This is a genomic window from Streptococcus sp. SM5, from assembly GCF_027497975.1.
In genome coordinates this window covers 1-47,667 of the sequence record NZ_JAJNSC010000025.1, presented here as the reverse complement: position 1 = coordinate 47,667, position 47,667 = coordinate 1, and the positions used below count along the sequence as shown (strand labels likewise).

Below are 47,667 nucleotides of genomic sequence, written 5' to 3'. Positions count from 1 at the left end.
CTCAGAGTTAAGTGACGATAGCCTAGGAGATACACCTGTACCCATGCCGAACACAGAAGTTAAGCCCTAGAACGCCGGAAGTAGTTGGGGGTTGCCCCCTGTGAGATATGGAAGTCGCTTAGCTCTAATCCGCCATAGCTCAGTTGGTAGTAGCGCATGACTGTTAATCATGATGTCGTAGGTTCGAGTCCTACTGGCGGAGTAGTTAATTAAAGGAGGTTTCGACCTCTTTTTGTTTTGTAATTAATAATCTGTCTCGCACCTAATGATAAGTGATATTTTTCTTGACGAGAGAGGTCTCGGCTACCATCATTTTAGAACAATGATAGCACTTGAATCGACGCTTTCTAAGGAGGATTCTGCTAAACATATCAAACATATCAGTCGTTTCGAGGTAAGGAATTTTAGAAGGTTTTTGAAAGTCATATTTTTTCATTTGACTTCCACAACAAGGACAAGATGGGGAGTTGTAGTCCATTCTAGCGATAATTTCCTTGTGTGTATCCATATTGATGATATCTAGAATTTTGATGTTTGAGTCTTGGATATCAAGTATTTTTGTGATAAAAAGTAATGATTCCATATGATTTTTTCTATGGAACTTTTTTCTACAACAAAATAGGCTCCATAATATCTATAGGGGATTTAGCCACTACAAATATTATAGAGCCTAATTATCAGGATAATTTTATAAATCATTTATAGAAATTTTTTATTTTTAGAGATTTAATAGTTTGTTTTTGATATAAGATATTTGTTTCTATTATGTCTATCTTTCTCATTTTTTATCTTGTTGAGGTTGGTATTTGAGCAATTCAGGAATTGATAATATCTGTTTATAATTTTTTGTTAGAATAAGGTCATAAAAAGAAAAGGAGTATATATTTATGCTACAAAGTATTTATGATCAGATGACAGATTTCTATAACAGTATCGAAGAAGAGTATGCTACTTTCTTTGGTGATAGTTGGGAATGGGAACATTTTCATTTTAAATTTTTGATTTATTATTTAGTTCGATATGGCATTGGGTGTCGTAGGGATTTTATCGTTTACCATTATCGTGTTGCTTATCGTTTGTATCTTGAAAAGATGATAATGAATCGAGGTTTTATTTCTTGTTGAGGCAGTACGAGTGAATTCCCGAACTAATTTACTCTTTTACGGAACAATTATGATAAATAGCTGTTAATTTTTCTAAAATATTTTTTAATAGTTGGAAATAGCAAATCTTTCTATTGTTTCTTCTTGATAAAAAGGCGATTTTTTCTTATAATAAATTGTAAGATATAATTGCGGGTGAGAGTCCTGCCATGTATGTGAGAAAGGAAGAGCCTGAGGGCTCAGACAAGATTATGACTTCAGTTGTTGTTGTAGGTACCCAATGGGGTGATGAAGGTAAAGGGAAGATTACAGACTTCCTTTCAGCGAATGCAGAAGTGATTGCACGTTACCAAGGTGGTGATAATGCAGGTCACACGATTGTGATTGATGGTAAGAAGTTTAAATTGCACTTGATTCCATCTGGGATTTTCTTCCCTGAAAAAATTTCTGTTATTGGTAACGGAATGGTTGTAAATCCTAAATCTCTTGTAAAAGAGTTGAGCTATCTTCATGAGGAGGGTGTGACAACTGATAACTTGCGTATTTCTGATCGTGCGCATGTTATTTTGCCTTATCATATCGAGTTGGATCGCTTGCAAGAAGAAGCTAAGGGCGACAATAAGATTGGTACTACAATTAAGGGAATTGGTCCAGCTTATATGGACAAGGCTGCTCGTGTTGGGATTCGTATCGCCGATCTTTTAGATAAAGATATTTTCCGTGAGCGCTTAGAACGTAACCTTGCTGAAAAGAATCGTCTTTTTGAAAAATTGTATGACAGTAAAGCGATTTCTTTCGATGATATTTTTGAAGAATATTACGAATATGGTCAACAAATCAAGAAATATGTGACAGATACATCTGTTATTTTGAATGATGCGCTTGATAACGGTAAACGTGTGCTTTTTGAAGGTGCACAAGGTGTTATGCTAGATATCGACCAAGGTACGTATCCATTTGTTACGTCATCAAACCCTGTGGCTGGTGGTGTTACGATTGGTTCTGGTGTTGGTCCAAGTAAGATTGACAAGGTTGTAGGTGTATGTAAAGCCTATACGAGTCGAGTAGGAGACGGTCCTTTCCCAACTGAATTGTTTGATGAAGTGGGAGAACGTATCCGTGAAGTTGGTCATGAATATGGTACAACAACTGGTCGTCCACGTCGTGTGGGTTGGTTTGACTCAGTTGTGATGCGTCATAGTCGTCGTGTTTCTGGTATTACTAATCTTTCATTGAACTCTATCGATGTTTTGAGTGGTTTAGATACAGTGAAAATCTGTGTGGCCTATGATCTTGATGGTCAACGTATTGACTACTATCCAGCTAGTCTTGAGCAATTGAAACGTTGCAAGCCTATCTATGAAGAGTTGCCAGGTTGGTCAGAAGATATTACTGGAGTTCGTAATTTGGAAGATCTTCCTGAGAATGCGCGTAACTATGTTCGTCGTGTGAGTGAATTGGTTGGCGTTCGTATTTCTACTTTCTCAGTAGGTCCTGGTCGTGAACAAACAAATATTTTAGAAAGTGTTTGGTCCTAAGAGATTTTTAAGATTTGTTTAAGATAGGTCGGGTATACTATAGACAGTTACAAGAAGACCTCCTAACTTGTTGTAACAAATATCCTAAACTTTTCTTTTTCATAATAATCTCCCTATAAAGTCACCGCATTCGGTGGCTTTTTTTGTCTTGGGATTCATGATATAATAATAAAATCGATAAGTAGTAAAAGGGAAATTGATGAATTATACAGTTGAAGAAAAAGAAGTCTTTATGAGGGAAGCTTTGAGAGAAGCTGAGATTGCTCTTGAACACGATGAAATTCCAATTGGTTGTGTGATTGTCAAGGACGGAGAAATCATTGGCCGTGGCCATAATGCGCGTGAGGAACTGCAGCGAGCGGTTATGCATGCGGAAATTATGGCCATAGAGAATGCGAATCTGAGTGAGGAGAGCTGGCGCTTGCTTGATTGCACGCTTTTTGTGACCATTGAGCCGTGTGTCATGTGTAGTGGGGCGATTGGCCTCGCCCGTATTCCAAACGTGGTCTATGGGGCTAAAAACCAGAAATTTGGCGCTGCTGGGAGTTTGTACGATATCTTAACAGATGAGCGTCTCAATCATCGTGTGGAAGTTGAAACGGGAATTTTGGAAGATGAATGCGCAGCTATTATGCAGGACTTTTTTAGAAATAGACGGAAAAAATAATTTTGCTTTTAAAATGAATAGGAATGTGATATAATAAATAGTGGAGCAACAGTTCTGCGTGAAGCGGGTCAGGGGAGGAATCCAGCAGCCCTAAGCGATTTGAATTGTGTGCTCTTTTTTTCGTGCTTTTTCCGAATAAATAAGATAGAATAATCTAGAATAAATGATAATAGAAAAGAGAAGATGATGAAAATTCGTGGTTTTGAATTGGTTTCGACTTTTACAGATAAAAATTTATTGCCCAAGCGTGAGACAGCGCATGCGGCTGGTTACGATTTAAAGGTTGCTGTACGTACGGTTATTGCGCCAGGAGAGATTGTCTTGGTTCCGACAGGGGTTAAGGCTTATATGCAACCGACTGAGGTTCTTTACCTTTATGATCGTTCTTCAAACCCTCGTAAGAAGGGCTTGGTTTTAATTAATTCAGTTGGGGTCATTGATGGGGATTATTATGGCAATCCTGGGAATGAAGGGCATATTTTTGCTCAGATGAAGAATATCACAGACCAAGAGGTTGTTCTTGAAGTTGGAGAACGTGTTGTCCAGGCTGTCTTTGCTCCTTTCTTAATTGCAGATGGAGATATGGCTGATGGCGTTCGAACTGGTGGATTTGGATCGACAGGGCACTAGGATGAAGATTATCTTTGTGCGTCACGGGGAGCCAGATTATCGTGAGTTAGAGGAGCGTTCTTATACGGGATTTGGGATAGATTTGGCACCCTTGTCTGATAAGGGACGGCAGCAAGTCCAGAAATTAAGCACCAATCCTTTACTCCCTTCAGCTGAAATAATCGTATCTTCTGCAGTCACAAGAGCTTTAGAAACGGCTTCTTATGTGGCTTGTGTTACTGGACTTCCTTTGAGAGTGGAACTATTATTGCATGAGTGGCAGGTCTATGAAAGTGGCACAGATAATTTTGAAAAAGCTCGTGCTATATTTCTAGAAAATAATGGGGAGTTACTTCCTAATAGTCCTATTCAATATGAGACAGCTGTGAAGATGAAGTCTCGTTTTCTAGAATGTATGGCTAAGTATCGAGATTACCAGACCGTGATAGTGGTAACTCACAACATGCTCATGCGCCAGTTTGTGCCAAATGAGAAGATTGATTTTTGCCAAGTAATTGAGTGTGAGATAGAGATATAGAAAGAGGTTTATTATCGCAAAGAAAAAAGCGACATTTGTATGTCAAAATTGTGGCTATAATTCCCCTAAATATCTGGGACGTTGTCCTAACTGTGGGTCTTGGTCTTCTTTTGTAGAAGAGGTTGAGGTTGCCGAGGTCAAGAATGCACGTGTATCCTTGACAGGTGAGAAAACTAAGCCCATGAAACTGGCTGAGGTGACTTCAATCAACGTCAATCGAACCAAGACAGAGATGGAGGAATTCAACCGTGTACTTGGAGGCGGAGTGGTACCAGGAAGTCTCGTCCTCATAGGTGGGGATCCTGGGATTGGGAAATCAACCCTTCTCCTACAAGTCTCAACTCAGCTGTCTCAAGTTGGGACTGTTCTCTACGTCAGTGGGGAGGAGTCTGCCCAGCAGATTAAGCTACGAGCAGAGCGCTTGGGTGATATTGATAGCGAGTTTTATCTTTATGCAGAGACCAATATGCAGAGTGTTCGAACTGAGGTGGAGCGCATCCAACCAGACTTCCTCATTATTGACTCTATCCAAACTATTATGTCTCCTGAGATTTCAGGGGTGCAGGGGTCTGTTTCTCAGGTGCGTGAGGTGACGGCTGAACTTATGCAGCTGGCCAAGACCAATAACATTGCCATCTTTATCGTAGGGCATGTGACCAAGGAAGGAACCTTGGCTGGTCCGCGTATGCTAGAGCATATGGTGGATACGGTGCTTTATTTTGAAGGAGAGCGCCACCATACCTTTCGTATCTTGAGAGCGGTCAAAAACCGTTTTGGCTCCACTAATGAGATTGGGATTTTTGAGATGCAGTCGGGCGGATTGGTTGAGGTACTCAATCCGAGTCAAGTTTTCCTAGAAGAGCGTTTGGATGGAGCAACTGGTTCATCAATCGTTGTGACCATGGAAGGGACGCGTCCTATTTTGGCGGAGGTTCAGGCCTTGGTAACACCGACCATGTTTGGAAATGCCAAGCGTACGACGACAGGACTTGATTTCAATCGTGCTAGCTTGATTATGGCTGTTTTGGAAAAACGGGCAGGTCTTCTCTTGCAAAATCAGGATGCCTATCTCAAATCTGCTGGCGGTGTCAAATTGGATGAACCTGCCATTGACTTGGCCGTTGCAGTTGCCATTGCTTCGAGTTATAAAGACAAGCCAACTAATCCTCAGGAATGTTTTGTGGGAGAACTGGGCTTGACAGGAGAGATTCGGCGTGTGAATCGTATCGAACAACGCATCAATGAAGCTGCTAAACTGGGATTTACTAAGATTTATGTACCTAAGAATTCCTTGACAGGAATCACTCCACCAAAGGAAATTCAGGTCATTGGCGTGACAACGATTCAGGAGGTTTTGAAAAAGGTCTTTGCATAATCCGTGACAAATCCTTTTAAAAATGATAAGATAGGAGAAATATTTGACTATCAAATTTTCGAGGAGGGAATCGTGTCGTATTTTGAACAGTTTATGCAAGCCAATCAGGCTTATGTTGCCCTACATGGGCAGTTAAATCTGCCACTTAAACCCAAAACAAGAGTGGCTATTGTGACCTGTATGGACTCTCGTCTGCACGTTGCGCAAGCCCTAGGTTTGGCACTTGGGGATGCTCATATCTTGCGGAATGCAGGAGGTCGAGTGACTGAGGACATGATTCGTTCGCTAGTTATTTCCCAGCAACAAATGGGGACAAGAGAGATTGTGGTGTTGCACCATACAGACTGTGGTGCTCAGACTTTTGAAAATGGCTCTTTTCAGGAGTATTTAAAAGAGGAACTAGGTGTTGATGTGTCAGATCAGGACTTTTTGCCTTTCCAAGATATAGAGGAGAGTGTACGCGAGGATATGCAACTCCTTATCGAGTCTCCCTTAATACCAGATGATGTGATAATCTCTGGTGCCATTTACGATGTGGATACAGGAAGTATGACAGTCGTAGAATTATAAATACTTCATTTAGAAAGAAAGTGTATGAAGAAAAACAGTATTTTATTTATTTTTATCTTATTGCTATGTATTGGTTTGCAGTATGAGACTATCTACTATACGGATGGTTCGATGTCAGGTGCGGAATATGGACTAATGGGAGTTTCTATCTTTCTAGCTCTCTTTTACATGATTCCGGCTCTTTATTTCCTTTTCTGTATTGGGAAAAAATGGGAATTACCAAAGAAGGCCTTGATTTTGTCTTTATTGGGTGGGATGTTCCTTTCAGGTTGGCTGTCTAGCTTTGCTAATACCTATATCCATGATTTACTGGGTATTCTTTTCCCAGATAGTGCATTTTTAAATGCCTTTGAAAGTGCTATTGTGGCTCCTTTGGTAGAAGAACCGCTTAAATTATTGCCACTTGTTTTTGTTTTAGCTTTGATTCCTGTGCGAAAATTAAAATCTTTGTTTTTACTAGGGATTGCTTCTGGTTTGGGATTCCAAATGATTGAGGATATTGGCTATATTCGTACGGATTTGCCAGAGGGCTTTGATTTTACTATTTCAAGGATTTTGGAGCGTATCATCTCAGGAATTGCCTCTCACTGGACTTTTTCAGGTCTAGCTGTAGTGGGTGTTTACTTGCTTTACAGAGCCTATAAAGGGCAGAAAGTTGGAAAGAAACAGGGGCTTATTTTCCTAGGTTTAGCCTTGGGAACTCACTTCTTGTTTAACTCTCCTTTTGTGGAGTTGGAGACAGAGTTGCCTTTAGCGATTCCAGTGGTTACGGCTATTACTCTCTATGGTTTTTATCAGGCGTATCACTTTGTTGAGAAGCACAATGAGTTGATGAACTAGAATATTTTTCAAAAGAATGATGCAAGGGTACAAATATGGTACCCTTCTTTTATTTTTGATTGAAAAATAGTGCAAAAAGCGCTACAATGGTAAATGGAAAAATCTTGTGAAAAGCACAAGCGATACATATATACCGGAGGAAATCATGTCTTTTTCTGATTTAAAGCTGTTTGCCCTTTCTTCTAATCAAGAATTGGCAAAACGTGTGGCGCAGGAGATTGGGATAGAGTTGGGAAAATCAAGTGTTCGCCAATTTTCAGATGGAGAGATTCAGGTCAACATCGAAGAATCAATCCGTGGAAAACACGTCTTTATCCTACAATCAACTAGTTCGCCTGTAAATGACAATCTGCTTGAAATTTTGATTATGGTAGATGCTTTGAAGCGTGCGAGTGCAGAATCTGTCAATGTTGTCATGCCTTACTATGGGTATGCACGTCAGGATAGAAAGGCGAGAGCGCGTGAGCCAATCACTTCAAAACTTGTCGCAAATATGCTTGAAGTAGCTGGAGTGGATCGTTTATTGACCATCGACTTGCATGCTGCGCAGATTCAAGGATTCTTTGATATTCCTGTGGATCATTTGATGGGGGCTCCTCTGATTGCGGATTATTTTGAGCGTCGTGGTATGGTTGGTTCTGACTATGTGGTTGTCAGCCCAGACCATGGAGGGGTGACTCGTGCCCGTAAGTTGGCAGAATTTTTGAAAACATCTATTGCTATTATTGATAAACGTCGTAGCGTTGATAAGATGAATACTAGTGAAGTCATGAACATCATCGGTAAGGTCGAAGGCAAGACTTGTATTTTGATTGATGATATGATTGATACAGCTGGAACGATTTGTCACGCGGCAGATGCTCTTGCGGAAGCTGGTGCTGTTGAAGTCTATGCAAGCTGTACGCACCCAGTTCTTTCTGGTCCTGCTATGGACAATATCCAAAAATCAGCTATCAAGAAATTGGTTGTTTTGGATACGATCTACCTGCCAGAAGAGCGCTTGATTGATAAGATTGAGCAGATTTCAATCGCTCATCTCCTAGGAGATGCTATTGTGCGTATCCATGAAAAACGCCCACTTTCTCCACTTTTTAGTATTGAGAAAAAGATTTAAGTTTTCACTTAGAATAAAACATACTCCTAGCAGAAGTGAACTGCTAGGAGCTTTTTTGTAGCCAAAATCTGCAAGCCTTTTCAAAATATGCTATACTGATGAAAAAGGAGGATTTCTATGAGTCAAGAATTTATCAATCCAAGTGATGGTGTGATTCGTCAGTATCTCGCAACGAGTAAAACCCTTGCTGTAGTGGGGTTATCAGACCGTGAAGAAACAACTAGCAATCGAGTGACCAAGGAAATGCAGGCTCGGGGTTATAAAATCATCCCAGTCAATCCCAAGGTAGAAGGTGGTGAAATCTTGGGTGAAAAGGCTTATGCTAGCCTAGCAGAGATTCCTTTTCCTGTAGATATTGTTAATGTTTACCGGCGCAGTGAGTTTTTGCCGGATGTGGCGCGTGATTTTCTCAAGGCTGATGCCAAGATTTTTTGGGCACAGCTAGAACTTGAAAATCTAGAGGCGGAAGAAATCTTGCGTGCTGGTGGATGTGATGATATCGTGATGAATCGTTGTATTAAGAGAGAACATACACGCTTGATTGAGGAAGCATAAGAAAAAGGTAGCTGGTGGGCTACCTTTTGTGTTAGAAAATGCCGATAAGGGTCTGCATACCAAGACTAGTAAGGATGATGGCAATCCAACAGATGGCTCCAAGAACAATTGATTTTCCGCTGGATTTGACCATAGCTATCAGATTGGTTTTGAGCCCGATAGCACTCATGGCCATGATAATGAGGAATTTGGAAAGTTGTTTGAGAGGGGTAAAGAAACTACTGGACACACCGAGAGAGGTCAGTAGGGTGGTTAGGAGAGATGCAAGGATAAAGTAAAGGATAAAAAGTGGGAAGACTTTTTTCAGTTGAAGGCCTTGCTTATTTTTTTGCTCGCGACTTTGCCAGTAGGAGAGAAAGAGAGTGATGGGGATAATAGCCAGAGTACGCGTAAGTTTGACAATGGTTGCGGATTCGAGGGTATTGGTCCGGTAGAGACTGTCCCAGGCGCTAGCTGTGGCGGTTACAGAGGAAGTGTCATTGACCGCAGTTCCTGCAAAGAGGGCAAATCCTTCATTAGACAAGTGAAGCCAAGTACCGAGGGTTGGAAAGATGAGCGCAGCCAAGACATTGAAGAAAAAGATAACGGAGATGGCTTGGGCTACTTCCTTTTCCTTGGCATGGATAACGGGCGCTGTCGCTGCAATGGCAGAGCCCCCACAGATAGAAGAACCCACTCCAATCAAGGTAGCCAGTTTTGTGTCCAGTGCAAAGAATCGCTGGAAGAGGTAGGCAACAATCAAGGCTATTGAAATGGTGGACAGGATGACAGGGAGTGAAGATTGTCCGACTGCGAAGACTTGCGAGATATTGAGACCAAAACCAAGCAAGATAACGGCATACTGGAGCAATTTTTTAGAACTAAAGGTCAATCCCGCATCCAGTTGTTTATAAGGCGAGAGAAAGTGGTGTAGGAGCATTCCCATAAAAATCGCAAAAACAGGCGCGCCAATCACAGGGAAGAATCCTCCTAAGTACCAAGATACGATGGAAATGAGAAGGCAGGCCAAGATGCCTGCTCCATTTTTTGATAGAAATGACATAAAAACCTCCAAATAGAATCTGTTACCATTATAGACCTGTAAACAGGAAAAGTAAAATAGAAAGTGGAAAGCTATTCTATAATGTATTTTTGCGGTCGGGGGGCTTTTGTAGTATAATAGAGATACGTTTTGAAAGTGGGAGGTATCTATGGACTTAACTAAGCGCTTTAATAAACAGTTAGATAAGATTCAAGTTTCGTTGATTCGTCAGTTTGATCAGGCTATTTCGGAGATTCCTGGGGTCTTGCGTTTGACCTTGGGGGAACCTGATTTTACAACGCCTGATCATGTCAAGGAGGCGGCCAAGCGAGCGATTGACCAGAACCAATCCTACTATACAGGGATGAGTGGTTTGCTGACTTTACGTCAGGCAGCCAGTAACTTTGTTAAGGAAAAGTACCAACTGGACTATGCTCCTGAAAATGAAATCTTGGTTACAATTGGGGCGACAGAGGCCTTATCTGCTACTTTGACGGCTATTTTAGAAGAGGGAGACAAGGTGCTCTTGCCAGCTCCTGCCTATCCAGGTTATGAGCCAATTGTCAATCTAGTTGGGGCAGAGATTGTCGAGATTGACACGACTGAAAATGGGTTTGTCTTGACTCCTGAGATGTTGGAAAAGGCTATTTTGGAGCAGGGTGATAAGCTCAAGGCGGTTATTCTCAACTATCCAGCTAATCCGACAGGGATTACCTATAGTCGAGAGCAGTTGGAGGCCTTAGCAGCTGTTTTACGCAAGTATGAAATTTTCGTTGTCTGTGATGAGGTTTACTCAGAATTGACCTATACAGGGGAAGCCCATGTGTCTCTGGGAACTATGTTGAGAGATCAGGCTATAATTATCAATGGTTTGTCTAAATCGCATGCTATGACAGGTTGGCGTTTGGGGCTGATTTTCGCTCCTGCTGTCTTCACAGCCCAGTTGATCAAGAGTCACCAGTACTTGGTCACTGCCGCAAATACCATGGCCCAACATGCTGCAGTAGAAGCCTTGACGGCTGGTAAAAACGATGCGGAGCCTATGAAGAAGGAATACATCCAGCGTCGTGATTATATTATCGAGAAAATGACTGCTCTTGGTTTTGAAATTATCAAACCAGACGGTGCCTTCTATATCTTTGCTAAGATTCCAGCGGGCTACAATCAAGACTCCTTTGCTTTTCTGAAGGATTTTGCACAGAAGAAGGCCGTTGCCTTTATCCCTGGTGCCGCCTTTGGGCGTTATGGGGAAGGCTATGTTCGCCTGTCTTATGCAGCTAGCATGGAGACGATCAAAGAAGCCATGAAACGACTTGAGGAGTACATGAGAGAAGCATGATTCAGTCTATCACGAGTCAAGGCTTGGTGCTCTACAATCGCAATTTTCGTGAGGATGACAAGCTCGTCAAGATTTTTACAGAGCAGGCTGGTAAACGCATGTTTTTTGTCAAGCACGCTGGTCAGTCCAAACTGGCGCCTGTTATTCAGCCCTTGGTGTTGGCTCGATTTCTCCTGCGAATCAATGATGACGGGCTCAGCTATATCGAGGACTATCACGAGGTGATGACTTTTCCCAAGATTAATAGCGACCTCTTTGTCATGTCTTATGCGACCTATGTGGCAGCTCTTGCAGATGCTAGTTTGCAGGACAATCAGCAGGATGCTCCCTTGTTTGCTTTTTTGCAAAAGACTTTGGAGTTGATGGAAGCGGGCTTGGATTATCAGGTTTTGACCAATATTTTTGAAATCCAAATCTTGACTCGATTTGGGATCGGCCTCAATTTTAATGAGTGTGTCTTTTGCCATCGGATCGGTCAGGCTTTTGACTTTTCTTTCAAATATGGAGCTTGTCTTTGCCCAGAGCATTATCATGAGGATGAGAGACGTTGCCATCTTAATCCCAACATCCCTTATCTGCTCAATCAATTTCAAGCCATTGATTTTGAGACCTTGGAGACCATTTCGCTCAAGCCTGAAATCAAGCAAGAGCTACGACAATTTATGGATCAGCTCTACGAAGAGTACGTGGGGATTCACCTAAAATCAAAGAAATTTATTGATTCCCTAGCAGACTGGGGACAATTACTAAAAGAGGAAAAGAAATGAAAAAAATTGCAGTAGATGCCATGGGGGGAGATTACGCACCTCAGGCCATCGTTGAGGGTGTCAATCAAGCCCTAGCTGACTTTTCAGATATCGAAGTTCAACTCTACGGAGATGAAGCTAAAATCAAGCAATATCTGACAGCGACAGAGCGCGTCAGCATTATCCATACGGATGAAAAGATTGATTCAGACGATGAACCTACGAGAGCTATTCGGAAGAAGAAAAATGCCAGTATGGTCTTGGCAGCCAAGGCTGTCAAAGAGGGCGAAGCAGACGCTGTCCTTTCAGCTGGGAATACAGGTGCTTTGTTGGCCGCAGGATTTTTCATCGTAGGCCGCATCAAGAATATCGATCGACCAGGGCTTATGTCTACCTTGCCAACTGTAGATGGAAAAGGTTTTGACATGCTAGACCTCGGTGCTAATGCAGAAAATACAGCCCAGCACCTCCATCAATATGCGGTTCTAGGTTCCTTCTATGCTAAAAATGTTCGTGGCATTGTGCAACCACGCGTTGGCTTGCTCAACAACGGAACAGAGATTAGTAAGGGCGACCCGCTTCGAAAGGAAACTTACGAATTACTAGCAGCTGATGAAAGTTTGAACTTTATCGGAAACGTGGAAGCGCGTGATTTGATGAATGGCGTTGCGGATGTTGTCGTGGCAGATGGTTTCACGGGAAACGCTGTGCTCAAATCCATTGAAGGGACAGCCATGGGAATCATGGGATTGCTCAAGACAGCTATTACAGGTGGTGGTCTTCGAGCAAAACTAGGCGCCCTCCTTCTCAAGGATAGCCTCAGAGGTTTGAAAAAACAGCTCAACTACTCAGATGTTGGTGGAGCGGTCTTGTTTGGTGTCAAGGCACCGGTTGTCAAGACTCATGGCTCAAGCGATGCCAAGGCTGTTTATAGTACGATTCGCCAGATTCGTACCATGCTAGAAACAGACGTAGTTGCCCAGACTGCGCGTGAATTTTCAGGAGAATAAAAGAGATGACAGAAAAAGAAATTTTTGACCGTATTGTGACCATTATCCAAGAGCGACAGGGAGAAGACTTTGTCGTGACAGAATCCTTGAGTCTGAAAGACGATTTGGATGCTGACTCAGTTGACTTGATGGAGTTTATCTTGACACTGGAAGATGAATTTAGTATCGAAATCAGCGATGAGGAAATTGACCAACTCCAAAGTGTAGGAGATGTGGTTAAGATTATTCAAGGAAAATAAAGAGGCCTTTTGTCAACTGTAGTGGGTTGAAGAAAAGCTAGGATCGAGACTCTGGGATAAAAAGTTCTCAGTCACAAAAAAAGCTAGAGAGTTCCAATTGGACTTAGCCTGGTGGCGTGATCACCAAACGACGCAAGCTCTCTTTGAGTTGACCAAGGAGCATCACCAGCATGTTTATGGAGATCAAGGAATTTTGAATCACTACTTCAAGGATGCTTGGCTTCGCCTGCCTTTGACCTATAACCTTCAAGTGGGATCGGATAAGGATCAGCATCAGCATCAGTATGGGGACTTGGCCTTGTATGATGAGTTTCCAGGTCTTCCAGCAGTTATTCATTATACATCTCACAATAAACCCTGGACAGCCAATCGTTTCAATCATTTTAGAGAGATTTGGTGGTTCTATTATGCTTTATCTTGGGAAGATGCCTTATTCCACTTGGGAAAAATGTAGAGGATAACTTCCTAATGTACAAGCTCTTGCTTAAGGTTGAGCGTGTTATTCATACAGAGAAGTGTATCTAATGGTATCGGGTCGGAAGAGAGGACACCTTATCCCAGGTCTGGAATGAGAAGCGCGTCCTGGATGAAATGGAAGCAAAAAATGAAAAGCTGGATCTTTTAGGAATGATGGGATATGATCTGACTTTGCATAGCTATATCTACAAGACAAGGTTGAAGCGAGCGATTGAAAAGCTTGAAGAAGCCCAGCTACAAGAAACAGAAACCTATAAATGTGCCCGTATAAACTTAGGTTTGTTGGAGCCCTAGATTCTTAGTTAGTGGGCTCCTTTTTAGAAAGGATTCTTATGCTAGTTATTGCACTAGAAAATAATAGAGAGTTGAAAAAAGTCAGAAAGCTACTGGCTATCTTGGGGCAGTCTTATCAGATCCTGTTTACCAATTTGGAAACAGATTTGGGGCTAGGTGAAGATAGTTTGGCTTCCCTCTTGACCTATGCAGATCCCAGCTCTAGGGAGGGGCAGCCCCTCTTTTTTAATGACTTACCTGTTCCTGATTATTGGGAGCCATGGACTATGGGGATTACGACCTATATTTTTGATGGTCAGAAACGAAGAGGAAATATAATCTTACGAAAAGATATCCAATCACGAACCGTAGAGTATGTTGAGTGGCTGGGTGAGGGGGATACTGTTCTGACTATTGAAGATTACAATCGTTATGGTTGGAGAAGCCGTAAACGACTGTTGGAAGAAGACGGACAAACCTACCTGGAAATTTACTATAATCGAAATCAGGAAGAGGTCTTGCATCATTTTGTCAAAAAGGGGTATTTCCTCTATCAGAAAAAGTCTGGTCTAGATCAGCTTTATGCCAATGAGGAGGAGTTGAGACGATCTCTATTCGAAAAGGTCCTTTCTGGTCAGGAACCCCTTATATGTTTGGATTCGAAGGTAGTTCCCCTCCTACAAGAACTTGGAAAGGAAGACTTGATTTTTTGCAGTCCTCATCAAGAGAATTTAAGTGACCTTCAAAAACAAGTCAAGCAGATACTCATCTTGAATTACTATGCTCCTGAAGATCGAAAAGCGGACCTTCAATATGTGGCTGGATTGGTTGATTCTGGGACAATTACCTTTCAAACTAAGGCTTTGATCATGACAGCATCAGAAGAAGTGGAAAGCTTGGCCTACTTGGTAGAAAGTCTTCCCGGAGTGGACTTTCATGTTGCAGCCCTAACCAACATGGGACCTAAATTAACCAATTTAAGCTCTATTCCTAATCTTCATCTCCATCCGAATTGCTCAGAGGAGCGTTTTCAGGAGTTATTGGCAAGCTGCTCGCTATATTTGGATGTGAACCATGGTAGGGAAGTTTCAGCAGCCTCTATGAGAGCAATTGAAAGTGGGCAGTTAATTCTTGGATTAAACACGACTGTTCATTATGAGGTTTACAAAAAATTACCAACTGTCCTCGCATCCAGCGATTTATTACTAGAAAAGATCAAAGATGTGTTGCAATCACCAGAAGAGTTTACTAATCGGATTGAGGAACAAAGAGTCGTCTTGCAATTGGCTAAGAAAGAAGACCTGCTTGCATTCTTCAATTGTCGAGGGGAGGAAGCCAAATGACCATTTATACCTTTAATCTCTTGGTGGGATATGAACCAAATGGGGTAGATGTGGCTCAGGCTTCTCGGGCAATTATGCTTCGTCAGTTGCAGGAGCCAGCACGATTTGTCTTTACGACCTGGCCTAGTCCTCAGAAGTTAGCCTATTATCTCTCACTTGGCCACAAGGATGAAGAACTCTTATACGCCTATCTCAGCTTTACAGATCAAGAAATCAGTGTTCCTTCTGTCACAGTCGAGGCTCTACAAACGGACTTTCAGCTAACGCGACTAGATTTGGTGAAAAAGACGGAGACTGAGGCCCATTACCAGATTTCTAATGAACAATCACTGGTTTTTACTTTAGATCCTTATCATCAAGGCTGTGTTCGCTATGTTGATTATCTAGTGAGAGGATCTATGGTAAAACGGGAGTGGTATGGAGCTAAAAAAATAGTTACAGAGTACTTTGTAGATGGGGTCATCGTTCGACGAACCTATCACCATCAAAATGGCAGAGTAGCTTTTCAGGAAATCAAGCAGGGAAAAGACTGGTTTTATCAAATGGGAAGGGAAATCTTATTGACCCAAACTCAAGTGTTGGAACGTTTTCTTGATCGACTTGATTTAGGGAAGGAGGATATTCTCTTTCTTGATCGAGCATCCTTAATGGACTTTTCCCGTCCTATTCTTGAGCAAAAGACTTCTGCTCGCTTAGGTTTTGTCTTTCACTCGGAGCATGAATTTTTGAATGGTTCTCTTAATTATGAGTACTATTATGTATTTAAATATATGCAACGCTTTGACTTCCTGCTAACAGCAACAGAACTTCAAAAAGAGGTCTTATTAGAAACCTTTAAAAAGCAAGGTATAGATGTACTTCCTATTTATGTAATTCCTGTTGGACATTTGGATCAGTTACAGCAACCATCGTCCCCTCGCCAACCTCTGAGCTTGATGACAGCCTCTCGTCTGGATCCTCGTAAACGAATTGATTTAGCCATTAGGGCGGTTGCTTTGGCCCATCAAAGGGTACCCGCTTTGCAATTTCATATCTTTGGTAAAGGAGAAGAGGAACCTACTTTGCGACAGCTTATCCAAGATCTTCATGCGGATGATTATATCTTGCTTCAAGGGTATGCAGATTTAGAGTCTCTCTATCCTCAGTATCAAGTTTATGTCACGACTTCCCAGTGGGAAACCTTTGGTTTAACCCTGATGGAAGCCATTGGTTCGGGGTTGGTCTTACTTGGTTTTGATGCTCGTTATGGTAATCCAACCTTCATTCAGGATGGAAAAAATGGCTATCTAGTTCCATATGGTGTGGATAGAAATGAAGAAGAATTGGTTGCTGACATGGCAGAGAAGCTCGTTTTTATCTTAGAAAATGACTTGAAGTCTATGCACCAGACTTCTTATGATCTCGCAAGGAACTATTTGAGAGAAAGGATTGTTCAAGCTTGGCGTCAAGTGCTCGACGAACTGAGGGAGAACCTTTAAAGCCCTGAATACTAAGTGAATGAGTCTGATTTCTGCAGGGTGAAAAACTCGGCTCTTTGTCAACTGTAGTGGGTTGAAGAAAAGCTAAGATCTAGAAAGGACAAATTTCGTCCTTTCTTTTTTGATGTTCAGAGCGATAAAAATCCGTTTTTTGAAGTTTTCAAAGTTCCTGAAACCAAATGTATTTCGTTTGATAAGTTTGATGAGATTATTGGTCACTTCCAGTTTGGCGTTGGAATAGTGTAACTGAAGGGAATTAAGGATTTTCTCTTTGTCCTTAAGAGAGGTTTTAAAGATAGTCTGAAAGAAAAGATGAACCTTCTTTAGATTGTCCTCAATGAGTCCGAAAAATTTGTCAGACTCTTTATTCTGAAAGTGGAAAAGCAAGAGCTGATAGCACTTGAATCAACGCTTTTTAAGAAGAATTCTAGTAGGCATACCAGTCGTTTCGAGGTAAGGGACCTTAGACGGTTTTTGAAAATCATATTTCTTCATTTGGCTTCTGCAATCAGGGCAAGATGGAGCCTCATAATCCAGTTTAGCGATGATTTCCTTGTGGGTATCCTTATTAACAACATCCACAAATTGGATATTAGGGTCTTTAATATCGAGTAGTTGTGTGATAAAATGTAATGGTTCCATATGAATCTTTCTAATGCGTTGTTTTGTCGCTTTTCATGATAGGTCATATGGGACTTTTGTCTACACAAAAATAGGCTTCATAATATACAGATAGGATTTACTCACTACAAATCGTATAGAGCCATAATAAGCACCCTGATGTATATTATCAACCAATGACTCTTGATATGACAAAAATGATTGTTGAGTATATATAGGAGTTCCAAGGCACTTGCTTTGGAATTTTTTCTTTGGTTCAAGCGACCGTTTAGGAACAGATTTAGTCTTTCTAGGGACAGGAGAAATCTGAGGAGGGGATATAATGAAATTAGAAAAATCATACTCTTCGAAAATCTCTTAAAACCACGTCAGCGTCGCCTTGGTATAGGTATGGTTACTGACTTCGTCAGTTCTATCCACAACCTCAAAACAGTGTTTTGAGCTGACTTCGTCAGTCTTATCTACAACCTCAAAGCAGTGCTTTGAGCAACCTGCGGTTAGCTTCCTAGTTTGCTCTTTGATTTTCATTGAGTATGAGGTGTTTATTTGGAGTTTTACATGTATTTTTTGATAAAATTTGATAAAATTTGATAAAATAGGTATAGAAATTAGGAAAGTTGAAGAAAAGAAATGAATAAGATTTTAAAATATTTTTTAGTATTTGTTTTTCTATTTTTAATGAATATTTTCATCTTTAAGATACTTGCAACTCTGGGATTTCAGCTGACAATGACTGAAAAGAGTTATATTGTACCACCGCTATTTTCGATTATCGTTTTATATATGATTGACAAAAAAATTAGGAAGAAAAAGAAATAAATTTATATTTTAGGTAGGACGTTTGTTCTGCCTATTTTTTTATCCCAAAAGTGCATTTGGGAGGGAGATAGGCGCATTTGGGGAGGAAGTCCAGTTTTTGTTTGGGAATTGGGGTAAGATAGTTGTTATCAGATGAGTTTAGGAAAAGGAGATGAATATGAAATTTGGGAAACGTCACTATCGTCCGCAGGTAGATCAGATGGATTGCGGTGTAGCTTCATTAGCCATGATTTTTGGCTACTATGGTAGTTACTATTCTTTGGCTCACTTACGAGAATTGGCCAAGACAACCATGGATGGGACAACGGCTTTGGGCTTGGTCAAGGTGGCAGAGGAGATTGGCTTTGAGACGCGGGCCATTAAGGCGGATATGACGCTCTTTGACTTGCCAGATTTGACCTTTCCTTTTGTTGCTCATGTGCTTAAGGAAGGGAAATTGCTCCACTACTATGTGGTGACTGGGCAGGACAGGGACAACATTCATATTGCCGATCCAGATCCTGGGGTGAAATTGACCAAACTGCCACGTGAGCGTTTTGCGGAAGAATGGACAGGAGTGACGCTTTTTATGGCACCTAGTCCAGACTACAAGCCTCATAAGGATCAAAAAAATGGCCTGCTCTCTTTTATCCCTATATTGGTGAAGCAGCGTGGCTTGATTGCCAATATCGTTTTGGCAACACTCTTGGTAACCTTGATTAACATTGTGGGTTCTTATTATTTGCAGTCTATCATTGATACCTATGTACCAGATCAGATGCGTTCGACGTTGGGGATTATTTCTATTGGGCTGGTCATCGTTTATATTCTCCAGCAGATCTTGTCTTATGCTCAGGAATATCTCTTACTTGTTTTGGGGCAACGCTTGTCGATTGATGTGATTTTGTCCTATATCAAGCATGTTTTTCACCTGCCTATGTCCTTTTTTGCGACACGTCGGACAGGGGAAATCGTGTCTCGTTTCACGGATGCTAATAGTATCATCGATGCGCTGGCTTCGACCATTCTTTCGATTTTCCTAGATGTATCAACGGTTGTCATTATTTCTCTTGTTTTATTTTCACAAAATACCAATCTCTTTTTCATGACTTTATTGGCACTTCCTATCTACACAGTGATTATATTTGCTTTTATGAAGCCGTTTGAAAAGATGAATCGGGACACCATGGAAGCCAATGCGGTGCTGTCTTCTTCTATCATTGAGGACATCAACGGTATTGAGACTATCAAGTCTTTGACCAGTGAAAGTCAGCGTTACCAAAAGATTGATAAGGAATTTGTAGCTTATCTGAAGAAATCCTTTACCTATAGTCGGGCAGAGAGTCAGCAAAAGGCTCTGAAAAAAGTTGCCCATCTCTTGCTCAATGTCGGTATTCTCTGGATGGGGGCTGTTCTGGTCATGGATGGCAAGATGAGTTTGGGGCAGTTGATTACCTATAATACCTTGCTGGTTTACTTTACAAATCCTTTGGAAAATATCATCAACCTGCAAACCAAGCTTCAGACAGCGCAGGTTGCCAATAACCGTCTAAATGAGGTTTATCTGGTAGCTTCTGAGTTTGAGGAGAAGAAAACAGTTGAGGATCTGAGCTTGATGAAGGGAGATATGACCTTCAAGCAGGTTTCCTACAAGTATGGCTATGGTCGAGATGTCTTATCAGATATCAATTTGACTATTCCGCAGGGTTCTAAGGTGACTTTTGTGGGGATTTCGGGGTCAGGTAAGACGACCTTGGCCAAGATGATGGTTAATTTTTACGACCCAAGTCAGGGAGAGATTAGTCTGGGTGGCGTCAATCTCAATCAGATTGATAAAAAGGCCTTGCGCCAGTATATCAACTATCTGCCTCAACAGCCCTATGTCTTTAACGGAACGATTTTGGACAATCTTCTTTTGGGAGCCAAGGAGGGAACGACTCAGGAGGATATCTTACGGGCGGTCGAATTGGCAGAGATTCGGGAGGATATTGAGCGCATGCCACTGAATTACCAGACAGAATTGACTTCGGACGGGGCAGGAATCTCAGGTGGTCAACGTCAGAGAATCGCTCTGGCGCGTGCTCTCTTGACGGATGCACCGGTCTTGATTTTGGATGAGGCGACCAGCAGTTTGGATATCTTGACAGAGAAGCGAATTGTCGATAATCTCATGGCTTTAGACAAGACTTTGATTTTCATTGCTCACCGCTTGACCATTGCTGAGCGGACAGAGAAGGTGGTTGTCTTGGATCAGGGCAAGATTGTTGAAGAAGGAAATCATACTGATTTACTTGCGCAGGGTGGCTTTTACGCCCATTTGGTGAATAGCTAGAAAGAGGAGAGGATGAAACCAGAATTTTTAGAAAGTGCGGAGTTTTATAATCGTCGTTACCATAATTTTTCCAGTCGGGTGATTGTCCCCATGTCCCTTCTGCTCGTGTTTTTGCTTGGCTTTGCAACATTTGCAGAGAAGGAGATAAGTTTGTCTACTAGAGCTACTGTTGAGCCTAGTCGAATCCTTGCAAATATCCAGTCAACCAGCAACAATCGTATTCTTGTCAATCATTTGGAAGAAAATAAGCTGGTTAAGCAGGGAGAACTGTTGGTTCAATATCAGGAAGGGGCAGAGGGTGTCCAAGCGGAGGCCTATGCCAGTCAGTTGGACATGCTCAAGGATCAAAAAAAGCAATTGGAGTATTTGCAAAAGAGCCTGCAAGAAGGGACGGATTACTTTCCAGAGGAGGATAAGTTTGGCTACCAAGCCACCTTTCGCGACTACATCAGTCAAGCAGGCAGTCTTAGGGCTAGTACATCGCAACAAAATGAGAGCATCGCGTCCCAGAATGCAGCAGCTAGCCAAACCCAAGCCGAAATCGGTAACCTCATCAGCCAAACAGAGGCTAAAATTCGCGATTACCAGACAGCTAAGTCAGCTATTGAAACAGGCGCTTCCTTGGCCAATCAGAATCTAGCTTACTCTCTCTACCAGTCCTACAAGTCTCAGATTGAGGAAAATCACCAAGCTAAATCCCAGGCAGTTGCGCAGGTAGAAGCACAGCTTTCTCAGTTAGAATCTAGTCTTGCTACTTACCGTGTCCAGTATGCGGGTTCAGGTACCCAGCAAGCCTACGCGTCAGGCTTAAGCAGTCAATTGGAGTCTCTCAAATCTCAACACTTGGCAAAGGTTGGTCAGGAATTGACCCTTCTAGACCAGAAAATCTTGGAGGCAGAGTCAGGTAAGAAGGTACAGGGAAATCTTTTAGACAAGGGGAAAATTACGGCGAGTGAGGATGGGGTGCTTCATCTTAATCCTGAGACCAGTGATTCTACCATGGTTGCAGAAGGTGCCCTACTAGCCCAACTCTATCCGTTCTTGGAAAAAGAAGGCAAAGCCAAACTAACAGCTTATCTAAGTTCAAAGGATGTAGCAAGAGTCAAGGTCGGTGATTCTGTTCGCTATACGACTACTCATGATGCCAAGAATCAACTTTTCCTAGATTCTACTATTACAAGTATTGATGCGACAGCTACTAAGACTGAAAAAGGGAATTTCTTTAAAATCGAGGCGGAGACTAATCTAACTTCGGAGCAGGCTGAAAAACTTCGATATGGGGTGGAAGGTCGCCTGCAGATGATTACGGGCAGGAAAAGTTATCTACGTTATTATTTGGATCAATTTTTAAACAAAGAGTAATGTTCGTGTTTTTAGAGTTAAATAATTTTTAAACTGTGAGAAATCTTTTTCTTACAGTTTTTTCTTTATGATTTTTGAAGTTACTACGTTATTTATTCGGTTAAATTCTTGTAATTTTAGGTTTTTTATGGTAGAATGTGCTCAAGTAATACGAAAGGCGAACTTTAAAATGTCAAAACAATTGATCTATTCGGGAAAAGCTAAAGATATCTATACAACTGAGGATGAAAATCTTATTATTTCAACTTACAAGGACCAGGCGACTGCTTTCAATGGTGTTAAGAAGGAGCAGATTGCAGGTAAGGGAGTGTTGAATAATCAGATTTCATCTTTTATTTTTGAGAAATTAAATGCGGCTGGTGTGGCGACTCACTTTGTGGAGAAACTTTCAGACACGGAACAACTCAATAAAAAGGTTGAAATTATTCCCTTGGAAGTCGTGCTTCGCAACTACACGGCTGGTTCCTTTTCAAAACGTTTTGGCGTAGACGAAGGTATCGCATTTGAGACTCCAATTGTCGAATTTTACTATAAAAATGATGATTTGGATGATCCATTTATCAATGACGAGCATGTAAAATTCCTACAGATTGCGGATGACCAGCAGATTGCCTACTTGAAGGAAGAAACCCGTCGTATCAATGAACTTTTGAAAGTCTGGTTTGCTGAGATTGGCCTCAAGTTGATTGACTTTAAGCTAGAGTTCGGTTTTGACAAGGATGGCAAGATTATCTTAGCAGATGAATTTTCACCAGATAACTGCCGTTTGTGGGATGCGGATGGCAACCACATGGATAAGGATGTTTTCCGTAGGGGATTAGGAGAGCTAACAGACGTTTACGAAGTTGTCTGGGAGAAGCTGCAAGGTTTGAAATAATCTGTTTGCAATGGAAAACCTTCGTCTCTCAACTAAAAGGACTCAGGCTGAAAAGGTCCCCCAGACCTTTTCACTCCGTAGGGGATTGGGAGAACTAACAGACGTTTACGAGATTGTTTGGGAGAAATTGCAGGAATTGAAATAACAACCTCAAGGTCATTTGAGAACATTGCAAGAGCTGAAATAAAGGAATAAGAATTGATGGATAAACGTATTTTTGTTGAAAAAAAGGCTGATTTTCAGGTCAAGTCAGAGAGTTTAGTTAGAGAACTCCAGCATAACTTGGGACTTTCAAGCTTGAAAAGTATTCGCATCGTACAAGTTTATGATGTGTTTGACTTGGCAGAGGACTTGTTTGCACCTGCAGAGAAACACATCTTCTCTGAGCAGGTGACAGACCATGTCTTGGATGAAGCGGCTGTGCAAGCGGATCTTGCTAACTATGCTTTCTTTGCCATCGAAAGCTTGCCGGGTCAGTTTGACCAGCGTGCGGCCTCTTCGCAAGAAGCCTTGCTTTTGCTGGGAAGTTCGAGTGATGTGACAGTCAATACAGCCCAACTTTACTTGGTGAATAAGGATATTGATGCGACTGAGTTGGAAGCGGTCAAGAACTACTTGCTCAACCCAGTTGATTCTCGTTTCAAGGACATCACGACAGGAATTGCCAAGCAGGAATTTTCAGAGTCAGACAAGACCATTCCTAAATTGACTTTCTTTGAAAGCTATACAGCAGAAGACTTTGCCCGCTACAAGGCCGAGCAAGGGATGGCTATGGAAGTGGATGATTTGCTCTTTATCCAAGACTACTTCAAGTCAATCGGGCGCGTGCCGACGGAAACAGAGCTCAAAGTTTTGGACACTTACTGGTCTGACCACTGCCGTCACACGACTTTTGAGACAGAGTTGAAAAACATCGACTTTTCAGCTTCTAAATTCCAAAAACAATTGCAGTCAACCTATGATAAATATATCGCTATGCGCGATGAGTTGGGGCGTTCTGAAAAACCGCAAACCTTGATGGATATGGCCACTATTTTCGGTCGTTATGAGAGAGCTAATGGGCGTTTGGACGACATGGAAGTGTCTGATGAAATAAACGCCTGCTCAGTAGAAATCGAAGTGGACGTTGATGGTGTCAAGGAACCTTGGCTCCTCATGTTTAAAAATGAAACTCACAACCACCCAACTGAGATTGAACCATTTGGTGGGGCTGCTACCTGTATCGGTGGAGCCATTCGTGATCCATTGTCAGGTCGTTCCTACGTTTATCAAGCTATGCGTATCTCGGGTGCTGGTGATATTACAGCACCGATTTCGGAAACGCGTGCTGGGAAATTGCCACAACAGGTTATTTCTAAAACAGCTGCTCATGGTTATTCTTCATACGGTAACCAGATTGGACTTGCAACAACCTACGTTCGTGAATACTTCCACCCAGGCTTTGTAGCTAAACGCATGGAGCTAGGTGCTGTTGTCGGAGCGGCTCCTAAGGGCAATGTTGTCCGTGAAAAACCGGAAGCTGGTGATGTCATTATCCTTCTTGGAGGTAAGACTGGACGTGATGGTGTCGGTGGTGCGACAGGTTCTTCTAAGGTTCAAACGGTTGAGTCCGTGGAAACTGCTGGAGCTGAAGTTCAAAAAGGGAATGCCATCGAAGAACGTAAGATTCAACGTCTTTTCCGTAATGGAGATGTCACTCGTCTCATTAAGAAGTCCAATGACTTTGGTGCTGGTGGTGTCTGTGTGGCTATCGGTGAATTGGCGGACGGTCTTGAAATCGACCTCAACAAGGTGCCTCTTAAATACCAAGGCTTGAATGGTACTGAAATTGCCATCTCTGAATCTCAAGAACGGATGGCGGTCGTGGTTCGTCCAGAAGACGTAGATGCCTTCGTTACAGAATGTAATAAAGAAAATATTGACGCTGTCGTGGTTGCGACAGTAACTGAAAAACCAAATCTAGTCATGCACTGGAATGGAGAGACAATCGTGGACTTGGAGCGTCGTTTCCTTGACACCAATGGTGTGCGTGTGGTCGTCGATGCTAAGGTTGTGGACAAGGATGTCAAGCTTCCAGAAGAACGTCAAACATCTGCTAACACACTTGAAGTTGATACACTTGCGGTTTTATCTGATTTGAATCATGCGAGTCAAAAAGGATTACAGACTATCTTTGATTGCTCTGTTGGACGCTCCACGGTTAATCACCCACTTGGTGGTCGTTACCAACTCACACCAACTGAGGCATCTGTGCAGAAATTACCAGTTCAACACGGTGTGACCCATACTGCGTCAGTCATGGCCCAAGGATTCAATCCATATGTAGCTGAATGGTCTCCATACCACGGTGCTGCCTATGCGGTGATCGAAGCAACTGCTCGATTGGTTGCTGCTGGTGCAAACTGGTCTCAGGCTCGTTTCTCTTACCAAGAGTACTTCGAGCGCATGGACAAACAAGCTGAGCGTTTTGGTCAGCCAGTAGCAGCGCTTCTAGGTTCTATCGAAGCTCAGATTCAGCTCGGTCTACCATCTATTGGTGGTAAGGACTCTATGTCTGGTACATTTGAAGAATTGACTGTGCCACCAACCTTAGTTGCCTTTGGGGTGACGACAGCAGATAGCCGTAAGGTGCTTTCGCCAGAGTTCAAGAATGCTGGTGAAAACATCTACTACATCCCAGGCCAAGCACTCTCAGCAGAGATTGATTTTGACTTGATTAAGTCTAACTTTGCTCAGTTTGAAGCCCTTCAAAAGGCTCACAAAGTAACAGCAGCTTCAGCTGTTAAATACGGTGGTGTTATTGAAAGTTTGGCACTTGCTACTTTTGGAAATCATATCGGTGCAGAGGTGATCTTGCCTGAACTTGAAACAGCTTTGACAGCTCAATTAGGCGGATTTGTCCTAACATCTCCTGAAGAAATCGCTGGAGTAGAGAAGATTGGACAAACAAGTGCCAACTTTACACTCCTTGTCAACGGTGTGAAGCTAGATGGACACAAACTTGACAGTGCTTTCCAAGGGAAATTGGAAGAAGTTTACCCAACAGAATTTGCACAAGCTAAAGAACTAGCAGAAGTTCCAGCTGTCGCTACTAACACAGTCATCCAAGCTAAAGAAAAAGTTGAAAAACCGGTAGTCTATATCCCAGTCTTCCCAGGAACTAACTCAGAATATGACTCAGCCAAGGCCTTCGAAAAAGAAGGTGCAGAGGTTAACTTGGTGCCATTTGTGACCTTGAATGAAGAAGCCATTGTCAATTCAGTTGAAACTATGGTTGACAACATCGGCAAGGCTAACATTCTCTTCTTTGCAGGTGGTTTCTCAGCTGCGGACGAGCCAGATGGTTCAGCTAAGTTTATTGTCAATATCCTGCTCAATGAAAAAGTGCGTGCAGCTATTGATAGCTTTATCGCCCGTGGTGGCTTGATTATTGGTATCTGTAATGGATTCCAGGCCTTGGTCAAATCAGGTCTTCTTCCATACGGGAACTTCGAAGATGCCAGCAGTACTAGTCCAACCCTCTTCTACAATGATGCCAACCAGCACGTGGCCAAGATGGTGGAAACTCGGATTGCCAATACCAACTCGCCATGGTTGGCTGGAGTAGAAGTGGGCGATATCCACGCTATTCCTGTTTCGCACGGTGAAGGGAAGTTTGTCGTGACGGCTGAGGAATTTGCGGAGCTCCGTGACAATGGTCAAATCTTTAGCCAATACGTTGACTTTGACGGCAAACCAAGTATGGACTCTAAGTACAATCCGAATGGTTCTGTCCATGCCATCGAAGGAATTACCAGCAAGAATGGTCAAATCATCGGTAAGATGGGCCACTCAGAACGTTATGAGGAAGGTCTTTTCCAAAATATCCCAGGAAATAAAGACCAGCACCTGTTCGCGTCAGCGGTTAAATACTTTACTGGAAAATAAGACTTACAGATTTTCTAATAGATAGTATCAGTAATGTAAAAGTCATGTAGATTTAGCTCTTGGTGCTACACAAATAAAAATTAGGTATATAAAATGACATACGAAGTAAAATCTCTTAATGAAGAATGTGGTGTTTTCGGTATCTGGGGACATCCAGATGCTGCTAAATTGACCTATTTTGGTCTCCATAGTCTTCAGCACCGTGGTCAGGAGGGGGCAGGAATCCTCTCCAATGACCAAGGGAAACTAAAGCGGCATCGCGATATGGGTCTTCTATCAGAAGTCTTCAGAAATCCTGCTAACTTGGATAAATTGACAGGAACTGGTGCGATTGGGCATGTGCGTTATGCGACTGCTGGCGAAGCTTCTGTAGATAACATCCAGCCCTTCCTCTTCCGTTTTCATGATATGCAGTTTGGCTTGGCTCATAATGGAAATCTGACCAATGCTGCCTCTCTCAAGAAAGAATTGGAACAAAGAGGAGCGATTTTCAGTGCGACTTCGGACTCGGAAATCTTGGCCCACCTCATTCGTCGCAGTCACAATCCGAACTTGATGGGAAAAATCAAGGAAGCGCTCAGCCTTGTCAAAGGTGGTTTTGCCTATATCTTGCTGTTTGAGGACAAGTTGATTGCGGCTCTTGACCCCAATGGTTTCCGTCCGCTTTCTATCGGGAAAATGGCTAACGGAGCGGTGGTTGTTTCCTCTGAAACCTGTGCTTTTGAGGTTATTGGTGCTGAATGGATTCGTGATTTGAAGCCAGGTGAGATTGTGATCATTGATGACAAGGGCATCCAGTATGATAGCTATACAGATGATACTCAGTTAGCAATCTGTTCTATGGAGTATATCTATTTTGCTCGCCCTGATTCTAACATTCATGGTGTCAATGTCCATACGGCACGTAAACGTATGGGTGCCCAATTGGCGCGTGAATTCAAGCATGAGGCGGATATCGTGGTCGGTGTGCCCAATTCTTCCCTTAGCGCGGCTATGGGATTTGCTGAAGAGTCTGGGCTACCAAATGAAATGGGCCTCATCAAGAACCAATACACCCAACGTACCTTTATCCAACCGACTCAAGAATTGCGGGAGCAAGGGGTTCGGATGAAACTCTCTGCTGTTTCAGGCGTTGTAAAAGGCAAGCGTGTGGTTATGATTGATGACTCTATTGTACGTGGAACAACCTCTCGTCGGATCGTTCAGCTCTTGAAAGAAGCGGGTGCGACTGAAGTTCACGTTGCCATTGGCAGTCCAGCGCTAGCTTATCCATGCTTCTATGGAATTGATATCCAGACCCGTCAGGAGCTAATTGCAGCCAATCATACGGTTGAAGAAACTCGCCAAATCATTGGTGCGGACAGTCTGACCTATCTTTCTGTTGAGGGATTGATTGATTCGATTGGAATTGAAACAGATGCGCCAAATGGCGGTCTCTGTATCGCTTACTTTGACGGTGACTACCCAACGCCTCTCTACGACTATGAAGAAGACTATCGTAGAAGTTTGGAAGAAAAGACCAGTTTTTACAAATAGACGGATAAAGATTCTCCATTAAAGGAAAGGAAGAGGAGACAAAATGACAAATAGGAATGCTTATGCTCCACGTCTCACTACTGACTAAAAGCTAAAGCATTTGTCAGTAGACGCTTTCTCCTATGGGACCAAAGCTAGAGACCTGACTAGTATTTTTAGATAAAATAATTGTTTATCTAAAAATACGTCGCAGTCTTTCCCAAAAAAAGAAAAGGAAAAATAAAATGGCAAATAAAAATGCGTACGCTCAATCTGGTGTGGATGTTGAAGCGGGTTATGAAGTTGTTGAAAGGATTAAAAAGCACGTGGCTCGTACGGAGCGTGCAGGTGTCATGGGAGCTCTTGGTGGCTTTGGTGGTATGTTTGACCTTTCAAAGACTGGGGTTAAAGAACCTGTCTTGATTTCAGGAACTGATGGTGTCGGAACCAAGCTCATGCTGGCTATCAAGTACGACAAGCACGATACCATCGGTCAGGACTGTGTGGCCATGTGTGTCAATGATATCATCGCTGCGGGTGCGGAACCCCTCTATTTTCTCGACTACGTAGCGACAGGGAAGAATGAACCAGCTAAGCTAGAACAAGTGGTTGCTGGTGTGGCAGAAGGTTGTGTGCAGGCAGGCGCTGCCCTCATCGGTGGGGAAACAGCTGAAATGCCTGGTATGTACGGCGAAGATGACTATGATTTGGCTGGTTTTGCGGTCGGTGTGGCTGAAAAATCTCAAATCATTGACGGTTCAAAGGTGGCAGAGGGAGATATTCTTCTAGGGCTGGCTTCAAGTGGGATTCATTCCAATGGTTACTCTCTCGTCCGTCGTGTCTTTGCGGATTACACAGGTGAGGAAATCTTGCCAGAATTAGAAGGCAAGCAACTCAAGGAAGTTCTTCTTGAGCCAACTCGTATCTATGTCAAGGCTGTTTTACCACTTATCAAGGAAGGCTTGGTCAACGGCATTGCCCACATCACTGGTGGTGGCTTTATTGAGAATGTCCCTCGTATGTTTGCAGCTGACTTGGCTGCTGAGATTGAGGAAGACAAGGTTCCAGTTTTACCAATTTTCAAAGCCCTTGAAAAATACGGTCAGATCAAACACGAAGAAATGTTTGAAATCTTCAATATGGGTATGGGACTTATGCTAGCAGTTAGCCCTGAAAATGTAAGTCGTGTCAAGGAATTGTTGGATGAACCAGTCTATGAAATTGGTCGTATCGTCAAGAAAGAAAACGAAAGTGTCATCATCAAATGAAAAAAATAGCGGTTTTTGCCTCTGGTAATGGCTCAAATTTTCAGGTGATAGCGGAACAATTTCCAGTAGAGTTTGTCTTTTCAGACCATCGTGACGCCTATGTGCTCGAACGTGCAGACAAGCTCGGCGTTCTGTCCTATGCTTTTGAACTCAAGGAGTTTGAGAGCAAGGCAGACTACGAAGAGGCCCTTGTCGAACTCTTGGAAGAGCACCAGATTGACTGGGTTTGCCTAGCAGGCTACATGAAAATTGTTGGGCCTACTTTACTGGCAGCTTATGAAGGCAGGATTATCAACATTCATCCAGCCTACCTGCCAGAGTTTCCAGGAGCTCATGGGATTGAGGATGCTTGGAATGCTGGCGTTGCTGAGAGCGGCGTGACCATTCATTGGGTGGATTCAGGTGTGGATACAGGAAAGGTCATCAAACAAGTACGTGTACCGCGACTAGCTGATGATTCCATTGAAAGCTTTGAAACTCGCATTCATGAGGCAGAGTACAAGTTGTATCCAGAGGTTATTAGAGAATTGTTGGACAAGTAAATGAAAAAATGGTTGGAAACACTTGCCTTGATTACCTTGGTAATCATTCTACGTTTACTGGTAAATTTTTTCTTCCCAGAGATTCCCTATTGGGGGAGATTTTTACTGACAGTAATTTTGGGAGTCTTGGTAATCGTCTCCCTATATTTTATGAATCGAAAAATGCGTAGGTAGAGAGTTTGAAAATGAAAGGAAAAAAGATGACTAAACGCGCCTTAATCAGCGTCTCAGATAAAGCGGGCATTGTTGAATTTGCCCAAGAACTTAAAAAACTTGGTTGGGAGATTATCTCGACGGGTGGGACCAAGGTTGCCCTTGACAATGCTGGGGTGGACACCATTGCTATTGATGATGTGACTGGTTTTCCAGAGATGATGGACGGTCGTGTCAAGACTCTACACCCAAATATCCATGGTGGACTTTTGGCTCGTCGTGACTTGGATAGTCACTTGGAAGCAGCTAAGGACAATCAGATTGAGCTCATCGACCTTGTTGTTGTCAACCTTTACCCATTTAAGGAAACCATTCTCAAGCTAGACGTAACTTACGCTGATGCGGTGGAGAATATCGATATCGGTGGACCATCTATGCTTCGTTCAGCGGCTAAAAATCATGCTAGCGTAACAGTTGTGGTAGATCCAGCTGACTATGCTGTGGTTTTGGACGAATTGGCAGCAAACGGCGAAACCTCTTATGAAACTCGCCAACGTTTGGCAGCCAAAGTATTTCGTCACACAGCAGCTTATGATGCTTTGATAGCAGAGTATTTTACAGCTCAGGTCGGCGAAAGCAAGCCTGAAAAACTGACCTTGACTTATGACCTTAAACAAGCAATGCGTTACGGGGAAAATCCTCAGCAGGATGCGGACTTCTACCAAAAAGCCTTGCCGACAGATTACTCTATTGCATCAGCGAAACAGCTTAACGGGAAGGAATTATCTTTTAACAATATCCGCGATGCGGATGCGGCCATTCGTATTATCCGTGACTTCAAAGACCGTCCAACCGTTGTGGCTCTCAAACACATGAACCCGTGCGGTATTGGTCAGGCTGATGACATCGAGACTGCTTGGGACTACGCTTATGAGTCTGACCCAGTGTCTATCTTTGGTGGGATCGTCGTTCTCAACCGTGAGGTGGATGCTGCGACAGCTGAGAAGATGCATGGTGTCTTCCTCGAAATCATCATCGCACCAAGCTATACGGATGAGGCGCTAGCTATTTTGACCAATAAAAAGAAAAACTTGCGTATCCTTGCCTTGCCATTTGATGCTCAAGAGGCTAGCGAAGTGGAAGCAGAATACACAGGTGTAGTAGGTGGACTTCTGGTGCAAAATCAAGACGTGGTAAAGGAAAGCCCAGCTGACTGGCAAGTGGTGACAAAACGCCAGCCAACTGAGACAGAAGCGACTGCTCTTGAGTTCGCTTGGAAGGCTATCAAGTACGTCAAATCAAACGGTATTATCGTGACCAATGACCACATGACACTTGGCGTTGGCCCAGGTCAAACTAATCGTGTGGCCTCTGTTCGCATCGCTATTGACCAAGCTAAAGACCGTCTTGACGGCGCTGTGCTTGCTTCGGATGCCTTCTTCCCATTTGCGGATAATGTGGAAGAAATCGCCAAAGCAGGTATTAAGGCTATCATCCAGCCAGGTGGATCGGTCCGTGACCAAGAGTCTATCGAAGCTGCGGATAAATATGGCTTGACTATGGTCTTCACAGGAGTGAGACATTTTAGACATTAAGAACGTTAAAGGGAAGAAAACAGTTTCTTTCCTTTTTTGCGTAAAAATGCGGAGTGAAACAAGATTAAAACGAACGTTTGTGATATAATATTAGTAAATAATTCGCAAAAGAGGTTGAGGAATGAAGCTGTTAGTTGTCGGTTCGGGTGGTCGTGAACATGCGATTGCTAAGAAGTTGCTTGAGTCAAAAGAGGTAGAAAAGGTTTTTGTTGCTCCTGGGAATGATGGGATGACTCTTGATGGTTTGGAGTTGGTAAATATCTCTATTTCCGAACATTCTAAATTGGTTGAGTTTGCAAAAGCCAACGATGTTGCTTGGTCCTTTATCGGGCCAGATGACGCCCTTGCGGCTGGTATCGTGGATGATTTCCATGCAGCGGGTCTCAAAGCCTTTGGTCCGACAAGATTGGCAGCTGAGCTGGAGTGGTCCAAGGATTTTGCCAAGGAAATCATGGTCAAATACGGCGTTCCGACAGCAGCCTATAGCACATTCTCAGATTTCGAGGAAGCCAAGGTCTATATCGAAAAGCATGGGGCACCTATCGTGGTCAAGGCGGATGGTTTGGCACTTGGGAAAGGTGTCGTTGTTGCTGAGACAGTCGAGCAAGCGGTCGAAGCAGCTCACGAGATGCTTTTGGACAATAAATTTGGTGACTCAGGTGCGCGTGTGGTTATCGAGGAATTTCTCGAAGGAGAGGAATTTTCACTATTTGCTTTTGTCAATGGTGATAAGTTCTACATCATGCCAACAGCTCAGGACCACAAACGTGCCTACGATGGCGATAAGGGGCCTAACACGGGCGGTATGGGTGCCTATGCGCCAGTTCCACACTTACCACAGAGTGTAGTTGATACAGCGGTTGACACCATTGTCAAGCCAGTCCTAGAAGGTATGATTAAAGAAGGTCGCCCTTATCTGGGTATCCTTTATGCGGGTCTTATCTTGACAGCTGATGGATCCAAAGTCATAGAGTTTAACGCTCGCTTTGGAGATCCTGAAACTCAGATTATCTTGCCTCGTTTGACATCTGACTTTGCACAAAATATTACGGATATCCTTGATGGCAAGGAGCCAAACATCACCTGGACGGACAAGGGTGTGACTCTGGGTGTGGTTGTCGCATCCAACGGTTATCCGCTAGACTATGAAAAAGGTGTCAAGTTACCAGCCAAGACAGAATGTGATATTATCACCTATTATGCAGGGGCTAAGTTTGCGGAAAATAGCAGAGCACTGCTATCAAACGGTGGACGTGTCTATATGCTCGTTACCACAGCAGACACCGTCAAAGAAGCTCAAAACACTATCTACAGCGAACTTAACAAACAAAACACAGAAGGGCTCTTCTACCGAACCGATATCGGAAGTAAGGCTATAAAAGATTAACAGTTACTAAATTTGTCATGGCGAGCGAAAGCGAGCCAAAGTAAGATAATGGTCGCCGTGGTGAAAAGACCAGAACAGTATTTGTTCTGGTCTAGGGAAACTTTGAGACCCTAGGCTCAAAGTTTAGGAATGAAACCGAAGGTTTGCTTCCGTCCCCACCACCTAAGACCATTATCAAAAAAGAAGAAAAAAGGAAAAATTATGACTAAACCAATTATTTCCATCATCATGGGCTCAAAATCCGACTGGGCAACCATGCAAAAAACAGCAGAAGTTCTAGATCGCTTCGGTGTAGTCTACGAAAAGAAGGTTGTTTCTGCCCACCGCACACCAGACCTTATGTTCAGACATGCTGAAGAAGCACGTAGCCGTGGCATCAAGGTCATCATCGCAGGTGCTGGAGGCGCAGCCCATTTGCCAGGAATGGTAGCTGCCAAAACAACTCTTCCAGTCATCGGCGTGCCAGTCAAATCTCGTGCCCTTAGTGGCGTGGACTCACTCTACTCTATCGTACAGATGCCGGGTGGTGTACCAGTCGCAACCATGGCTATCGGGGACGCGGGTGCGACCAATGCGGCTCTCTTCGCCCTCCGTCTCCTGTCAGTAGAGGATCAGGCTATCGCGACAGCATTGGCAGATTTCGCAGAAGAACAGGGAAAAATCGCAGAGGAGTCGTCAAATGAGCTCATCTAAAACAATCGGAATTATCGGTGGCGGCCAGCTGGGTCAAATGGTGGCCATTTCTGCTATCTACATGGGTCACAAGGTTATCGCGCTGGATCCTGCGGCTGATTGCCCAGCCTCTCGCGTAGCGGAAATCATTGTTGCGCCTTATAATGACGTGGATGCTCTGCGTCAGTTGGCTGAGCGTTGCGATGTCCTTACCTATGAGTTTGAAAATGTCGATGCTGACGGTTTGGATGCGGTTATCAAAGAAGGTCAGCTTCCTCAAGGGACAGACCTGCTCCGCATTTCCCAAAATCGCATTTTTGAAAAGGACTTTCTCTCCAACAAGGCTCAAGTCACTGTGGCACCTTACAATGTTGTGACCTCAAGCCAAGATTTGGCAGATATTGACCTGTCTAAAAACTATGTCCTCAAGACTGCGACTGGTGGCTATGATGGGCATGGACAAAAGGTTATTCGCTCAGAAGCAGATTTGGCAGAAGCCTATGCGCTAGCTGACTCAGCAGATTGCGTTTTGGAAGAATTTGTCAACTTTGACCTTGAAATTTCTGTCATCGTGTCAGGAAATGGCAAGGACGTAACGGTTTTCCCAGTTCAGGAAAATATCCACCGCAACAATATCTTGTCTAAGACCATCGTGCCTGCTCGCATTTCAGAAAGTCTAGCAGACAAGGCTAAAGCTATGGCAGTGCGAATTGCAGAACAGCTCAAGCTATCTGGAACGCTCTGCGTGGAAATGTTTGCGACTGCTGATGACATCATTGTCAATGAAATTGCTCCTCGACCACACAACTCTGGACACTACTCGATCGAAGCTTGTGACTTCTCCCAGTTTGATACCCATATTTTAGGTGTTCTGGGAGCACCATTACCATCTATCAAACTCCATGCGCCTGCTGTCATGCTCAATGTTCTCGGCCAGCACGTCGAGACCGCTGAAAAATATGTGACAGAAAATCCAAGCGTCCACCTCCACATGTATGGTAAAATAGAAGCGAAGCACAACCGCAAGATGGGACATGTGACTTTGTTTAGTGATGAGCCGGATGAGGTGGTTGAGTTTGGGGAGGGGATTGATTTTTAAAAAGTGAAATTAACCGTCTTTTTTAGAAGATAGCTTAATATATATTATTTTATTCATATAGAGGAGTTTTTAAATGGGAACATTAAATGATTTTAAGTTGGTAAATAAAATTTCAAGAAAATATTTTGGTAAACTAAAAAAGGAACCAGTTGGTGAAATTACAGATGAGGAGAAATCAAGACTTGGCTTTTACTTATTCATTCTTTCTTGTATTACAGATGTAACAGACGTTGAAGATGTAGAAAAGATGGTTATTGATACCGATTTTCATCGTAAATTATATGGTGTCACAAATAATGATTTAGGTATTGATGCTGTTTATATAGACGAAGAGAACTATGACATTAAGCTTTTTAATTTTAAGTATCGTGAGAGGTTTAATCCTGACAAGTCTCAAGCTTTAAATACAGTTAGTGATAGTACTAAGTTTTTAAATGCAGTTTATGCTCAGAATACTGAAGGTTTAGATGAACTAACTAGAATTACAGTTCAGTCAATAATTGATAAATATAATTCTAATGATATTTGGAACACGCAGTTATATTTAGTATCTAATGAAAATCATAAGTTAAATTTAAATGTTAATGAAGTTAAATCATTCATTGATAGTAATGATGTTGAGATAGTAACAATTAGTTTGGACGAAATTATAGAATTTGTTTCAGAAAAACCAGAAGATAGAAAAGCAACATTTATCGTTGATTCTGATTCTGTAATGACTTTTAAAGATGATCCCATGTCATCCTCACAATCATACTTGGTTAAATTACCTTTAATTACTTTGATTAGGCTGACTTGTAAAGATGATGAGTTGAAAGAACAATATTCGATTGAAGATTATTCTAAATTATCAGAAGTGGAGCTAGATATTGGATTGTTATATGATAATGTTCGAGGCTATTTGGGAAGTACAAAGTTTAATAAAAATATTTTGAAATCTATTGATAGCGCTCCTAATCGATTTTTTATGTTTAATAATGGTATTACCATGACTGCGAATAAGATTACTGCTCAAAAGATTAATGCAAATCAAAAGTTAAAGTGCTCTTTAGATGGTTTTCAAATTGTGAATGGAGGACAGACTCTAAGAACGATTTATAAATATAAAGATGCTGATTTTGATGAAGAAAAATTATCTAATGCAGAAATTCTAGTTAGAATTTTCCAAACTGAAAATGATAAGACATTAACAAATAATATAGCCGAATACACTAATAGTCAAAATGCTATTTCTCCTGTAGATTTAAAATCAATAAGCAATATACAAATTAAGATTGAAGAATATCTGAAACAATATGGAATTATGTATATTAGAAAAGTTGATAGAAGTATAGAGATTTCTGAGGAGTCTATTACAATGGAGGTTATGGCCCAGCTTATATATTCTAAAATGGGTTATCCTGAAGTTGTTACAAATCAAAAGGGAGCGCTTTTTAATAGATTTTATGATGACATATTTAATGAACAATTAGATTTTGATGAGTTGATAACATTGTATAGAACATACAGGGAGATAGAGCAATACTATAGTCTTATACATAAAGAATCAACAAAGCAAATGAGATTTTATATTGTTTGGTTAATGCTTGCTAAAGGAATGGAACTTAAACTAGCTGTCAGCAAGTTAAATGAAGCATTAGAAACGTATAGAACCGATGAGAATATATCTAATGCTAGGAAAATTATTCAAAGACCTTTTAAAGAGCACTTAGAAAAATTGATTTAAAAATTAGATTGAAGATTATGAAAAAGCAACTAGAATTGCAAAAACTCATATCTATCATGCTAGGATATCTTGGAATTACGCTATTTATACATCCTAGCTACTTAGTTAAATTAGTAGCGGTATGTATTTTTGTTGGCTTACTATTTTTTTGGAAAAAGAAAATGGTCAACTGGGTGCAATTAAAATGGGGTTTGTTAAAGGAAATTCGGAGAAGAAAGTATTTTTTTATTACTGAAAAAGGATATAAAACGGATTTAAAGAAAAGGCGGGAATTAGGTGCTGCAGTTTATTATTTAACAAATATAGGTTTTATGGTAATTCTTGTAGTTATTTCTGTGTTAAATTCACTTAATCTAGTGGCATTTAAAGGATTAATTGCTATAGTAGCAATCGGAGCAATGATTATAGCATTGGCTGGCATAATTATTGCAGCTAAAAATTATTTAACAGGATTATATTATTATCTTATTCCTTTAGCAATGCTTTTATTTACTTTAGATTATGTAAAGTCATTTTCAGATATAAAATCTATTGTAGTTTACATAATTTTGGTTTTCATAGCATATAGTGTTTTTGCAATATTATTACCATTGCATTCTTTAAGAAAAATAACAAACATGACATGGCTATTTGGAGTGTTGACTACTTTACTTGTTCCGCTTCTTCTTGAATATTTTTTTCAATATTATATAATAAATGAAATTAATGGACAAATTTCAAATGAATCAATTACACTTGAAACGCTAATGAAGTTAAATTTATCTACAGAGGTTATCTCATTTTTTAAAGAGAATCCTGATGCTATTGAATTAATAAAAAGATTTAGGGAGATGTATATTTCTTTTGAAATTCATTCCTTAACTTCTGAACTTTCAGTTATAAGATTTCTTTTACTTACAGCTTATTCTCTTGGAACGATTATAATTACTTCAAAAATCAAATTAGGGAAATCAAAGGCTAAAGACTTATATAATAATATTAAATCATCTCCGGAAGTCCAATATTCAGAGCTAAGAGACTGTATTTTTTACGGTGGTGAAGAATACGAAAATAGGATAATGGATAATGAAATTTTGAGGTCTAAAATTATCAGTGAAGAAGAAAAATGCGATAAAAATCAAGATAGTAAATGGTGGGAGATATGGAGTGCTAAATTTATTGAAACTTTTAGTTTGATATTTAAAAAAATGATTTAATATAGGAGAAACAACATGATCAACCGTTACTCTCGCCCTGAGATGGCGAACATTTGGAGTGAAGAAAATAAATACCGTGCTTGGCTTGAGGTGGAAATCTTGGCTGATGAAGCATGGGCTGAGTTGGGGGAAATCCCTAAGGAAGATGTGGCTTTGATTCGCGAGAAGGCAGACTTTGACATCGACCGCATTTTGGAAATCGAGCAGGAGACTCGCCACGATGTGGTGGCCTTCACACGTGCGGTTTCTGAGACTCTTGGTGAAGAGCGCAAGTGGGTCCACTATGGTTTGACTTCTACCGACGTGGTGGACACGGCCTACGGGTATCTTTACAAGCAGGCAAACGATATCATCCGTCGTGACCTTGAAAACTTCACCAACATCATCGCTGATAAGGCTAAGGAGCATAAGTTCACCATCATGATGGGGCGTACCCACGGCGTGCACGCTGAGCCTACAACCTTTGGTCTTAAATTGGCAACTTGGTACAGCGAAATGAAGCGCAATATCGAGCGTTTCGAGCATGCGGCTGCTGGAGTGGAAGCTGGTAAGATTTCTGGTGCGGTTGGGAACTTTGCTAACATTCCACCATTTGTAGAACAATACGTCTGCGACAAGCTTGGTATCCGTGCTCAAGAAATCTCAACACAGGTTCTTCCTCGTGACCTTCACGCTGAGTACTTTGCAGTTCTTGCCAGCATCGCGACTTCTATTGAGCGCATGGCGACTGAGATTCGCGGTTTGCAAAAGTCTGAACAACGCGAAGTAGAAGAATTCTTTGCTAAAGGGCAAAAAGGGTCTTCAGCAATGCCTCACAAGCGCAATCCTATCAGTTCTGAGAACATGACAGGTCTTGCGCGTGTCATCCGTGGTCACATGATTACAGCCTATGAGAACGTGGCTCTCTGGCACGAACGCGACATTTCCCACTCATCAGCTGAGCGCATCATCACACCAGATACGACCATCTTGATTGACTACATGCTCAACCGTTTTGGAAATATCGTCAAAAACTTGACAGTCTTCCCAGAAAACATGATCCGCAACATGAACTCGACATTTGGTTTGATTTTCAGCCAACGCGCTATGTTGACCTTGATTGAAAAAGGCATGACCCGTGAGCAAGCCTATGACTTGGTGCAACCAAAAACAGCCTACTCTTGGGACAACCAAGTAGACTTTAAACCGCTTCTTGAAGCAGATTCAGAAGTGACATCACGTCTCACACAAGAAGAAATCGACGAAATCTTTAATCCTCTTTACTACACCAAACGAGTGGATGATATCTTTGAACGTCTAGGACTGGGTGATTAATTAAAAAATAAACAGCGAGGCTCAATCTCGCTGTTTATTATTTATCGAAAAGACTTAGTCTTCTTTTCTTTTAGTGAGTCCATAGACTGCTAGTGTGGCCATGAGTCCTGCGACTACTAGTCCTGCAGAATCGTGACTTCCTGTTTCAGGAAGTTTTTTCTCTGTTGCCACAGGAGCTGGACCTTGAGGAAGAGCTTTATTTTCCTCAGCAGGAGCAGTTGCTGGAGCTGGTTGGCTTGGGATTTCTAGTTTTGGTTTTTCTTCAGCAATAGCGGCTTGTCCGTTTTCATCGCCTACATGTGTTACCATAGTTCCGACTTCGACTATTTGTGTAACAGCTTCCTGCGCTACGACACTATTTACAAGAGTTTTCACTTCTTTACCATCGGCAGAAGTGCTCACAGAGTAGAAGTTTGTACGGCGACCGTTGACACCTTTAGTAATGACTTGTGTTTTTCCTTTGAGCAAGAGTGGATTTTCACGAGTCACTGTGGTAAATGGAATTTCTTCTTCTTGGATATCTAGTCTAGGTTTTGTTTCTGCAACTGGAGCAAGATCATGTTCATCACCTACATGTGTTACCATAGTTCCGACCTCAACAATTTGAGTAACTGCTTCTTTGGTTACAAGACTATCTACAAGTGTTTTCACTTCCTTGCCATCAACAGTGCTCACAGAGTAGAAGTTGCTACGATGTCCATTGACGCCCTTAGTAATGACTTGTGTTTTTCCTTTGAGTAAGAGTGGATTTTCACGAGTTACTGTGGTAAATGGAATTTCTTCTTCTTGGATATCCAGTCTAGGTTTTACCTCAGTAGTTGGTGCAAGACCACTTTCATCACCCTTGTGAGTTACAGGAGCGCCGACTTCAACCACTTGGTTTACAACTTCTTTGGTTACCTGGCTATCAAGGACTGTTTCTGTTGTTTTTCCATTTTCAGTGAGTACAGAGATGTAATGAGTTCGTTCACCTTTGACTCCTGCTGTAATAATATTTTCCTGACCAGCTGGGAGGTTAGGATTTTCTTTCTTGATAACTTCAAATGGAATTTCTTCAGTTCTTGTGATGAGTTCTGGACTGGTTTCAACATTGGCAGCCACTTCATTTTCATCCAGGCTTCCTGAATGAGTTGCAGCTGGTTTGAGTCCTTGAAGAGCAGCCTTTAGGTTGGCTACAAGTGTGTCAAGCTCAGCTTGTTTATTACGGTTGAGGTTGTAATTTAGAGCTGTTTTAGCTGCGTCAAGGGCCTCAAGACTTTCTTTACTATATCCTTCTAAGTTTGTAGGAGTTTTAGCTAATTCTTCGCGGAGAGCATTATAATTAGCACGGAAGTAGTCTTTGTTGTGGTCTGCAAAGGCAGTCATGAGTTCAAAGATTTCTTCTTCCTTGTACTCTGCGCTTGGTTTGTCTGCCCAGATAGCAAGCATACTGCCGACTGTTGGAAGGTCTACTTCGGGATACTTAGTAGAAGCAAGTTGATTGAATGGAACTTTACCAGAATTTTCAACAGCTTTTGATAGTGGATAAGCTTCGTCTGGTTTATGATTGCCTAGAACATAATACCAGTCTCCATTGGTGTTGAGGAGTTTGTATCCTTTACTTGCCAGGTACTGAGGAGTTGCAAGGTTGTAACCCCACCATCCTTTAGACCAGTAAGAGATGATGACATCCTTATCAAACTGAACATCGTCCTTGTCTTCATAGTAGAAGCCATCGTTGAAGGCCATTGGTTGAAGACCTCTTTCTTTGGCCATGGCAGCAAGGGTGTTAGAGTACTCAGCAAACTTGCCATAGAGATTGTAGTATTTTAGATAATACCAGCCTTGCGCGTTGGTGGCATCATTGGCATATTCGTCTGTACCATAGTTAAAGATCTTAGTCTTGCCTGCAAAGAAGTCCATGTACTTGCCAATAAGTGCTTTGACAAAGTTCATGGCCTCTTCGTTTTCAAGGTCCATGGTTGTTTTGGAGACCTTGTCAAAGTTGGCTTGAGGATTTTTAATACCCAATTTTTCCATGGCAACCAGCATAGCATCCATGTGACCTGGACTGTTAATAGCTGGGATGAGACCGATGCCCTTAGATTTAGCGTATTCAATTAGTTCTGTCACTTCTGCCTGTGTAAGTGCAGTCCCGTTTGGATCATCGTAGTAAGCTTTTGTTCCTTGGATGATGGCATTTTTGACATCATCACTTGCATAGGTTTTTCCGTTGGCAGTGATGGTCATATCATCGAGTAGGAAGCGAAGTCCGTCATTTCCTAGAAGGAGATGGACATCAGAATATCCCAGCTCACTGGCCTTATCTACGATGCGTTTGAGTTGGTCAAGAGTAAAGTATTTGCGTCCAGCATCGATGGAGATTACCTTGTTTTTAGCAAGTTTTTCAACCTCACGTTTAGCATCTTCTTCTTTTTGAGCTTCTGGTGTGAAGGTCAAATTGCTAACTGCTTCTTGAAGTTTTGCAATTGCTTGGTCAATTGTGTCTTGTTGGGCACGGCTGAGGTTGCTATCAAGTGAACGGATGGCTTTTGCTGCTTCGTTAACCGCTGCGACGCTTTCTGCAGTATAACGGTTAAGGTCTTTTGGTACCTCGTTAAGTGCTTTTTCTGCAGACTCATAATCAGCTACGAAGTATTCAGCGTTAGAATTTGCGAATTGACGCATGAGTTTGAAGAGGCGTGATGGTGAATAACGTGCAGATGGAGTGTCAGCCCAAGCAGCTACCATACCACCGATGATTGGGATATCAGCTCCTTCTGTTTTTGGTACAGAAGTGATTGGTGTGTTTTTAATACCATTGAGCCCCTGATCGAGATTGTACCAACCTTGGCCATCTGCATTTCGCCCAAGAACATAGTACCAAGCATCGTTAGTATTTAGGATTTGGTGACCTTTTTCTACTAGAAGTTTAGAAGAAGCAACGTCGTAACCTCCCCAACCACCAGTCCACATTGAAACGATGATATCTTTGTCAAAAGTTCCGAAGCTAGTATCACTATTGTAGTAAATACCATCATTGAAGGCCATTGGTTTGAGACCGTGAGATTTTACAATACGAGCTAGGTCATTGGCGTAGGCAATAAATTTTTCATAGCCTTTTACAGGATAGCCTTCGTTTGGATAGTATTTATCAGCTTGAAGAACGCTCCAACCTTTAGCGTTTGTTGCGTCATTGGCATATTCATCCAGTCCGATGTTGAAGATTTCAGTCTTTTTCGCGAAATAAGCAGCATACTTGTCAATAAGGGCTTTTGTAAAAGCGACCGCTTGTTCGTTGTCAAGATCGACAGTACGGGCTGATTCCTTCCCAAAATAGTTAAAGTTAGGGTTTTGGATTCCCAATTCTTTCATGGCATTGAGAATCGCATCCATGTGACCAGGACTATTTACTGTCGGAATGAGACCGATGCCTTTATCTTTGGCATAGTTAATCAGATCTGTCATTTGACTTTCTGTTAAGTGATTGCCGTTTGGATCGTTGTAATAATCATTTGTACCTTTTTCAATGGCACGCTTGACATCATCACTGGCATAGGTCTTGCCGTTAGCTGTGATGCTCATATCGTCCAACATGAAGCGGAGTCCATCATTTCCGACTAATAGGTGTAAATCAGTGTAGCCATAATGTTTCGCTTTGTCAATGATTTCCTTGAGTTGTTCTGGTGAGAAATATTTACGTCCAGCATCAATAGAAACAATTTTCTTTTTCGCTAGTTTTTCATTTACAGTTGCAGCACGTTCCTTTCCTGCCTCTGTTGCCGGTTTGTCAGCCTCTGCTTTCGCTTCATCTTTTTCAGCTGGTTTATCCTTGTCAGTCTTGTCTGTATTTGACTCTTTAGAATCAGCCTCTTTCTTAGGGCTAGTTTCTTCTGCCTTTTTATTAGCAGTTTCTTTTTCAGCAGAAGTTGGCGTTACCACTTCTGCTTTATCACTAGGAGTTGAACTAACTTCCTCTTGTGGTTTTTCTTCTGTTTTTGGAAGACTAGCTACCTTATCAGCAGCTGGAGTTTCTGTTTCTACAGTTTTTGGAGCTTCTGGTTGAAGCTCTGCTTTAGGTGTTTCCTCAGTCCGATTTTCGGATGATTGAGGGGAATCAGAAACCGTATGGATGGTCGGTTGGTTTTCTGTAGTAGGAGTAACTCCATCGGCTGTAACAGTCTGTGCTTGGAAGGCGAATCCAATTAGAACAGAAGCTGCTCCTACAGCGTATTTACGAATAGAAAAACGCTGTTGTTTTTCATGTTTCATTGCAAAACCTCCTGATTGCATTGTTATATTGATAGCGTTTACATAAATCAACACCTTTATTTTATTTCTTATATTAACGAGAGTCAAGAGGAGATGACGAAAAACTATAATAAGTATAAAAAAATATAAAATTTAAACTTAAGATTTCAGATTGGTCGGAAAGATACATATATATATCTAGTATAATTTTTTGGTTCTATTTCTATAAAATACTCCACAAATTATAGAATCTTCCAAAAATAGGTAAGCGCTACCTTTTTGGTGTGGTATAATAAACATAGAAAAAGCCCAAGCGCTTAGGCTCAGGCTTTCTTCTTAGTGATCACGGTCACATGAAATGAATTTGATTTTGTAGTAATCCGCTCGTTTATATGTTTCGCTATATGCGAGAACTTGACCAGTAGACTCTAGTTTAGTAGTCTTGGTTTGTAAAACGGTTGGGAATTGTTCATCGACTCCGAGGATTGAAGCCGCATGTTCTGGAGTTGGAAATGCTATTTCATTGATTTCTTCAAAATGTTCATCATTCATGTGAATGTGGTAATCCAATTTGAAACGGTTATAGATAGAGCTATAATATTCAAGATTTGGATAATTTGCGTTGATGTATTGTTCTGGGATGTAAGATGTATGGTAGATGTACACAACACCACCTGTTTCGCGAACGCGTTCAATCTTGTAGTAGAACTGATCTCCGCGTAGTCCAATTTTTTCTAAGTAGCTTAGTTTATTTCCACGCTCAATAGAAAGGACGGTAACTTTATCATCTTTAGTTTCAAAAACTTCTACATCTGAAAACTCTACGAGTTTGTGTTTGCGTGCGCGTGAAACGAATGTACCCTTTCCTTGTTGACGGACAATATAGCCATCCTTGGCAAGGTCGTTTAAAGCGCGAACAACTGTGATAGAACTAACATCATACATTGCAATCAATTCAGCTTCAGTGTAGAATTTATCTCCACTGGCAAATTGACCAGAAATGATTTTGTTCTTTAACTCATCTTTAATATATTGATACTTTGGAATTGCCATATTTTCACCTCGATTTTCCTTCTCCGTTAAAGATTTTACCATAAAACTGGAAAGAATAGTAGCCTTTTGAATAAAAAAATTAGAATAATAGGCTATAAGGTTAATTTACATAGGAATAAATAGAAAAACCTACATTTTTATACATGGTGCTAAAATGTTGTTATGACTATAGATTACAAGATTTTTATAAGTTTTTTGTGTAAAATTTAGTGAAAAATGAAAAAAATTGTGAAAACCTATTGACAAATGTAAGATATTGAGATATATTTACTATATCAACAAATGAAAGCGTAAACTTTATTGTCAGAAGGTAAGAATATGACACGATTTGAGATACGGGATGATTTTTATCTCGATGGAAAATCATTTAAGATTTTATCTGGCGCCATTCATTATTTTAGGGTTCCTCCAGAAGATTGGTATCATTCGCTCTATAACTTGAAGGCTCTTGGTTTTAATACAGTAGAGACTTATGTGGCCTGGAATTTACACGAGCCTCGTGAGGGTGAGTTTCACTTTGAAGGAGCTCTGGATTTGGAGCGATTTCTTCAGACAGCACAAGATTTGGGTCTCTACGCTATCGTTCGTCCGTCACCCTTCATCTGTGCGGAGTGGGAATTCGGTGGCTTACCAGCCTGGCTCTTAACAAAGAATATGAGACTTCGTTCCTCAGATCCTGCTTATATTGAAGCTATCGGTCGCTACTATGACCAGCTCTTGTCACGATTGGTGCCACATTTGTTGGACAAGGGTGGCAATATCATCATGATGCAGGTTGAAAATGAGTATGGTTCTTATGGAGAAGATAAGGCTTATCTGAGAGCAATTCGACAGTTGATGGAAGAGCGTTGCGTAACCTGTCCTCTCTTTACATCAGATGGTCCATGGAGAGCTACTCTGAAAGCTGGAACCTTAATCGAAGATGACCTCTTTGTGACAGGGAACTTTGGTTCTAAGGCACCTTATAACTTTTCACAGATGCAGGAATTCTTTGATGAGCATGGTAAGAAATGGCCACTCATGTGTATGGAGTTCTGGGACGGCTGGTTCAATCGTTGGAAAGAACCGATTATCACACGGGATCCCAAAGAATTGGCAGATGCAGTTCGAGAGGTTTTGGAACAAGGTTCCATCAATCTTTACATGTTCCATGGTGGTACAAACTTTGGCTTCATGAATGGTTGCTCGGCTCGAGGAACCTTGGATTTGCCACAAGTTACATCTTATGATTACGATGCCCTTCTGGATGAAGAAGGAAATCCAACTGCCAAATATCTGGCAGTCAAGAAGATGATGGCAACACATTTTCCAGAGTATCCGCAGTTGGAACCACTCTACAAAGAGAGTATGGAGTTGGATGCTATTCCACTAGTTGAAAAAGTTTCCTTGTTTGAAACTTTGGATAGCTTGTCAAGTCCAGTAGAAAGCCTCTATCCTAAAAAGATGGAGGAGTTGGGACAAAGCTATGGCTATCTACTCTATCGAACAGAAACAAACTGGGATGCAGAAGAAGAAAGACTTCGTATCATTGACGGTCGAGATAGAGCTCAGCTTTATGTCGATGGTCAGTGGGTCGAAACCCAATATCAGACAGAAATTGGGGAAGATATTTTTTATCAAGGTAAAAAGAAAGCGCTATCTAGGTTAGATATCTTGGTAGAAAATATGGGACGTGTCAACTATGGACACAAGTTCTTAGCGGATACGCAACGTAAGGGAATTCGGACAGGGGTTTGTAAGGATTTGCACTTCTTACTAAACTGGAAACACTATCCACTCCCACTAGACAATCCTGAGAAAATTGATTTTTCAAAAGGATGGACAGAAGGACAACCAGCCTTTTATGCTTATGATTTTACAATCGAAGCGCCAAAAGATACTTACCTAGACTTGTCTGAGTTTGGTAAGGGAGTTGCCTTTGTCAATGGGCAGAATCTAGGACGTTTTTGGAACGTCGGCCCGACCCTCTCGCTTTATATCCCTCATAGCTACCTCAAGGAAGGTGCAAACCGCATTATTATCTTTGAGACAGAGGGTGAATATAAAGAAGAGATTCATTTAACTCGAAAACCTACACTAAAACATATAAAGGGGGAAAACTTATGACAATTGTAGGATGCCGTATCGATGGACGTTTGATCCACGGACAAGTAGCCAATCTATGGGCTGGAAAACTAAATGTTTCACGTATCATGGTTGTAGATGACGAAGTTGTCAACAACGACGTTGAAAAGAGTGGTTTGAAACTTGCAACACCACCAGGTGTGAAGTTGAGTATTTTGCCAATTGAGAAAGCGGCAGCCAATATTCTTGCTGGAAAATACGATAGCCAACGTCTCTTTATCGTGGCTCGTAAACCAGACCGCTTCCTTGGTTTGGTAGAAGCAGGTGTACCAATTGAAACCCTTAATGTTGGGAATATGTCTCAAACACCAGAAACTCGCGCCATCACACGTTCTATCAACGTAGTGGACAAGGATGTGGAAGACTTCCACAAATTGGCAGAAAAAGGTGTTAAACTTACTGCTCAAATGGTTCCAAATGATCCAATTTCAGACTTTTTGAGCTTATTAAAATAGGAAAAAATTTTTAGGAGGTCATTGTTATGATACAATGGTGGCAAATTTTACTTCTCACTTTGTACTCAGCTTATCAAATCTGTGATGAGTTGACGATCGTTTCTTCTGCAGGTTCCCCTGTATTCGCTGGTTTCATTACTGGTTTAGTCATGGGAGATTTGACAACTGGTTTGTTTATCGGTGGTAGCTTGCAGTTGTTCGTACTTGGGGTAGGTACCTTCGGTGGTGCTTCTCGTATTGACGCAACTTCTGGTGCGGTTCTTGCGACTGCTTTCTCAGTTTCACAAGGAATCGAAACAGACCTTGCGATCACTACAATCGCTGTACCAGTAGCAGCACTTTTGACTTACTTCGACGTACTTGGTCGTATGACTACAACATTCTTCGCTCACCGTATTGACGCTGCGATTGAACGCTTTGACTACAAAGGAATCGAACGTAACTATCTTCTTGGTGCGCTTCCTTGGGCTCTATCTCGTGCCCTTCCAGTATTCTTCGCCCTTGCTTTCGGTGGAGAATTCGTACAAGGTGTTGTAAACCTTGTTAAAGAATACCAATGGGTTGCAGACGGTTTGACTCTTGCAGG

At 41.8% G+C, this 47,667-nt stretch carries 39 protein-coding genes, 1 tRNA gene, 1 rRNA gene, 1 other RNA gene and 3 pseudogenes; 40 read left to right on the top strand and 5 right to left on the bottom strand.

Annotated elements, in window-relative coordinates; translation table 11 throughout:
• Positions 1-7: 7 nt before the first annotated feature.
• Positions 8-123 (top strand): 5S ribosomal RNA (gene rrf / locus PAN07_RS14785).
• A gap of 5 nt (positions 124-128) precedes the next feature.
• Positions 129-202: transfer RNA gene (locus PAN07_RS14780), tRNA-Asn, on the top strand.
• Positions 203-277: 75 nt separating this feature from the next.
• Here PAN07_RS14780 and PAN07_RS14775 read toward each other — a convergent pair.
• A pseudogene (locus tag PAN07_RS14775) lies at positions 278-583 on the bottom strand (transposase family protein); the annotation flags it as partial.
• Positions 584-887: 304 nt separating this feature from the next.
• Between PAN07_RS14775 and comW the strand changes: the two are divergent.
• From comW to PAN07_RS14720, 11 genes are all read left to right on the top strand, one after another.
• On the top strand, positions 888-1,124 hold the full coding sequence (gene comW / locus PAN07_RS14770) for a sigma(X)-activator ComW (RefSeq protein ID WP_049544022.1): 237 nt from the start codon (positions 888-890) through the stop codon (positions 1,122-1,124).
• 230 nt (positions 1,125-1,354) lie between these two features.
• A complete protein-coding gene (locus PAN07_RS14765; RefSeq protein WP_004257634.1) occupies positions 1,355-2,641 on the top strand; it encodes an adenylosuccinate synthase in 1,287 nt (428 codons plus the stop codon).
• 199 nt (positions 2,642-2,840) lie between these two features.
• Positions 2,841-3,308, top strand: coding sequence for a tRNA adenosine(34) deaminase TadA (gene tadA / locus PAN07_RS14760; protein WP_001110112.1), 468 nt, complete (start codon positions 2,841-2,843; stop codon positions 3,306-3,308).
• Positions 3,309-3,340: 32 nt separating this feature from the next.
• Positions 3,341-3,438: signal recognition particle sRNA small type (gene ffs / locus PAN07_RS14755), an RNA gene on the top strand.
• 56 nt (positions 3,439-3,494) lie between these two features.
• A complete protein-coding gene (locus PAN07_RS14750) occupies positions 3,495-3,938 on the top strand; it encodes a dUTP diphosphatase (protein ID WP_020903279.1) in 444 nt (147 codons plus the stop codon).
• On the top strand, positions 3,898-4,455 hold the full coding sequence (locus PAN07_RS14745) for a histidine phosphatase family protein (protein ID WP_269798197.1): 558 nt from the start codon (positions 3,898-3,900) through the stop codon (positions 4,453-4,455). The genes PAN07_RS14750 and PAN07_RS14745 overlap by 41 nt, the downstream gene beginning before the upstream one ends.
• Positions 4,456-4,465: 10 nt before the next feature.
• Positions 4,466-5,830: a DNA repair protein RadA gene (gene radA / locus PAN07_RS14740; protein ID WP_152548292.1), complete on the top strand. Its 1,365-nt coding sequence runs from the start codon at positions 4,466-4,468 to the stop codon at positions 5,828-5,830.
• A gap of 72 nt (positions 5,831-5,902) precedes the next feature.
• Positions 5,903-6,400, top strand: coding sequence for a carbonic anhydrase (locus tag PAN07_RS14735; RefSeq protein ID WP_004236873.1), 498 nt, complete (start codon positions 5,903-5,905; stop codon positions 6,398-6,400).
• A 24-nt stretch (positions 6,401-6,424) separates the two neighbouring features.
• Positions 6,425-7,240 carry a PrsW family glutamic-type intramembrane protease gene (locus PAN07_RS14730; RefSeq protein WP_269798196.1) on the top strand — a complete coding sequence of 272 codons (816 nt, stop codon included), beginning with the start codon at positions 6,425-6,427 and terminating at the stop codon, positions 7,238-7,240.
• A 145-nt stretch (positions 7,241-7,385) separates the two neighbouring features.
• Positions 7,386-8,354: a ribose-phosphate diphosphokinase gene (locus PAN07_RS14725; protein WP_033682853.1), complete on the top strand. Its 969-nt coding sequence runs from the start codon at positions 7,386-7,388 to the stop codon at positions 8,352-8,354.
• Between the two features lie 117 nt (positions 8,355-8,471).
• The gene (locus tag PAN07_RS14720) at positions 8,472-8,909 is read left to right on the top strand and encodes a CoA-binding protein (RefSeq protein ID WP_084862074.1); all 438 of its coding nucleotides are present in this window, start codon (positions 8,472-8,474) and stop codon (positions 8,907-8,909) included.
• A 31-nt stretch (positions 8,910-8,940) separates the two neighbouring features.
• On the opposite strand, the gene PAN07_RS14715 is transcribed toward PAN07_RS14720, so the two are convergent.
• Positions 8,941-9,951 (bottom strand): YeiH family protein, encoded by a 1,011-nt coding sequence (locus PAN07_RS14715; protein ID WP_084862077.1) that lies wholly within the window; start codon positions 9,949-9,951, stop codon positions 8,941-8,943.
• Between the two features lie 148 nt (positions 9,952-10,099).
• Here PAN07_RS14715 and PAN07_RS14710 point away from each other — a divergent pair, with 148 nt between their 5' ends.
• The 8 genes and pseudogenes from PAN07_RS14710 to PAN07_RS14675 all read left to right on the top strand — a co-directional run bounded on the left by PAN07_RS14710 (position 10,100) and on the right by PAN07_RS14675 (position 16,835).
• Positions 10,100-11,269, top strand: a complete 1,170-nt coding sequence (locus tag PAN07_RS14710; RefSeq protein ID WP_265465162.1) for a pyridoxal phosphate-dependent aminotransferase — start codon at positions 10,100-10,102, stop codon at positions 11,267-11,269.
• On the top strand, positions 11,266-12,036 hold the full coding sequence (gene recO / locus PAN07_RS14705; protein WP_084862082.1) for a DNA repair protein RecO: 771 nt from the start codon (positions 11,266-11,268) through the stop codon (positions 12,034-12,036). Before PAN07_RS14710 ends, recO begins: the two co-directional genes overlap by 4 nt.
• On the top strand, positions 12,033-13,025 hold the full coding sequence (gene plsX / locus PAN07_RS14700; protein ID WP_261057792.1) for a phosphate acyltransferase PlsX: 993 nt from the start codon (positions 12,033-12,035) through the stop codon (positions 13,023-13,025). Before recO ends, plsX begins: the two co-directional genes overlap by 4 nt.
• Positions 13,026-13,030: 5 nt before the next feature.
• A complete protein-coding gene (locus PAN07_RS14695) occupies positions 13,031-13,264 on the top strand; it encodes an acyl carrier protein (RefSeq protein WP_000136449.1) in 234 nt (77 codons plus the stop codon).
• Positions 13,265-13,361: 97 nt separating this feature from the next.
• Positions 13,362-13,697 (top strand): annotated as a pseudogene (locus PAN07_RS14690) (glycosyltransferase); the annotation flags it as partial.
• A 158-nt stretch (positions 13,698-13,855) separates the two neighbouring features.
• Positions 13,856-14,035, top strand: coding sequence for a hypothetical protein (locus PAN07_RS14685; protein ID WP_239822186.1), 180 nt, complete (start codon positions 13,856-13,858; stop codon positions 14,033-14,035).
• Positions 14,036-14,073: 38 nt separating this feature from the next.
• Complete coding sequence (locus PAN07_RS14680) at positions 14,074-15,357, top strand: accessory Sec system glycosyltransferase GtfB (RefSeq protein WP_269798195.1); 1,284 nt, start codon at positions 14,074-14,076, stop codon at positions 15,355-15,357.
• Positions 15,354-16,835: a glycosyltransferase gene (locus tag PAN07_RS14675; RefSeq protein WP_084862090.1), complete on the top strand. Its 1,482-nt coding sequence runs from the start codon at positions 15,354-15,356 to the stop codon at positions 16,833-16,835. Before PAN07_RS14680 ends, PAN07_RS14675 begins: the two co-directional genes overlap by 4 nt.
• 84 nt (positions 16,836-16,919) lie before the next feature.
• Here the strand turns inward: PAN07_RS14675 and PAN07_RS14670 are convergent.
• Positions 16,920-17,477: pseudogene (locus PAN07_RS14670) on the bottom strand (transposase).
• Between the two features lie 609 nt (positions 17,478-18,086).
• Here PAN07_RS14670 and PAN07_RS14665 point away from each other — a divergent pair.
• From PAN07_RS14665 to purB, 16 genes are all read left to right on the top strand, one after another.
• Positions 18,087-18,275, top strand: a complete 189-nt coding sequence (locus tag PAN07_RS14665; protein ID WP_084862093.1) for a hypothetical protein — start codon at positions 18,087-18,089, stop codon at positions 18,273-18,275.
• 157 nt (positions 18,276-18,432) lie between these two features.
• Positions 18,433-20,586: a peptide cleavage/export ABC transporter ComA gene (gene comA / locus PAN07_RS14660; RefSeq protein WP_269798194.1), complete on the top strand. Its 2,154-nt coding sequence runs from the start codon at positions 18,433-18,435 to the stop codon at positions 20,584-20,586.
• A 12-nt stretch (positions 20,587-20,598) separates the two neighbouring features.
• Positions 20,599-21,948 carry a competence pheromone export protein ComB gene (comB, locus tag PAN07_RS14655; RefSeq protein ID WP_269798193.1) on the top strand — a complete coding sequence of 450 codons (1,350 nt, stop codon included), beginning with the start codon at positions 20,599-20,601 and terminating at the stop codon, positions 21,946-21,948.
• A 169-nt stretch (positions 21,949-22,117) separates the two neighbouring features.
• Positions 22,118-22,825 (top strand): phosphoribosylaminoimidazolesuccinocarboxamide synthase, encoded by a 708-nt coding sequence (gene purC / locus PAN07_RS14650; protein WP_000043283.1) that lies wholly within the window; start codon positions 22,118-22,120, stop codon positions 22,823-22,825.
• Between the two features lie 10 nt (positions 22,826-22,835).
• Complete coding sequence (locus tag PAN07_RS17475) at positions 22,836-22,970, top strand: hypothetical protein (RefSeq protein ID WP_049544729.1); 135 nt, start codon at positions 22,836-22,838, stop codon at positions 22,968-22,970.
• A 56-nt stretch (positions 22,971-23,026) separates the two neighbouring features.
• Positions 23,027-26,752: a phosphoribosylformylglycinamidine synthase gene (locus PAN07_RS14640; protein WP_269798192.1), complete on the top strand. Its 3,726-nt coding sequence runs from the start codon at positions 23,027-23,029 to the stop codon at positions 26,750-26,752.
• 93 nt (positions 26,753-26,845) lie between these two features.
• Entirely contained in the window at positions 26,846-28,288 is a 1,443-nt protein-coding gene (purF, locus tag PAN07_RS14635; RefSeq protein ID WP_269798191.1) for an amidophosphoribosyltransferase, read from the top strand.
• 224 nt (positions 28,289-28,512) lie between these two features.
• Positions 28,513-29,535, top strand: coding sequence for a phosphoribosylformylglycinamidine cyclo-ligase (gene purM, locus PAN07_RS14630; RefSeq protein ID WP_269798190.1), 1,023 nt, complete (start codon positions 28,513-28,515; stop codon positions 29,533-29,535).
• Positions 29,532-30,077: a phosphoribosylglycinamide formyltransferase gene (gene purN / locus PAN07_RS14625; protein WP_269798189.1), complete on the top strand. Its 546-nt coding sequence runs from the start codon at positions 29,532-29,534 to the stop codon at positions 30,075-30,077. The genes purM and purN overlap by 4 nt, the downstream gene beginning before the upstream one ends.
• 200 nt (positions 30,078-30,277) lie before the next feature.
• Positions 30,278-31,825 (top strand): bifunctional phosphoribosylaminoimidazolecarboxamide formyltransferase/IMP cyclohydrolase, encoded by a 1,548-nt coding sequence (gene purH, locus PAN07_RS14620; RefSeq protein ID WP_269798188.1) that lies wholly within the window; start codon positions 30,278-30,280, stop codon positions 31,823-31,825.
• A 121-nt stretch (positions 31,826-31,946) separates the two neighbouring features.
• On the top strand, positions 31,947-33,212 hold the full coding sequence (gene purD, locus PAN07_RS14615; RefSeq protein ID WP_084862108.1) for a phosphoribosylamine--glycine ligase: 1,266 nt from the start codon (positions 31,947-31,949) through the stop codon (positions 33,210-33,212).
• A 201-nt stretch (positions 33,213-33,413) separates the two neighbouring features.
• The gene (gene purE, locus PAN07_RS14610; protein WP_084862110.1) at positions 33,414-33,905 is read left to right on the top strand and encodes a 5-(carboxyamino)imidazole ribonucleotide mutase; all 492 of its coding nucleotides are present in this window, start codon (positions 33,414-33,416) and stop codon (positions 33,903-33,905) included.
• The gene (purK, locus tag PAN07_RS14605) at positions 33,892-34,983 is read left to right on the top strand and encodes a 5-(carboxyamino)imidazole ribonucleotide synthase (protein ID WP_084862112.1); all 1,092 of its coding nucleotides are present in this window, start codon (positions 33,892-33,894) and stop codon (positions 34,981-34,983) included. Before purE ends, purK begins: the two co-directional genes overlap by 14 nt.
• A 73-nt stretch (positions 34,984-35,056) precedes the next feature.
• Positions 35,057-36,709 (top strand): AIPR family protein, encoded by a 1,653-nt coding sequence (locus tag PAN07_RS14600; protein ID WP_084862114.1) that lies wholly within the window; start codon positions 35,057-35,059, stop codon positions 36,707-36,709.
• Between the two features lie 17 nt (positions 36,710-36,726).
• Entirely contained in the window at positions 36,727-37,905 is a 1,179-nt protein-coding gene (locus PAN07_RS14595; protein WP_192856277.1) for a hypothetical protein, read from the top strand.
• Positions 37,906-37,920: 15 nt separating this feature from the next.
• Positions 37,921-39,219, top strand: coding sequence for an adenylosuccinate lyase (gene purB / locus PAN07_RS14590; protein ID WP_084862116.1), 1,299 nt, complete (start codon positions 37,921-37,923; stop codon positions 39,217-39,219).
• Between the two features lie 54 nt (positions 39,220-39,273).
• Here the strand turns inward: purB and strH are convergent, their stop codons facing one another.
• The gene (strH, locus tag PAN07_RS14585; RefSeq protein WP_269798187.1) at positions 39,274-43,470 is read right to left on the bottom strand and encodes an LPXTG-anchored beta-N-acetylhexosaminidase StrH; all 4,197 of its coding nucleotides are present in this window, start codon (positions 43,468-43,470) and stop codon (positions 39,274-39,276) included.
• Between the two features lie 315 nt (positions 43,471-43,785).
• Complete coding sequence (locus PAN07_RS14580) at positions 43,786-44,502, bottom strand: GntR family transcriptional regulator (RefSeq protein ID WP_269798186.1); 717 nt, start codon at positions 44,500-44,502, stop codon at positions 43,786-43,788.
• Positions 44,503-44,820: 318 nt separating this feature from the next.
• Here PAN07_RS14580 and PAN07_RS14575 point away from each other — a divergent pair, with 318 nt between their 5' ends.
• The 3 genes from PAN07_RS14575 to PAN07_RS14565 form a co-directional block, all read left to right on the top strand.
• The gene (locus PAN07_RS14575) at positions 44,821-46,608 is read left to right on the top strand and encodes a beta-galactosidase (protein WP_020903314.1); all 1,788 of its coding nucleotides are present in this window, start codon (positions 44,821-44,823) and stop codon (positions 46,606-46,608) included.
• On the top strand, positions 46,605-47,081 hold the full coding sequence (locus PAN07_RS14570) for a PTS system mannose/fructose/N-acetylgalactosamine-transporter subunit IIB (RefSeq protein ID WP_020903315.1): 477 nt from the start codon (positions 46,605-46,607) through the stop codon (positions 47,079-47,081). The genes PAN07_RS14575 and PAN07_RS14570 overlap by 4 nt, the downstream gene beginning before the upstream one ends.
• 26 nt (positions 47,082-47,107) lie before the next feature.
• A partial coding sequence (locus tag PAN07_RS14565; RefSeq protein ID WP_269798185.1) for a PTS sugar transporter subunit IIC occupies positions 47,108-47,667 on the top strand: 560 nt, incomplete at its 3' end.

Excerpts from the sequence above, each read along its gene's own strand:
- PAN07_RS14765 (WP_004257634.1), top strand. The coding sequence starts at position 1,355 with ATGACTTCAGTTGTTGTTGTAGGTACCCAATGGGGTGATGAAGGTAAA.
- PAN07_RS14680 (WP_269798195.1), top strand. The coding sequence starts at position 14,074 with ATGCTAGTTATTGCACTAGAAAATAATAGAGAGTTGAAAAAAGTCAGA.
- PAN07_RS14665 (WP_084862093.1), top strand. The coding sequence starts at position 18,087 with ATGAATAAGATTTTAAAATATTTTTTAGTATTTGTTTTTCTATTTTTA.
- recO (WP_084862082.1), top strand. The coding sequence starts at position 11,266 with ATGATTCAGTCTATCACGAGTCAAGGCTTGGTGCTCTACAATCGCAAT.
- comB (WP_269798193.1), top strand. The coding sequence starts at position 20,599 with ATGAAACCAGAATTTTTAGAAAGTGCGGAGTTTTATAATCGTCGTTAC.
- purE (WP_084862110.1), top strand. The coding sequence starts at position 33,414 with ATGACTAAACCAATTATTTCCATCATCATGGGCTCAAAATCCGACTGG.
- plsX (WP_261057792.1), top strand. The coding sequence starts at position 12,033 with ATGAAAAAAATTGCAGTAGATGCCATGGGGGGAGATTACGCACCTCAG.
- PAN07_RS14745 (WP_269798197.1), top strand. The coding sequence starts at position 3,898 with ATGGCGTTCGAACTGGTGGATTTGGATCGACAGGGCACTAGGATGAAG.
- purH (WP_269798188.1), top strand. The coding sequence starts at position 30,278 with ATGACTAAACGCGCCTTAATCAGCGTCTCAGATAAAGCGGGCATTGTT.
- PAN07_RS14720 (WP_084862074.1), top strand. The coding sequence starts at position 8,472 with ATGAGTCAAGAATTTATCAATCCAAGTGATGGTGTGATTCGTCAGTAT.
- purM (WP_269798190.1), top strand. The coding sequence starts at position 28,513 with ATGGCAAATAAAAATGCGTACGCTCAATCTGGTGTGGATGTTGAAGCG.
- PAN07_RS14570 (WP_020903315.1), top strand. The coding sequence starts at position 46,605 with ATGACAATTGTAGGATGCCGTATCGATGGACGTTTGATCCACGGACAA.
- PAN07_RS14750 (WP_020903279.1), top strand. The coding sequence starts at position 3,495 with ATGAAAATTCGTGGTTTTGAATTGGTTTCGACTTTTACAGATAAAAAT.
- strH (WP_269798187.1), bottom strand. The coding sequence starts at position 43,470 with ATGAAACATGAAAAACAACAGCGTTTTTCTATTCGTAAATACGCTGTA.
- purF (WP_269798191.1), top strand. The coding sequence starts at position 26,846 with ATGACATACGAAGTAAAATCTCTTAATGAAGAATGTGGTGTTTTCGGT.
- PAN07_RS17475 (WP_049544729.1), top strand. The coding sequence starts at position 22,836 with ATGGAAAACCTTCGTCTCTCAACTAAAAGGACTCAGGCTGAAAAGGTC.
- PAN07_RS14710 (WP_265465162.1), top strand. The coding sequence starts at position 10,100 with ATGGACTTAACTAAGCGCTTTAATAAACAGTTAGATAAGATTCAAGTT.
- purK (WP_084862112.1), top strand. The coding sequence starts at position 33,892 with ATGAGCTCATCTAAAACAATCGGAATTATCGGTGGCGGCCAGCTGGGT.
- comA (WP_269798194.1), top strand. The coding sequence starts at position 18,433 with ATGAAATTTGGGAAACGTCACTATCGTCCGCAGGTAGATCAGATGGAT.
- PAN07_RS14640 (WP_269798192.1), top strand. The coding sequence starts at position 23,027 with ATGGATAAACGTATTTTTGTTGAAAAAAAGGCTGATTTTCAGGTCAAG.
- PAN07_RS14675 (WP_084862090.1), top strand. The coding sequence starts at position 15,354 with ATGACCATTTATACCTTTAATCTCTTGGTGGGATATGAACCAAATGGG.
- PAN07_RS14595 (WP_192856277.1), top strand. The coding sequence starts at position 36,727 with ATGAAAAAGCAACTAGAATTGCAAAAACTCATATCTATCATGCTAGGA.
- PAN07_RS14730 (WP_269798196.1), top strand. The coding sequence starts at position 6,425 with ATGAAGAAAAACAGTATTTTATTTATTTTTATCTTATTGCTATGTATT.
- tadA (WP_001110112.1), top strand. The coding sequence starts at position 2,841 with ATGAATTATACAGTTGAAGAAAAAGAAGTCTTTATGAGGGAAGCTTTG.
- PAN07_RS14685 (WP_239822186.1), top strand. The coding sequence starts at position 13,856 with ATGGAAGCAAAAAATGAAAAGCTGGATCTTTTAGGAATGATGGGATAT.
- PAN07_RS14715 (WP_084862077.1), bottom strand. The coding sequence starts at position 9,951 with ATGTCATTTCTATCAAAAAATGGAGCAGGCATCTTGGCCTGCCTTCTC.
- PAN07_RS14695 (WP_000136449.1), top strand. The coding sequence starts at position 13,031 with ATGACAGAAAAAGAAATTTTTGACCGTATTGTGACCATTATCCAAGAG.
- PAN07_RS14580 (WP_269798186.1), bottom strand. The coding sequence starts at position 44,502 with ATGGCAATTCCAAAGTATCAATATATTAAAGATGAGTTAAAGAACAAA.
- purC (WP_000043283.1), top strand. The coding sequence starts at position 22,118 with ATGTCAAAACAATTGATCTATTCGGGAAAAGCTAAAGATATCTATACA.
- PAN07_RS14575 (WP_020903314.1), top strand. The coding sequence starts at position 44,821 with ATGACACGATTTGAGATACGGGATGATTTTTATCTCGATGGAAAATCA.
- PAN07_RS14725 (WP_033682853.1), top strand. The coding sequence starts at position 7,386 with ATGTCTTTTTCTGATTTAAAGCTGTTTGCCCTTTCTTCTAATCAAGAA.
- comW (WP_049544022.1), top strand. The coding sequence starts at position 888 with ATGCTACAAAGTATTTATGATCAGATGACAGATTTCTATAACAGTATC.
- PAN07_RS14600 (WP_084862114.1), top strand. The coding sequence starts at position 35,057 with ATGGGAACATTAAATGATTTTAAGTTGGTAAATAAAATTTCAAGAAAA.
- purN (WP_269798189.1), top strand. The coding sequence starts at position 29,532 with ATGAAAAAAATAGCGGTTTTTGCCTCTGGTAATGGCTCAAATTTTCAG.
- purD (WP_084862108.1), top strand. The coding sequence starts at position 31,947 with ATGAAGCTGTTAGTTGTCGGTTCGGGTGGTCGTGAACATGCGATTGCT.
- purB (WP_084862116.1), top strand. The coding sequence starts at position 37,921 with ATGATCAACCGTTACTCTCGCCCTGAGATGGCGAACATTTGGAGTGAA.